The 57671-nt window shown below is 51.5% G+C and carries 45 protein-coding genes, 2 rRNA genes and 1 pseudogene (1 of these 48 cut by a window edge); 26 read left to right on the forward strand and 22 right to left on the reverse strand.

Going from position 1 to position 57671, the window contains the following annotated elements; all coding sequences use genetic code 11:
- Positions 1 to 261: 261 nt before the first annotated feature.
- Together HC248_RS07350 and rrf are read left to right on the forward strand one after the other, a co-directional pair.
- Positions 262 to 3141: ribosomal RNA gene (locus HC248_RS07350) — 23S ribosomal RNA — on the forward strand.
- 224 nt (positions 3142 to 3365) lie between these two features.
- Positions 3366 to 3478, forward strand: a 5S ribosomal RNA gene (gene rrf / locus HC248_RS07355).
- 150 nt (positions 3479 to 3628) lie between these two features.
- Here rrf and HC248_RS07360 read toward each other — a convergent pair.
- Both HC248_RS07360 and HC248_RS07365 read right to left on the reverse strand, forming a co-directional pair.
- Complete coding sequence (locus HC248_RS07360) at positions 3629 to 5491, reverse strand: SpoIIE family protein phosphatase (RefSeq protein ID WP_168921927.1); 1863 nt, start codon at positions 5489 to 5491, stop codon at positions 3629 to 3631.
- Between the two features lie 26 nt (positions 5492 to 5517).
- Positions 5518 to 5688, reverse strand: a complete 171-nt coding sequence (locus HC248_RS07365) for a hypothetical protein (protein ID WP_168921928.1) — start codon at positions 5686 to 5688, stop codon at positions 5518 to 5520.
- 316 nt (positions 5689 to 6004) lie between these two features.
- Between HC248_RS07365 and HC248_RS07370 the strand changes: the two genes are divergently transcribed.
- Positions 6005 to 6472 carry a LexA family protein gene (locus tag HC248_RS07370; protein ID WP_238342755.1) on the forward strand — a complete coding sequence of 156 codons (468 nt, stop codon included), beginning with the start codon at positions 6005 to 6007 and terminating at the stop codon, positions 6470 to 6472.
- Between the two features lie 8 nt (positions 6473 to 6480).
- Positions 6481 to 7785 carry a Y-family DNA polymerase gene (locus HC248_RS07375; protein ID WP_168921929.1) on the forward strand — a complete coding sequence of 435 codons (1305 nt, stop codon included), beginning with the start codon at positions 6481 to 6483 and terminating at the stop codon, positions 7783 to 7785.
- Positions 7786 to 7806: 21 nt separating this feature from the next.
- Here the strand turns inward: HC248_RS07375 and HC248_RS07380 are convergent, their stop codons facing one another.
- The 4 genes from HC248_RS07380 to HC248_RS07395 all read right to left on the reverse strand — a co-directional run bounded on the left by HC248_RS07380 (position 7807) and on the right by HC248_RS07395 (position 13724).
- Positions 7807 to 9747, reverse strand: coding sequence for a YecA family protein (locus HC248_RS07380; protein WP_168921930.1), 1941 nt, complete (start codon positions 9745 to 9747; stop codon positions 7807 to 7809).
- A gap of 46 nt (positions 9748 to 9793) precedes the next feature.
- Positions 9794 to 10555: an SDR family NAD(P)-dependent oxidoreductase gene (locus HC248_RS07385; protein WP_168921931.1), complete on the reverse strand. Its 762-nt coding sequence runs from the start codon at positions 10553 to 10555 to the stop codon at positions 9794 to 9796.
- A 264-nt stretch (positions 10556 to 10819) separates the two neighbouring features.
- On the reverse strand, positions 10820 to 11800 hold the full coding sequence (locus HC248_RS07390) for an NADPH:quinone reductase (protein WP_168921932.1): 981 nt from the start codon (positions 11798 to 11800) through the stop codon (positions 10820 to 10822).
- A 295-nt stretch (positions 11801 to 12095) separates the two neighbouring features.
- The gene (locus HC248_RS07395) at positions 12096 to 13724 is read right to left on the reverse strand and encodes a BCCT family transporter (protein ID WP_168921933.1); all 1629 of its coding nucleotides are present in this window, start codon (positions 13722 to 13724) and stop codon (positions 12096 to 12098) included.
- 433 nt (positions 13725 to 14157) lie between these two features.
- On the opposite strand from HC248_RS07395, the gene HC248_RS07400 reads away from it, so the two are divergent.
- Positions 14158 to 14475, forward strand: coding sequence for a YnfA family protein (locus HC248_RS07400; protein WP_168921934.1), 318 nt, complete (start codon positions 14158 to 14160; stop codon positions 14473 to 14475).
- A gap of 83 nt (positions 14476 to 14558) precedes the next feature.
- On the opposite strand, the gene HC248_RS07405 is transcribed toward HC248_RS07400, so the two are convergent.
- From HC248_RS07405 to HC248_RS07415, 3 genes are all read right to left on the reverse strand, one after another.
- Positions 14559 to 15239: a cupin domain-containing protein gene (locus HC248_RS07405; RefSeq protein ID WP_238342756.1), complete on the reverse strand. Its 681-nt coding sequence runs from the start codon at positions 15237 to 15239 to the stop codon at positions 14559 to 14561.
- Complete coding sequence (locus HC248_RS07410) at positions 15236 to 15403, reverse strand: hypothetical protein (protein WP_168920680.1); 168 nt, start codon at positions 15401 to 15403, stop codon at positions 15236 to 15238. The genes HC248_RS07405 and HC248_RS07410 overlap by 4 nt, the downstream gene beginning before the upstream one ends.
- A gap of 81 nt (positions 15404 to 15484) precedes the next feature.
- Positions 15485 to 15796 carry a hypothetical protein gene (locus HC248_RS07415; protein WP_168921935.1) on the reverse strand — a complete coding sequence of 104 codons (312 nt, stop codon included), beginning with the start codon at positions 15794 to 15796 and terminating at the stop codon, positions 15485 to 15487.
- Between the two features lie 159 nt (positions 15797 to 15955).
- Between HC248_RS07415 and thiD the strand changes: the two genes are divergently transcribed.
- Positions 15956 to 16831 carry a bifunctional hydroxymethylpyrimidine kinase/phosphomethylpyrimidine kinase gene (gene thiD / locus HC248_RS07420; RefSeq protein ID WP_168921936.1) on the forward strand — a complete coding sequence of 292 codons (876 nt, stop codon included), beginning with the start codon at positions 15956 to 15958 and terminating at the stop codon, positions 16829 to 16831.
- A 61-nt stretch (positions 16832 to 16892) separates the two neighbouring features.
- On the opposite strand, the gene HC248_RS07425 is transcribed toward thiD, so the two are convergent.
- Entirely contained in the window at positions 16893 to 17603 is a 711-nt protein-coding gene (locus HC248_RS07425) for a YebC/PmpR family DNA-binding transcriptional regulator (protein ID WP_168921937.1), read from the reverse strand.
- 582 nt (positions 17604 to 18185) lie between these two features.
- Here HC248_RS07425 and HC248_RS07430 point away from each other — a divergent pair.
- The 6 genes from HC248_RS07430 to HC248_RS07455 all read left to right on the forward strand — a co-directional run bounded on the left by HC248_RS07430 (position 18186) and on the right by HC248_RS07455 (position 25410).
- Positions 18186 to 19994, forward strand: a complete 1809-nt coding sequence (locus tag HC248_RS07430; protein ID WP_238342757.1) for a methyl-accepting chemotaxis protein — start codon at positions 18186 to 18188, stop codon at positions 19992 to 19994.
- Positions 19995 to 20005: 11 nt separating this feature from the next.
- On the forward strand, positions 20006 to 21616 hold the full coding sequence (locus HC248_RS07435; protein WP_168921939.1) for a chemotaxis protein CheW: 1611 nt from the start codon (positions 20006 to 20008) through the stop codon (positions 21614 to 21616).
- A 155-nt stretch (positions 21617 to 21771) separates the two neighbouring features.
- Positions 21772 to 22140, forward strand: a complete 369-nt coding sequence (locus HC248_RS07440; RefSeq protein WP_168921940.1) for a response regulator — start codon at positions 21772 to 21774, stop codon at positions 22138 to 22140.
- A complete protein-coding gene (locus tag HC248_RS07445; RefSeq protein WP_168921941.1) occupies positions 22140 to 24782 on the forward strand; it encodes a chemotaxis protein CheA in 2643 nt (880 codons plus the stop codon). Before HC248_RS07440 ends, HC248_RS07445 begins: the two co-directional genes overlap by 1 nt.
- Positions 24782 to 25024 carry a hypothetical protein gene (locus tag HC248_RS07450; protein WP_168921942.1) on the forward strand — a complete coding sequence of 81 codons (243 nt, stop codon included), beginning with the start codon at positions 24782 to 24784 and terminating at the stop codon, positions 25022 to 25024. The genes HC248_RS07445 and HC248_RS07450 overlap by 1 nt, the downstream gene beginning before the upstream one ends.
- Positions 25025 to 25035: 11 nt before the next feature.
- Positions 25036 to 25410 carry a response regulator gene (locus HC248_RS07455; protein ID WP_168921943.1) on the forward strand — a complete coding sequence of 125 codons (375 nt, stop codon included), beginning with the start codon at positions 25036 to 25038 and terminating at the stop codon, positions 25408 to 25410.
- A gap of 68 nt (positions 25411 to 25478) precedes the next feature.
- Here the strand turns inward: HC248_RS07455 and HC248_RS07460 are convergent, their stop codons facing one another.
- The 10 genes and pseudogenes from HC248_RS07460 to HC248_RS07505 form a co-directional block, all read right to left on the reverse strand.
- Positions 25479 to 26426 (reverse strand): tripartite tricarboxylate transporter substrate binding protein, encoded by a 948-nt coding sequence (locus HC248_RS07460; protein ID WP_238342791.1) that lies wholly within the window; start codon positions 26424 to 26426, stop codon positions 25479 to 25481.
- 73 nt (positions 26427 to 26499) lie between these two features.
- Positions 26500 to 27696 (reverse strand): tricarballylate utilization 4Fe-4S protein TcuB, encoded by a 1197-nt coding sequence (gene tcuB, locus HC248_RS07465; RefSeq protein WP_168923733.1) that lies wholly within the window; start codon positions 27694 to 27696, stop codon positions 26500 to 26502.
- Complete coding sequence (gene tcuA, locus HC248_RS07470; RefSeq protein WP_168921945.1) at positions 27683 to 29101, reverse strand: FAD-dependent tricarballylate dehydrogenase TcuA; 1419 nt, start codon at positions 29099 to 29101, stop codon at positions 27683 to 27685. Before tcuA ends, tcuB begins: the two co-directional genes overlap by 14 nt.
- A gap of 56 nt (positions 29102 to 29157) precedes the next feature.
- A complete protein-coding gene (locus tag HC248_RS07475) occupies positions 29158 to 30108 on the reverse strand; it encodes a LysR substrate-binding domain-containing protein (protein ID WP_168921946.1) in 951 nt (316 codons plus the stop codon).
- A 141-nt stretch (positions 30109 to 30249) separates the two neighbouring features.
- Positions 30250 to 31440: a hypothetical protein gene (locus HC248_RS07480; RefSeq protein WP_168921947.1), complete on the reverse strand. Its 1191-nt coding sequence runs from the start codon at positions 31438 to 31440 to the stop codon at positions 30250 to 30252.
- Positions 31441 to 31485: 45 nt separating this feature from the next.
- Positions 31486 to 32467, reverse strand: a pseudogene (locus tag HC248_RS07485) (IS30 family transposase).
- Between the two features lie 404 nt (positions 32468 to 32871).
- The gene (mltB, locus tag HC248_RS07490) at positions 32872 to 33999 is read right to left on the reverse strand and encodes a lytic murein transglycosylase B (RefSeq protein ID WP_420372001.1); all 1128 of its coding nucleotides are present in this window, start codon (positions 33997 to 33999) and stop codon (positions 32872 to 32874) included.
- Between the two features lie 8 nt (positions 34000 to 34007).
- The gene (locus tag HC248_RS07495) at positions 34008 to 36098 is read right to left on the reverse strand and encodes a transglutaminase TgpA family protein (protein ID WP_168921948.1); all 2091 of its coding nucleotides are present in this window, start codon (positions 36096 to 36098) and stop codon (positions 34008 to 34010) included.
- Positions 36092 to 37033, reverse strand: coding sequence for a DUF58 domain-containing protein (locus HC248_RS07500; protein WP_238342758.1), 942 nt, complete (start codon positions 37031 to 37033; stop codon positions 36092 to 36094). The genes HC248_RS07495 and HC248_RS07500 overlap by 7 nt, the downstream gene beginning before the upstream one ends.
- Positions 37034 to 37162: 129 nt before the next feature.
- On the reverse strand, positions 37163 to 38083 hold the full coding sequence (locus HC248_RS07505) for an AAA family ATPase (protein ID WP_168921949.1): 921 nt from the start codon (positions 38081 to 38083) through the stop codon (positions 37163 to 37165).
- Between the two features lie 31 nt (positions 38084 to 38114).
- Here HC248_RS07505 and HC248_RS07510 point away from each other — a divergent pair, with 31 nt between their 5' ends.
- From HC248_RS07510 to HC248_RS07540, 7 genes are all read left to right on the forward strand, one after another.
- On the forward strand, positions 38115 to 39071 hold the full coding sequence (locus tag HC248_RS07510; RefSeq protein WP_168921950.1) for a histone deacetylase family protein: 957 nt from the start codon (positions 38115 to 38117) through the stop codon (positions 39069 to 39071).
- A 38-nt stretch (positions 39072 to 39109) separates the two neighbouring features.
- Positions 39110 to 39904, forward strand: coding sequence for an enoyl-CoA hydratase (locus HC248_RS07515; RefSeq protein WP_168921951.1), 795 nt, complete (start codon positions 39110 to 39112; stop codon positions 39902 to 39904).
- A complete protein-coding gene (locus HC248_RS07520) occupies positions 39892 to 41367 on the forward strand; it encodes a mechanosensitive ion channel family protein (RefSeq protein ID WP_168921952.1) in 1476 nt (491 codons plus the stop codon). Before HC248_RS07515 ends, HC248_RS07520 begins: the two co-directional genes overlap by 13 nt.
- Positions 41368 to 41615: 248 nt before the next feature.
- Positions 41616 to 42365: an electron transfer flavoprotein subunit beta/FixA family protein gene (locus HC248_RS07525; protein ID WP_168921953.1), complete on the forward strand. Its 750-nt coding sequence runs from the start codon at positions 41616 to 41618 to the stop codon at positions 42363 to 42365.
- A 13-nt stretch (positions 42366 to 42378) separates the two neighbouring features.
- Entirely contained in the window at positions 42379 to 43311 is a 933-nt protein-coding gene (locus tag HC248_RS07530; protein WP_168921954.1) for an electron transfer flavoprotein subunit alpha/FixB family protein, read from the forward strand.
- 119 nt (positions 43312 to 43430) lie between these two features.
- Positions 43431 to 45221: an acyl-CoA dehydrogenase gene (locus HC248_RS07535; protein WP_168921955.1), complete on the forward strand. Its 1791-nt coding sequence runs from the start codon at positions 43431 to 43433 to the stop codon at positions 45219 to 45221.
- Positions 45221 to 46171 (forward strand): NAD(P)H-dependent flavin oxidoreductase, encoded by a 951-nt coding sequence (locus HC248_RS07540; protein WP_168921956.1) that lies wholly within the window; start codon positions 45221 to 45223, stop codon positions 46169 to 46171. Before HC248_RS07535 ends, HC248_RS07540 begins: the two co-directional genes overlap by 1 nt.
- A 151-nt stretch (positions 46172 to 46322) precedes the next feature.
- On the opposite strand, the gene HC248_RS07545 is transcribed toward HC248_RS07540, so the two are convergent.
- Entirely contained in the window at positions 46323 to 47300 is a 978-nt protein-coding gene (locus HC248_RS07545; protein WP_168921957.1) for a threo-3-hydroxy-L-aspartate ammonia-lyase, read from the reverse strand.
- A gap of 652 nt (positions 47301 to 47952) precedes the next feature.
- Here HC248_RS07545 and HC248_RS07550 point away from each other — a divergent pair.
- The 3 genes from HC248_RS07550 (at position 47953) to HC248_RS07560 (ending at position 51770) form a co-directional block, all read left to right on the forward strand.
- Positions 47953 to 49059, forward strand: coding sequence for an S-(hydroxymethyl)glutathione dehydrogenase/class III alcohol dehydrogenase (locus HC248_RS07550; protein ID WP_168921958.1), 1107 nt, complete (start codon positions 47953 to 47955; stop codon positions 49057 to 49059).
- 2 nt (positions 49060 to 49061) lie between these two features.
- Positions 49062 to 49943 carry an S-formylglutathione hydrolase gene (gene fghA, locus HC248_RS07555; protein ID WP_168921959.1) on the forward strand — a complete coding sequence of 294 codons (882 nt, stop codon included), beginning with the start codon at positions 49062 to 49064 and terminating at the stop codon, positions 49941 to 49943.
- A 126-nt stretch (positions 49944 to 50069) separates the two neighbouring features.
- Positions 50070 to 51770 carry a phosphoethanolamine transferase gene (locus HC248_RS07560; protein ID WP_168921960.1) on the forward strand — a complete coding sequence of 567 codons (1701 nt, stop codon included), beginning with the start codon at positions 50070 to 50072 and terminating at the stop codon, positions 51768 to 51770.
- A 123-nt stretch (positions 51771 to 51893) separates the two neighbouring features.
- Here the strand turns inward: HC248_RS07560 and HC248_RS07565 are convergent, their stop codons facing one another.
- Positions 51894 to 52820 (reverse strand): LysR family transcriptional regulator, encoded by a 927-nt coding sequence (locus HC248_RS07565; RefSeq protein ID WP_168921961.1) that lies wholly within the window; start codon positions 52818 to 52820, stop codon positions 51894 to 51896.
- 132 nt (positions 52821 to 52952) lie between these two features.
- Between HC248_RS07565 and HC248_RS07570 the strand changes: the two genes are divergently transcribed.
- The 4 genes from HC248_RS07570 to HC248_RS07585 form a co-directional block, all read left to right on the forward strand.
- Positions 52953 to 53876 carry an HTD2 family dehydratase gene (locus HC248_RS07570; RefSeq protein WP_168923736.1) on the forward strand — a complete coding sequence of 308 codons (924 nt, stop codon included), beginning with the start codon at positions 52953 to 52955 and terminating at the stop codon, positions 53874 to 53876.
- 72 nt (positions 53877 to 53948) lie between these two features.
- Positions 53949 to 55112: an acyl-CoA dehydrogenase family protein gene (locus HC248_RS07575; RefSeq protein ID WP_168921962.1), complete on the forward strand. Its 1164-nt coding sequence runs from the start codon at positions 53949 to 53951 to the stop codon at positions 55110 to 55112.
- Between the two features lie 3 nt (positions 55113 to 55115).
- Positions 55116 to 56333, forward strand: a complete 1218-nt coding sequence (locus tag HC248_RS07580; RefSeq protein WP_168921963.1) for a CaiB/BaiF CoA transferase family protein — start codon at positions 55116 to 55118, stop codon at positions 56331 to 56333.
- 136 nt (positions 56334 to 56469) lie between these two features.
- Positions 56470 to 57671, forward strand: partial view of an MmgE/PrpD family protein gene (locus tag HC248_RS07585; RefSeq protein WP_168921964.1) — the 5' portion only. It continues 169 nt past the right edge of the window; only the first 1202 of its 1371 coding nucleotides appear in the window; it begins with the start codon at positions 56470 to 56472; its stop codon lies beyond the right edge, outside the window.

Here is a 57671-nt window from a genome sequence, read left to right on the forward strand (position 1 = left end):
TGATTCATTTCAATTATTGGCTGTTCTTTAAAAATTTATAGAGTTAAATTAGCGTCGTTAGCGGAAACTGCACATTCGTAAAGGTTTAGTGCAGACCGTGCCGCTAGCGACATAGTAGTAAATAATTTTTTGATTGCGTCAAAAGAAACTTTTAATTTCGATAGTAATTTATTGAATAATTGGAAGATACGGCATAACGCGTGTGGTGTAAGACCACACAATCATTCCTTGAAGATAGCTTATGAGAAATCAAAGTTATAGGGTCAAGCGAATAAGAGCATATGGTGGATGCCTAGGCAATGATAGGCGACGAAAGACGTGATAGCCTGCGATAAGCTTCGGGGAGCTGGCAAATTAGCTTTGATCCGGAGATTTCTGAATGGGGAAACCCACCCTTCGGGGTAACGCTGACTGAATACATAGGTCTGCGTGGCGAACCGGGTGAACTGAAACATCTCAGTAGCTCGAGGAAAAGACATCAACCGAGATTCCGAGAGTAGTGGCGAGCGAAATCGGAAGAGCCTGCAAGTAATAGCAAGAGTGTTAGCAAAGCAGCATGGAAAGGCTGACCATAGTGGGTGATAGTCCCGTATGCAAAAACACACTTGTGGTACTAAGCTTGCGAGAAGTAGGGCGGGACACGTGAAATCCTGTCTGAATATGGGGGGACCATCCTCCAAGGCTAAATACTCATCATTGACCGATAGTGAACTAGTACCGTGAGGGAAAGGCGAAAAGAACCCCGGGAGGGGAGTGAAATAGATCCTGAAACCGTATGCTTACAAAAAGTAGGAGCCTGGAAACGGGTGACTGCGTACCTTTTGTATAATGGGTCAGCGACTTACATTCAGTGGCAAGGTTAACCGAATAGGGAAGCCGTAGAGAAATCGAGTCCGAATAGGGCGACAGTCGCTGGGTGTAGACCCGAAACCAAGTGAGCTATCCATGGCCAGGATGAAGGTGCGGTAACACGCACTGGAGGTCCGAACCGACTAGTGTTGCAAAACTAGCGGATGAGCTGTGGATAGGGGTGAAAGGCTAAACAAACTTGGAAATAGCTGGTTCTCTCCGAAAACTATTTAGGTAGTGCCTCAAGTATTACCATCGGGGGTAGAGCACTGTTTTGGCTAGGGGGTCATGGCGACTTACCAAACCAAGGCAAACTCCGAATACCGATGAGTACAGCTTGGGAGACAGAGCACCGGGTGCTAACGTCCGGACTCAAGAGGGAAACAACCCAGACCGCCAGCTAAGGTCCCTAAAATTGGCTAAGTGGGAAACGAAGTGGGAAGGCTATAACAGTCAGGATGTTGGCTTAGAAGCAGCCATCATTTAAAGAAAGCGTAATAGCTCACTGATCGAGTCGTCCTGCGCGGAAGATGTAACGGGGCTAAGCCAGTTACCGAAGCTGCGGATGTGCAATTTATTTGTACGTGGTAGGAGAGCGTTCTGTAAGCCTGTGAAGGTGGTGGTGTAAACCCTGCTGGAGGTATCAGAAGTGCGAATGCTGACATGAGTAGCGTTAAAGGGGGTGAAAAGCCCCCTCGCCGTAAGCGCAAGGTTTTCTACGCAACGTTCATCGGCGTAGAGTGAGTCGGCCCCTAAGGCGAGGCAGAGATGCGTAGCTGATGGGAAACAGGTCAATATTCCTGTACCGATGTGTAGTGCGATGTGGGGACGGAGAAGGTTAGCTCAGCCAACTGTTGGATATGTTGGTTCAAGCCTGTAGTCATGCCTGGTAGGAAAATCCGCCGGGCTTAGATGAGGGGTGATAACGAGTGTGCTTGCACACGAAGTGAGTGATACCCTGCTTCCAGGAAAAGCCACTAAGCTTCAGCTACACACGACCGTACCGCAAACCGACACTGGTGCGCGAGATGAGTATTCTAAGGCGCTTGAGAGAACTCAGGAGAAGGAACTCGGCAAATTGACACCGTAACTTCGGAAGAAGGTGTGCCTTTGGTAGGTGAACCATTTACTTGGGGAGCCGAGAAAGGCTGCAAAAAATCGGTGGCTGCAACTGTTTATTAAAAACACAGCACTCTGCTAAGACGAAAGTCGACGTATAGGGTGTGACGCCTGCCCGGTGCTGGAAGATTAAATGATGGGGTGCAAGCTCTTGATTGAAGTCCCAGTAAACGGCGGCCGTAACTATAACGGTCCTAAGGTAGCGAAATTCCTTGTCGGGTAAGTTCCGACCTGCACGAATGGCGTAATGATGGCCACACTGTCTCCTCCTGAGACTCAGCGAAGTTGAAATGTTTGTGATGATGCAATCTCCCCGCGGAAAGACGGAAAGACCCCATGAACCTTTACTGTAGCTTTGTATTGGATTTTGAACAGACCTGTGTAGGATAGGTGGGAGGCTTTGAAGCCGGGACGCTAGTTTCGGTGGAGCCAACGTTGAAATACCACCCTGGTGTGTTTGAGGTTCTAACCTAGGTCCATTATCTGGATCGGGGACAGTGCATGGTAGGCAGTTTGACTGGGGCGGTCTCCTCCCAAAGTGTAACGGAGGAGTTCGAAGGTACGCTAGTTACGGTCGGACATCGTGACGATAGTGCAATGGCATAAGCGTGCTTAACTGCGAGACTGACAAGTCGAGCAGATGCGAAAGCAGGACATAGTGATCCGGTGGTTCTGTATGGAAGGGCCATCGCTCAACGGATAAAAGGTACTCTGGGGATAACAGGCTGATACCGCCCAAGAGTTCATATCGACGGCGGTGTTTGGCACCTCGATGTCGGCTCATCTCATCCTGGGGCTGTAGCCGGTCCCAAGGGTATGGCTGTTCGCCATTTAAAGAGGTACGTGAGCTGGGTTTAAAACGTCGTGAGACAGTTTGGTCCCTATCTTCCGTGGGCGCTGCAGATTTGAGGAAGCCTGCTCCTAGTACGAGAGGACCGGAGTGGACGAACCTCTGGTGTACCGGTTGTCACGCCAGTGGCATTGCCGGGTAGCTAAGTTCGGAAGAGATAACCGCTGAAAGCATCTAAGCGGGAAACTCGTTTCAAGATGAGATCTGCCGGGGCCTTGAGCCCCCTAAAGAGTCGTTCAAGACCAGGACGTTGATAGGCAGGGTGTGGAAGCGCAGTAATGCGTTAAGCTAACCTGTACTAATTGCTCGTGAGGCTTGACCCTATAACTTTGAAAGTCTCGAATTGATTGTGGAGACACAGGCAGTTTGTGAATCAAGGTGTTATGCCAAGTTGACGCATTCAAGAAAACAAAAAGACACGCTGTGCAGCAGGCATGGTGTGCATTTACTACGACAAAAGCTAATTTGCTCTATAGATTCGATGGGCTGAGGGTGCGCTGCTGGTTAAACCCTGGTGCGCACGGACTCAGTCGATCAAAAAGTTATGCCTGATGACCATAGCAAGTTGGTACCACTCCTTCCCATCCCGAACAGGAAAGTGAAACGACTTAGCGCCGATGATAGTGCGGATTCCCGTGTGAAAGTAGGACATCGTCAGGCTCTTATGCCTAGACTGGCCCAGTTGATCTTGTGATCGACTGGGCTTTTCTTTTTTGTGCTCTCGACATTCTGTCGACAAGCACCACCTATATATTCTATTTTTTTAACCTTGCTTAAACGTGTTGGGTTTGTTTGCGTATCCAGAACGCTCTATGAAGACTCGTGTTTCATATTGATTTGGTTTTCGCCTAATGCAGCGCAGCGCAATGCTAAGCATGTGATGTCATCTGATTGTTCTGCACCTTGTGCAAAATTTTCTACTGCTTGAAGCACTCTCATGACAGCTTCTTCTGGAGAATTACTAACATTACCTTTGAATAGATCTGCCAATCTGTTGCTGCCAAACTCATCTTCAGTGGTGTTGATTGCTTCAGTAACGCCGTCTGAATACATCAGTAGCAAATCACCTGGTTGCAACCGTGTGATTCCTTGCTTGTAAATACTCCCTTCTATAACTCCTAGAGCAATGCCTTTAGTTGGCGCTAACCATTCCACTTGTCCGTCTTGGCGAATTAGCATAGGCGGTGGGTGACCTGCGTTGATATAGTTCAGGCTGCCGTCTTTTGGGTTGTAGCGTGCAAAGAGTGTTGTGACAAACATGCAGTTTTCGTTGTCCTCGCAAAGTCCCTCGTTAACTTTTTCAACGATTGCACCTAGACCTTGCTCACTATGAATTGCAATTGTGCGCAGCAGTGTTTTCGATAGCATGCCGAATAGTCCTGCAGAAATTCCCTTGCCGCTTACGTCTGCCACCACCATGTTGCGCATGCCGTCAATTTCAAAGTGGTCATAAAAATCGCCCCCCACATCTTTCGCTGCTCGCATAGTGCCCCATAGTGAAAAGCGTGTATCTGCTGGCCAGTGTCTGGGTAATATTGATTGCTGTAGTTTGGCGGCGATATCGATTTCACGACGTAAGCTACTTAATTGTAATGATTCTCGAAAAGCCTTGGCAATTGCATCAAACCAAGGCCGCCAAGCTTGAGGCACTAATGGAATAGGCCCTGGCCTGAAGTTGGACTCGGCCACTAAATAAGCCACTAACTTAGCTGCTGGACTAACAAATTCACGTGAAGTCACTACGTAGGTCACGGCCATCAGCAATGCCAAGCCCAACAGTACAGCCAGCATATCGCCGCCACGATCAAGTAGTATTTTTTCCCAAAGTGTTATGCGGGGTACGCTAAAAACCAATTGCCAAGGTGCGGCGACAAAAGCCCTGCGCAGCACAATATCACTGCCTACTGTTGCCGTTTTTGAGTTTGGAAGCGCGTTGAGTGCGGCAATCGATGCCAAGGTTTTTGGGTTAAATGCTTGATTCCACTGCCCCGGTTCACGCACTTGTAGAGGATCTTTGAAGATTTTTGGGTTGGCCATAATTCGGCCTTCTGCATCGACCATTGAAACTGTTCCCAAGGGGTAACCAAACTCTGAATTGTCGCGATTGAGGTAGTCAAGACTGGTGTCTACCGAGATCACGCCCATGAACCGGTCTATGTCATATACCGGGGCGGAGACCGGCGCGAGTAGACCAATTTCTTCGCCCGCAAAATAAGGTTGTGACCAAAATCGCAGACGATTTGGATTGGCTTTGACTTGCGCTTGCTGCCAAGTTTCGTTAGACCAGATGGATTTTTCTAGTGGTAGCACTGCCGCGGGTTGCCAAGGTGAAATTAGCTCAAAGTGATGCACAGATACGAACCGCACACGGGCGATGTGTGGCAGGTTGAAAGTCATGGACTGGAGATTTTTGTTAAGCGCCATGGCGGTATCGACATCGCAGTAAAACTGCGCGCTGCGCTGTTTGAGCGAACCATATCCGAGTAAGTTGCCGCCGTTATCGCGGTCACTCACCTCATCACGATTAAAGCCATTCACAGTCTCGCTTAGCTCATAGCGGCTGTCCGGACTACGTTGATTAGTGCACGCCGGTTTGTCTTGAAGGTTTGCCGTTTGTGGTGTGCCGGCGATCATGCGTAACGCTTCGAGTTGTTCCGCGGAGGCCGCCAACATGAACTCCATGAACTGGCCGTGACGTTCTACATGGCCATGAATGATGTCGATTTCATCATCAAACGCTGCTGCAATTGAATGCCAAAAAAAAGTGTGATTCCTAGCAATATGCTGGCGTAGGCCGTACCGATAATTCGATTGTAATTACGAAAAAATACGGGATCGGATTGAATACTGGCTTCTTGTACGTCGCTCATGTAGTTTTTTTAATATGTCTGATTTACTGAACGCCAGATTAATGTTTCTTAATGAAACATATGTCAACTGAGTGTAGTTTGATCTAAGTATTAATGTCCACTGCGGATTGCGTATGCGTTTTATTTGCTTTTGTTATCTCGGTTAGGTCTTTTACGCTACCCAACACTTTGTAAAGGTTGTCCCTTGCTTCTGTGCCCTAGGCTGTGGATAAGCGTTGGGATAAGCGCGCAAAGTCAGGCTGGTTGCGGGCTGCTACAGATTGCTTAAAAAGAAGGCAAGAGATGTTAATCAACGTGCATCTAAAGACTATACTGTATGCATATACAGTTATTTTTCAGCATGCCGTTAACTTTTCTACATTCAGATACACCCTTGCCGCTCACCGATGCGCCGGGTTGGGTTAACGCATTACCGTGTAGTGTTGCTGCTGGTTTCCCTTCACCAGCCGAAGACCATATGGTCAAACGCATCGACTTGATGGAGCAACTTATTCGTCACCCTCAGGCGACTTTTTTACTGCGTATACGCGGCGAGTCTATGCGTGAGGCAGGTATTTTTGATAACGATGTTGTCTTGGTAGACCGTGCCATCAATCCTCGATCTGGCCATGTGGTGGTGGCCGTTGTGGACGGTGAATTTGTGTGCAAGACGCTGTGGCAACGCGCTGGCCGCATCAAGCTCAAAGCCGCTAATCCAACCTTTGCCGACATCAGCCCAAAAGAAGGTCAAATGGTAGAGGTCTGGGGTGTGGTGGTCGCCGCGATCAAGCAGTTTCCCATCTGAGGCTAGCCGTGTACGCCTTGGTTGACGGTAACAATTTTTATGCCTCTTGCGAACGCGTCTTTCGCCCCAGTCTGAACGCTCTGCCGCTGGTGGTGTTGTCCAACAATGATGGCTGTGCAATTGCGCGTTCTAACGAGGCCAAGGCTTTAGGTATCAAAATGGGCGCGCCGTGGTTCGAGATACGCCACTTCGTTGAGAGCCACGGCCTAGTCGCGCTGTCGGCCAATTTTGCGCTATATGGTGATTTGTCGGACCGCATGATGAGCGTAGCCGCTGGCCTTGGCCATCGCCAAGAGGTCTATTCCATAGATGAGTCTTTTGTTGACCTCAGCGGCATACGCGGTGACCACACTGAGCGCAGTCGCAAGGTGCGCCAACGCATCTTGCAATGGGTAGGTATTCCTTGCGGCATAGGGATTGGCCAGACTAAAACGCTGGCTAAGCTGGCTAACTTCATCGCCAAAACGGCTGAGCGCAAACCCGGCAGTTATCCGGCGCAATATGCACAAGTTTGTAATCTAGGTGCTCTGAGTCAAGCTGAGCTATATGCATTGCTAGGCGCGACCCCAGTTGGCGAGGTCTGGGGAGTAGGCCGGCGCTTGGGTGCTCAGTTAAAAGAGGGCGGTATAGCGACTGTGCTGGATTTGGCGCGTATGGATCCGGCCAATGTCAGGCGGCGCTGGTCGGTCGTACTAGAGCGCACTGTGCGTGAGCTTCAAGGCATGGCCTGCATAGGCCTAGATGATCAACCCACTGCCAAGCACGAGATCGCTTGTACGCGTAGCTTTGGCGCACCGGTCAGTGAGCGTGATGACTTGCGCGAGGCTGTAACCGAATTTGCCAGTCGTGCGGCGGAAAAACTGCGTCGCCAGGCCAGTCGCACGGCCCGATTACTGGTCTATATCCGTACCAGTCCGTTTCGAGCGCAGGACAAACAGTATTCACGCTCCATCGTCGTGCCCTTGCGTCGGCCCAGCGATGACAGCCGGGCGATTGTGCAAGCCGCGCTCAGTGGGCTGGATAGGATTTTTCTGCCTGGCTACCTTTATGCCAAGGCCGGTGTGATGCTGTTGGACTTGCATGAGGCGAGTCAGTGTCAAGGCGAGCTTAGCTTGGATGATGATGAGCCTGCCGTCTCTGCCCATCGTTTGATGCCAGTGTTGGATGCGCTCAACCAGCGTTACGGGCGTGGATCCATGTTGTTAGCGAGCAGTGGATTAGCTGGTTCGCAGCGCGTTTGGAGCATGCGCCAGCAGCGCAAAACGCCAGGCTACACCACCTGCTGGGCGGACCTACCCGTAGCCCGGACTTAGTGCTCGAAAAGGCGATAGGTTTTATGTGCTTTGGCTAGGTTTAAAAGTAAGATCAGTTCCAGATTTTGACTTGATTGACTTAAATACCTCGCGTGCCCATCCCAAGATATTGTCGCGCGCCCAAAACTGCTGCATGCGTTCTATATAAAGCCAAGCTTCATACCGGCCGCCTACCAGCACGCCGTATTCACCATCAGGCTTGACGGCTTTAGGTGGTATTTTTTGCAGCAACATTCTGAGCAAAGTCGGATGCTCGATCTTTGCTAGAAACAGCAGTTGTGCGGCTCGTTGGTAATCACCTAGACCAAAAGTGGCCAATACGATGTTGAGTTTGAGCACTGGATTCATATCATCCGGGTATTGCGTTTGCAGCGCCAACACGTCGTGCCAGCGCTCATACCGCACATAGGCGCAAGACAAGTCACCACGCAGACCGTGGTTGTCATTCGGGTTTAACTCAAACACCAGCCAATGCGCCAGCGCCATAAAGCGTTCCCAGTTGTCCGCTTTCTGGCACAGAAAAGCTAGATGCACGACGCTGCGCAGCATAGGCCGGTGGCTAGCGATCATCCACGGACACTGCACCGCTCCACCGGAACCCGCACCGGCTTCTAATGTCAGGCGCAACTGCTCGGCCACGCGTTCGGCCATGGGTACGAGCAAACGCTGCTCAACCCCGGCCCAGGGAACTGTGTCTAAGGCCATCACTAGGTCGTCCAGTACATCAAAGCTGAACCATAAATCAGGATTTTTTTGCAGTAAATCTAGCCATTTTGGTGCCGTATCCCAGACATCATCCGCGTGGTTTTGCACACGGCTTAAGTCGGGTTTTGTTTGATAGAAAACATCGCGCCAGTCGGCTTCTAGACATCGCAAACTCGTATCTGGCTCAAAGTCTGCGGCCATGCGCTGATCTTTGCCTTCGCTGTCTGGCTGGATCATTAGCTCGAAACTATGGCGTAGTTTGGGTGCGGGTGCGGCCATGAAAAGCGCATGCAGGCGTTGCAGGTCTTGATTGGCTGAAGTGGCAATGCCCATCATGCCAAGGTGTGGATCGTTGGCGATTTCGTGCAAGTTGTCTACTAAGCGCTGGAGTTCTGGGTCGCGCTGCAGACCTAAAAAGTTTGCCCACCAGGCCGCGCGCGACTTGGCTTCGTCTATGCGCTTTTCGCTCATGAGTATGGTGATTTCTAGAAAACTAAGCGCCGGATCATTCGGGTTTGCGTGGCTTGCCTGCACAAAAGATGACCAAGCTCCCGCATAGTCGCCGCGATCGGCTTGCATGGTGGTCAGGCGCTGCAATGCATCGCTTTGTAGGGCTGAGTCGCCGCGCTTTAAAAGCGTTTGAATAAGTTTTTCGCGCTTGGCCTTACGACCCAGTTCTTGCCACGCACTCATCAACTGATCAAACAGTGGCGAGAGCTCAACGGACAGCGGCCCAGTGCCCAAAAAATACGGCTCAAGCAGAGCGCACACACGAAGTGCATCACCGTTTTCAAGCCACTGCGCAGCGGTGTCTGTGACCGCATCAATCTCAGCTTGAGTGGTGCAAACTTCTTTTAATCGCGATAGTGGATAAGAGTCTAAAACGTAGCGCAACAAATTTATATCGCCAAAAAGAGGCGGCATGGACGGTGAGCCGCAGCAATTGCGGTGAAGTTTTCCCGAGCCGCAGGCGCAGCTCTCGTTCGCCGCTTGCCTAGGCTTGGCTTGGGCGCGTAGTCCGTTAGCCGGCATAGGTAAATCTGCATACATCGCGGTGGCCGCCGTGGCTAAAAAAATATTCACTTCCTCAGGGTCGGGCGGTAACTGCTCAAGTAAAAAAGGCACTAACGCGGGCAGTGTGACTTTAAACCACCGGGTAAAGCGCTCCGGTGTTTGATTAAGAAACGCCTGACGACCGGTGAGCTGTAAAAATATTTCAAGCTGACTTTGAAAGTCTAAGGATTCAAAGCTGTCCATAGGTAAATTATTTTTGGTTAAATTTAAAGACGGGGCAAAGGTGTAATCAGTAACTGGCGCGGCCACCTGAAATATCAAACACCGCGCCGGTACTAAAAGCGCAGTCAGCAGACGCCAGCCAGCAAATCAGTGAGGCCGCCTCATCGACTTGTAGAAAACGCGCCATAGGAATTTTCGACAGCATGAAGTCGATGTGCTCTTGCTTCATGCTTTCAAACAGAGCAGTTTTGGCTGCGGCCGGCGTGACTGCGTTGACTAAAATTCCGCTGGTCGCCAGCTCTTTTCCAAGGGACTTGGTCAGGCCAATTAAGGCTGCCTTAGAGGCACTGTAATGCGAGGCATTGGGGTTTCCCTCTTTGCCAGCAATCGAGGCAATATTCACTATCCGGCCATAACCGTTTTCCAGCATATGCGGCACGATGGCGCGGCAAGTTAAGAACGGCCCCATCAGATTAACTTCAATCACCCGGCGCCAGACCGCAGGGTCTAGCGCCCATGTCGGGCCGTTGCCGCCGGTAATGCCGGCGTTGTTGACCAAAATATCTATGCGCCCATGGGCCTCGATAGTGGCAAGGCTTGCCGCTTGTACCGAGGCTTCATCGGTGAGTTCGACCAGTACGGTACTGACTTGAGCTTGATCTGAAATCGCCGATAGTGCGCTAGCAGCTTCCTGTAGCTTGGTCGCGTTTACGTCCCACAAGGCAAGCGACGCGCCCGAGGCCAGCATGCGTTCTGCGCAAGCAAAGCCAATGCCTTGCGCACCACCGGTGATGACGGCGACTCTGCCTTTTAGATCGAGTTGATTCATTTGTGGGTTCGGTTAAGGCGGTCTCTGCGCTTTGGTGTTTTTGAGATGAGGACTTTTTATCGTAACCTTTTTTTTCATTGCCTCCAGCCGCGCAGCGCTTGTGGCGTTAGGCCGCACGATGGCGTGACGACAAAAAATAAGCGCAATGTGGAGACGGATTTTGAGTCTTCACGAATCCTGAAGACCGAAAAAATCTCCAGAACAGAAAGGTGTCTAAGCTGTCGAGCAAGGTGCAAACATATCGGATGTAGCTTGCTTAGATGATCACTCGATTTCAAGCACCACATTACCAGCGACTGCGCCTTGCTCAACGCTCTGATGAGCCTTGACGACATCGGCCAGTGCAACCGTGCTGGCGATATTGTGGCGCAGCGTGCCAGCTGCCAGCCATTCGCTGAGCTGACTAACTGCCATGCTGCGGTTAGCCGGGGATAGTTCATAGACGATGAAAAAATTCATGTGTATGTTTTTAATGATGGATGGCAAAAACGGAACCGCTATTTCAGCCTTGCCGCTACCGTATATCGCCATACAACCATTGGGTTTTAGTACCGCTTGATCGAGAGCGATATTCGCCGCTAGGTCTACTTCTACAATGCGGTCCAAGCCTTCGCCGCCGCTCGCTTCTAGGCACAGCGCTGTCGTGTCTTGGGTTTTGTAATTGATGACGGTGTCTGCGCCAGCGTCGCGCGCCAGTTTGGCTTTGACATCGCTGCTGACCGTCGCCACCACATGTTTTGCACCCAGTAGTTTTGCCATTTGCACCGCGTAGTGACCGACCGATCCAGCGCCACCGGCAATCAGCACGCTTTGGCCTTGAACGCCACCGGCCATTTGCAGCGCGTGCAAAGCGGTCAGTGCGGGAATGCCTAAGCAGGCACCGGCTTGCATTGAAACGCCTTCGGGCAGTAGCACGGCTTGCGCCTCGGGCAACACCACATATTGCGCTGCCGTGCCATGAGCGCGCTTCCAAGCGGCGTTCCAAACCCAAACACGCTCGCCAATGCGATTGGCATTCACGTCTGTGCCGACTTCATCGATATGGCCTGCGCCATCACTGTGCGGAATCACGCGCTCATACGGCATACCGCGTGAGCCAGCGCGAGACTTCACATCGGATGGATTAACACCCGAAAAAACCAGCTTGACGCGAACCTCGCCCGGCCCGGGCACAGGTGTTGGAAGTTCACCGAATTCAAGCACTTGATCGGCGGCACCTAGACTTTTGTAACTGGCTGCGAGCATGAAAATCTTTCTGTAGTCTGCGTTTTTTAAGCGAGAAGTTTTGTCAAGAGAAAATAGTAAATCATGACACAGCGCAGCAGTCGTTGCTAAGTGAGTGCTGGCATTGATCCGCTGGTGTTGCTGTCGAATACGAGTGCTGGCATTGATCGGCTAGTGCGACAGTGAGATTCACCGCTGATTGAGGATTAACCAAGCGTTTCTTTGGAGGCGGCAATAGCGCCAGTTTAGCGCCAGTTTAGCGCCAGTTTAGCGCCGCTTTAGCGGCGGCCCTAAACAAACTAAAGATTAAAGCGTATTAGCCGCGTGGCTCGCTCATCAGTCCTTTGACCACTGCAACCGTGGCGACCAACAGCACAATGGTGAAGGGTAAACCGGTCGAGACCGCCATGGCTTGCAAGGCTACTAAGCCGCCGCCCAGAATCAAAGCAATCGCCACCAAGCCTTCAAATAAACACCAAAAAACGCGCTGTGGTGTGGGTGCATCGACCTTGCCGCCAGCGGCAATCACGTCAATCACCAGCGAACCAGAGTCAGACGAAGTCACGAAGAAAACCACCACCAGCACGATAGCGATAAAGGATGAAATCTGTGCAAAAGGCAGTGCGTCCAGCATGAGGAAAATCTGTAACGGCAATGCAGCGTTAGCCGCGGCTTGATAGCCGTCAGCAACCAGTTGCGTGATGGCGGTTCCGCCAAACACCGTCATCCACAAAATGCAAGCTAAGGAAGGAACGATGAGCACCGAAATCAGAAATTCACGAACCGTGCGACCACGTGATACGCGTGCGATGAACATGCCCACGAATGGCGACCAGGAAATCCACCAAGCCCAGTAAAAAGCGGTCCAACCCTGAGAGTAATTAGCATCTGGGCGGCCAAACGGGTTTGCCAATGCAGGCAAGTATTGAACATAGGCGCCAATGTTGCTGAAAAATCCGGTAACAATCGCTAGCGTCGGGCCGACCAAAATCACAAACACCAGCAGCAATGCTGCCAGCATCATATTGATTTCGGACAAGCGTTTGACACCGGCATCTAGTCCAGCCAGTACTGAGGTCAACGCAATTGCTGTGATACCAATGACCAGCACAATTTGTGTGGTGCTGCCAAGCGGTATGTCAAACAGATAGTGCAGGCCGGCTGCGGCTTGCGACGCGCCCAGTCCGAGTGAAGTAGCCAGACCAAACATGGTCGACAAAATCGCCAATATATCGATGACGTGACCTGGCCATCCCCAGATTCGCTCACCTAACAAGGGGTAAAAAACTGAGCGTATGGTTAGAGGCAAACCTTTGTTATAGGAGAATAGCGCCAGACCTAGCGCCAAAATCGCATAAATGGCCCAAGGATGTAGACCCCAGTGGTAGATGGTCGCGGCCATCGCTAAGCGCTGCGCGCCCACTGCGTCACCGACTGCGCCGCCCAATGGCGCCCAGTCTGTGCGCACACCATCCTCCATAGTCACACCGCCCATGGCGGTACCGAAATGTGTCAACGGCTCAGAGACGCCGTAGAACATCAAGCCAATGCCCATGCCCGCAGCAAATAGCATAGAGAACCAGGCCGTATAGCTGTAATCAGGCGTGGCTTTGGTGCCGCCAAGGCGAACCTTGCCCAGTGGGGAAATTGCCAGTGCGATACATGCCAGTACAAGAATATTGCCGGCGCTGATGAAGAACCAATCCATATTCGTCGTAATCCAGCTGAGTACGCTGGCAAAAATGGGTTCGACGCTATTTTTGAAAGTCAGTGTCATCACCACAAAAGCGATGATGGCTAGTGCTGAGATGGCGAACACCGGGTTGTGAATGTCTAGGCCAAGCGGACCAAACTTGGCCACGATGTTGTCTTGACCAACCTCGTAGTCTGTCTGGATGGGATTGACCTTCCCCTCCGGCGCCATAGGGTCGTGTTTATCGTTCAATATGGATTCTCCTCATCGATTAAGGTGGACTGAAAAAGCAGCTGTATGAGTAGGGCGCGATGTGTTGCGCAGGCAGGCTTTTTAATAAGTGGTGACCATAACACAGTGGTGTTTTTTGTTACTTTTAAGTTTATATGTAAGTTATTAGCGTATTTACGATTTTTTTATCGTTTTTAGATTCAGATCATGAGATTAAATTTGTTGCCGTTTTTAACCCTGATAGGATTTATTGCTCGGGTTTGCCCGATAGGAGTCGCGCAGACCCGCTTCACAGCTTGCGTTCTTCAGCTGCATAGCAGCTGTCCCAATGGTTTTCGGGTAATTGCCGATGTCAAAAGCTCACGGGTTGGCAGTTAGAACTCGATTAAAGTGCCAGTTGATGGTATTTTTCAATTCCTGCATTTGTCCATCCCCCATTTCTGTCTAGGCCAACGTGAAGTCTTTCTTTTTATATTTCGTCACCGCACTGGCAGAAATACTCGGCTGCTTCTTACCTTACCTGTGGTTAAAACAAGGCGCGTCGGTCTGGCTACTCATACCTGCAGCGATTAGCTTGACCGTGTTTGTCTGGCTGCTGACGCTGCACGATGCGCCATCCGGTCGGGTTTACGCGGCCTATGGCGGTGTCTACATCACAACGGCTGTTAGCTGGTTGTGGTTGATCGACAAAATTAAGCCGTCAGCGTGGGATGTAGCGGGCTGTGCTTTGGCGCTGCTTGGCGTGGCTGTGATCGTCTTACAGCCGCGTTAGGCGGCAGCATGAGACTAAACACCAAAGTCTCAAGAAATTGCTAATTGAGCCAACACAGTGGCTAGGGTTTGTTCCAGTTGGGTTTAGATCAGATGACCGGTCTTGACCAAAATCAAGCAGCCTTCACTGCTAAACGGCTTGTGCTGGCTTAAATGCGGGCTGCGCATCCAGCTGCCGGCTGGAAAGTCGCCATGCTCGTCCGAGAAAACGCCTTCGACAACAAAGATTTCTTCCCCACCGAAATGTCGGTGCGGATTAAAGAAAGTCTCCGGCGCCCAGCGCACCATGGCCGTGTGTTGGCTGCCAAATTCAGTGAGCGGTAATACTGTCAGCCCTTGAACCATGCCTTCAAACCACTGCGCGCTGCGCGTGTTGATGACTACCCGTTGGCTATCTTCTGGGTCCATTTGACGCAGTCTGACGAAGAGCGTGCAGCCCTGTTTAGAAAAAGGTGCGTGACTTGAACCTGGTGGATTTTTGATGTAGGTGCCAGCTGGGTAGTCGCCCGCTGCGTCGGACAAACTGCCTTCGAGTACAAAAATTTCTTCGCCTAATCCGTGTTGGTGATCTGCAAAGCTGGCGCCAGGCAGGTACTTCACGACGGAGGTTGCTTTGGCCACTTCGCCGCCATCGCGTGCCAAAACTCTGCGTTTGACCATGGGGGAGGGCGAGTCAAGCCAAGGCAGTTGCTCACTTTGAACCACTACGCGCAGCGACACATCAGCGTTGAGCTGGGTCGCTTGCATGTTGGCAGTTTGGCTCATGAATTGTCTTCTAAGGGCGTTGCCGGTTTGGAGGTGGAAAGGTTTTCTTGCTCGTCGGCCGGGCGGGACATTTTCTCGCCGTCCCACTGCTGGCCACACCAGCACAAACCGTCGGCATTTATAAGGCAGGTGCCGGTGCCGCAGCAGCGCTCGTCTTCTTCCATAATTTTGTCCTTGTTAAGGCTTAGATTTTTACCTGCCATCGGCTTTGTTGCTGACAGCGGGTTAATTTAAGTGAGTTTGCGTTAATCGTGGCAGTAGCGTTGGCTTAACGTTTTGAAAATCAGTTTGCCTTCGGGGGTCTCGTCATCAAGCGCAACTTCTTGTTTAGCGCCCACCATAAAGCCTTGCGGCGGTAAGTTAGAGCGGCTGAGCAAGCCGCAAACCGTGCCATTTTTGTAGCGTATGACTTGGGTAAATACCAAGTCTTGCGCACCACCGAGATGGCGGCTGAGCACTGACTCGTAGCTAGACGCAACGTTTTTTCCCAGCGTGAAAAATCCGACTAGCAAAACAATCAACGCCGCTAAAAACCATTTCCAAGCGTTTGTCTTCATAAAACCTTGACCAGAACATTGCAAAAAAACACGTCAGTTGACGCATTCCGTACTTGAATAAAATCTTTGTGCGCTTAACCAACGCGGCCAAAGCAAAAGCCCAATATATCATTGCGCAATAACCTAAAGCCCTAGACTTTCCCCTCACATTTCAAGCGCATGAACCCACTTACTTTTCAATTCGAATACCCGCGTGTGTTGAGCATTGCAGGCTCTGACAGCAGCGGCGGTGCTGGCATACAGGCAGACCTCAAAACCATTGCTGCGCTGGGCTGCTACGGCGCGACCGCAATTACCGCATTGACTGCGCAAAACACGCTGGGTGTGCTCTCAATCCATGCGATCCCGCCACAAATGTTGACCGATCAAATAGATGCAGTGGTGAGTGATTTAGGTGTTGATGCAGTCAAGATAGGCATGCTGCATGCGCCCGATATTGTGCTGGCGGTAGCAGCGGCGATTGACCGGCATAGTCTTAAAAATGTGGTGTTAGACCCGGTCATGGTGGCCACTAGCGGTGCGGTGCTGATAGACCATCCGGCTATCGCTGCACTGGTGCGCGAACTATTTGGCCGTGCCATGTTGGTCACACCCAACTTAGATGAGGCTGCGTTGTTAGTGGCTAGGCCCTTGGTCAGCGAGCAAGACATGCTGGGCGCGGCGCAGCAACTACTGGAGATGGGCGCCCAAGCCGTGTTGCTTAAAGGCGGCCATCTGCCGGGTGATCAGGTCAGCGATTTGCTGCTCACGCCGGGCGAGCCGCCGCATTGGTTGCGCGGCCAGCGTATTGCCAGCGCAAATACCCACGGCACGGGCTGCACACTGTCTTCGGCGATTGCAGCGCAGCTGGCGCTGGGTTTGGATTTACGTACGGCGGTGCATGCAGCACGTGACTATGTAAGGGCTGCCATTGCTGCTGGGGCGGTAGTGCGCACCGGTGCCGGTAGTGGGCCGCTAAATCATGGGTTTGCGCCCCAGCTTATGCGGCTAAAACGCTTGGATACAGGCTTGATTTCAGGTCTGGATTCGGTCTAGCCAGCGCTGGTGGCATAGCGCTAGTCGACCGTTTGACAATGAAGTCTCGCCAACGCTAAAGTTAGCCTGCTAGGCCTACATAAATTTCTTGCACATCCTCGTTGGCATCTATCGCCGCCAAAAAGGCCTCGACTTCTTCTAAATGCTCCGGGCTCAGGTCGGCGGGATTGACTGGATTTTTTGCCTTATAGCCCAGCTTCATGGACAGCACATTAAAACCCTGAGCCGGTAGTGCGCGGCTCACCAAATCCAGATCGGCTGGCTCGGTCAAAAACAGTGTGTTGCCATCTTCACCGGGCTCCAAGTCTTGAGCGCCAGCCTCAATCGCTGCGCTGTCGGCGTCAGCGTCGGGGTTGAGCGGTGCCGCTTCTATCATGCCTATGTGGTCGAAATCCCAAGCGACCGAGCCCGAGGTACCCAACTGGCCCTTGCGGAACAACACCCGCATCTCAGGTGCGGTGCGTTTGACGTTATCGGTCAAGCATTCCACCATCACTGCTACTTGATGGGGTGCAAAGCCTTCGTAGATGACGCGTTCAAAGTGAACCGCATCATCCGTCAAGCCAGCACCTTTTTTTAGCGCTCTATCCAATGTTTCTTTCGGCATAGAGACTTTGCGAGCTTGCTCCACCACCAGTCGCAGGCGGGAATTCAGCGCTGGGTCAGCGCCGCTGCGCGCGGCAATCATGATGTCTTTAACCAGTTTGCCAAAAATTTTGCCCTTGGCACTGGCTGCTAAATCCTTGCCCTTTGCTTTCCATTGCGCGCCCATTGGTATTCCTTCGCTGATTGCTTTTTTTTACGAGTGGTTTGAGCTTGCACCGTCTGTGCAAACCGATCAGGCGTAATTTTATACACCTGATCAGCCTGGCACTGTGCGTGCGCATTTCCCGCTCAGTTTTACAGCGCCGAATGATGGCGGAACACGGCTGAAAAGACGTTACTTTTTTTGCTTCGATGAGCTCTCCTCATTCAATTTCCAATATTTAAATGACCGATTGCAAGTAGCTAAAACTGGCTATAGCCATTAATTTTTATCGATTATTCGTGCCCAAAATCACTAATTGATAGAAAATAAAATGTGTATCAAAATTCATCTGTACTATTTATGAAACACATCTGAAACAAACAATTACATTTAATACATTAGTTCGTATTTTTGAATTAATAAAAAGTTTTTTTCTTAAAAGCAGTTGACACACCCACTGCCCAGAAACCAACTTAAGGGAAAAGCACTATGCAATTGCTCAAGATATTCTCTAATAAACTAATCGGTCTGATTGCAACGGGCATGTACAAACCTAGTGTTGCTGAAATGCATATTGCAGACCTACAGCGCGATAAAGCCAGATCGATGAGCAAGCAACAGCAAGTTGCCGAGCGCATTGCCGCAGCAACCGGTGAGTTGTCGTCAGGCATCAATGCGGCCGCCAGCGCAGCCGAGCAACTCAAGCATGCGGCTGATCAAATGGCCACTGGTGCCAAGGTGGCGTCTAGCGCATCGCTTGAATCCATGACTGCCTTTAATGTGGTGATAGGCGCTATTGCATTGCAACTGCAAAACGCCGACATCAGCCAAAGAAAGGCTGAAATCTCTCAGAACCTAGTGGCTAAGACGGCTGCTGACATCGCCAATCTAATCACTAATGTGGCTATTGCGGGTCAGAGGCAGATTGCCTCTGTGGCCACAGTGGTAGAGCTAGAAAAGCAGGCCATTAATATCGGCGACATCGTCAAGGTTGTCGCTCGGATTGCCGATCAAACTAATTTACTGGCCTTGAACGCCGCGATTGAAGCGGCGCGCGCCGGTAAGCATTGCAAGGGCTTTGCAGTGGTGGCAGAGGAGGTGCGAAGGTTGGCCGAGACATCGGAGAAAAGTGCCAAGCAAATTCAGGACTTAGTGGTTCAGATTCAACAGGACGTCAAAGCGATTGCCGAAGGTATCAACACCTCAGCCAAAGCAATTGATGGCGAGATTGAGAAGGGCAAAGTCATCACTGTTCAACTCGAAGCGGTTCGCACCGACGTGATCAAAGTAGTGCGCGGTATCACTGAAATTGCGATAGGCGCGAAACAATCTGATGCTGCGGCTAGACAGGCACTAAAGGGCGCTGATGAAATTGCCGCAGCTGCAGTTGAGCAGTTAGTCGCCGCTGAAGACGCCGCCAAAATCATGCAACGACAGTCCCAAGCGCTGGCTGAATCCGAACAGGCTACTCAGGCTTTGTCTGAAATGGCACAAGAGCTAAAAAATTCAACTGATGTCGCCAATCGTGCAGAAGGCCTTGCGTCTTCGGCTGAGGCTTTGTCCTCTGCGGTGCAGGACATCAGCAGTGATAGCTCGCAAATCATGACCGCTATTGAAAAGATTCGCAAAGGCGCACAAACATCCGCCGCCGCTTGCGAGCGATCCTACTCAGCCGTTAACCAGATTGAAAAAGGCGTAGATGTCGCTCAACAACGCGCAACACTTGGTGGTGCCAAGGTGAAAGATGTGCTCGCCACGTTAGGCGTGAACAAGTTGTCTGTCGATGAGTTGATCAAAGGCATTACTGCCTCTGTGAAGGGCACGCAGGAAAGCATACAACAGGTCAAAAATCTTGAGCAGGTTTCACGCCGCATCAATAAGATTGTTGACGCTATCACCATGGTCTCGATTCAGACCAATATGCTGGCCGTGAACGGTTCTATAGAAGCGGCAAGGGCGGATGAGTTCGGCAGAGGTTTTGTGGTGGTCTCAACTGATATCCGTAACTTGGCGCGTGACTCTGCAGAAAATGCTGACCGTATCAAGGACTTGGTTAAGGCTGTGCAAGACCAGATTGCCGTGGTGAGTGTCGATCTCAATGACATTGTCAAGTCAGCTTTAGGCGAAGTTGAGCAGGCCAAAGTATCAACCACCAACCTCAATCAGATAGAGGCAGACATCGTCGTCGTCGAGCAAGGTACGCGCGAAATACTCGCCGCTTCAAGGGAAATCGTCAGCGCTATCGACGAGGCCAAGAAAGGTATTGAACAAATATCTGACGCCGCTCAGCAGGCCGATAAAGCGGCAGCGCAAGCGGCTAGCGCTGCCTCGCAGCAGTCCAAAGGTGCGCAAGATTTAGCGGCGGCGATTGAGGAAATTTCTTCGCTCGCCGACGAATTACAAAACGCTTCTTAAGGAGAGCTGACATGACGTTAGAGATTAATCTCGATCAACATGGGCCAGCACCACAAGTTCAGTTTTTACACAACGTGCGTTCTACTGAAAATGAGGTTAATACTCCCGCGTTTGCACTTCGAAAATTTATAACTTTTATCGCCGGCGGCGAGGTCTTCGCTGTTGATATGGAGCCAGTACAAGAAATCATACGTTTGCCAGATATTGTCAGAGTGCCGTTAGCGCCGCCAGCACTGAAAGGTTTGTCCAACCTACGTGGCAGAGTTTTACCAATCATCTCGCTGCGCAGCATATTTGGTTTTGCGGAGATGGCGTATGACGAGGCCAACCGCGCGGTCGTGATTAATGTTGGCCAGCCGCTGGGCTTTGTGGTGGACTGCGTGACCAATATGGTGACTGTCGAGCCACACCAAGTTGAAGCTGTCGATCCGATTGGCTCCAGCGTAGACAGCGGTTTGCTCTCGGGCTTTATCAAGGACGTGGGCGGACACGCCATGATCATGGTGCTGGACTTAAGTAAGCTGATTCAACGTGAATTTTCCTACCTTGCAGCTTTCACCAAAAGGCCTAGTCTTGATTGTTTGTCTGTCGGTAGCCATAGTGATGTTGCGATTAATGCTAAAGCAAATTTAATGGCTAACGATGAATTGAAATTAGTAAGCATTCATATTGCAGATCAAGAATATGCATTTGCTATTGATCACGTGCAGGAGATCGTACAGCTACCCGACACCGTCATGCATATGCCGGATTCACTGCCTCAAGTTATGAAAGTGATGACGCTGCGCAACCGAATCTTGCCGCTAGTCAGTTTACGCCGCATGTTTAGTTTGCCCGACAAAGCCTTAGATGAGAAAAATCGTATTTTGGTGTTAACTTGGCAAGGCACTAGCATAGGCGTAGTCGTTGATGCAGTGAATGAGGTAATGCGTATTGGTAAAACCCTGGTGGATCCAATGCCAAGCCTGCTCTTTGATGGTGGCAACATGGCCGACATCGCCGAAATCTGTCGCCTCGATAATGGTGCGCGTTTAGTTTGCATCATTCAGGTGCACAAGCTGTTTAATCACTCCATCATCAAAGAAACATTAAATAGTCTGACTGATAGGGTTGAAAAAACCGTTGCTAATAGTGTCAACGCAGGCCTTCAAGAGCCGGCAGACGACGATGAGCAAATGGTGGTTTTTCGCCTCGATAAGGAAGAGTTTGGCGTACCCGTTGATAGCGTTCAGGAAATTACTCATGTTCCAAACGAGCTCAGACAAGTGCCGGGTGCGCCAACATTTATCGAAGGTGTGATTAATCTGCGCGGCAGTGTGTTGCCGGTAATTGACTTGCGCTTACGTATGCGCCTACCCAGAGTTGAGCGCTCTAGTGAGCAGCGCATTTTGGTTTTTCTCATTGATAAGCTGCGTACCGGCTTTATCGTCGACCAAGTCGCAGAGTTATTGAAAGTTTCCCGGTCGATGATAGAGCTGTCATCACCCCTGTCTATTCAGCATGGCAAGCTGCTGACACGCACGGCAAATATTAGCCCGCAAAAACGAATACTGCAGTTACTCGACACTTCGCATTTGGTCGACGATGACGAGCTTAAAAGCCTAGCGTCGATAGGCAGCTAAGGCGATGATGAAAAAACGCATTTTTAACCAGTTGGAGTGCCTGCCACTACTTAATTTTAGGCTGACTATCTTGGCTTATATCTACCCTAGCTATTCATATTGCCAGCTACAGAAATTCCTTGCAGCCATTGTCCACAAAAATTTTGGGGCAAAAGATGAAACGTATCTTAATTGTTGACGACGCCATCACCATGCGCATGTATCACCGATTGATACTACAAGCCGGTGGCTTTCATGTGGACGAGGCCATCAACGGCGAGGATGCACTTGAAAAAGCGCTGCGCAAGCCTTATGACTTATACATAGTCGACATCAATATGCCCAAGCTAGATGGTTATGGTTTTTTACGTCAACTGCGTTCCGAGGCGATTGAGCAAGCACCGGCTTTTATCGTCTCGATAGAGTCAAGCGCGCACGATCAAAGCCGTGCCTTTCACGCTGGTGCCAATGGTTACTTGGTCAAACCTATTAATTCTGAGCATCTGCTCAGCCATGTTCGTCTATTGCTCGGAGAGGCCAGTTGATGAATTCATTACTCGAACAATTTCTGCCAGAGGCGCGTGAATGCTTGCAGTCGATTAGCGAGAATTTAATACAACTAGAGCAGGCACCGAATAATTCTGAGCTGATGAATAATTTATTTCGACGGGTGCATACGTTAAAAGGCAATAGCGGGCTGTTTGATTTTCCAGAAATGACTACAGTTTTGTCTGCAGGCGAAGATTTGATGGAGGCGGTACGTAAGGGGCAAGTCGCTTATTCAAGAGATTGGGCCGATCAGCTGCTTAGTGCAATGGATTTTGTTGGTTTACTTTGCGATGACATAGAGCTGACACATCATCTCGATGGCTCACGCGCGAGCGACTCTGCGCATTTTGCAGCAGCCTTGCAAAACTTTTTGCGCTTGCATACTGCGCCCAAACCACTGCCATTAAATGGCTTGTCTTTAAACCTTGCGCAGCAAGGTAGGTCGTCGCCCTTAAGCGTCAAACCTAATGCTGAAAACTCGCCTCTGTTAGTTATTCCTGAAGCGATACGGCTGGCTGTTTCCGATTTGGTCATTGGCGGTGGACGATTACATTGGCTAGTCTTTCAGCCTGACGAAAAGTGTTTTCTTCAAGGCGATGATCCGTTTTTCACGGTCAGACAAACACCAGGATTTTTATGGGGTCGTATTTTTGCACGCGAAGTCTGGCCGTCAATTTCTAAACTGGATATTTACCGCTGCATACTCACGTTTGAGTTGCTAAGTGATGCTGCGCCAGAAACTTTGCTGACTCATTTTCGTTCTGTAGCTGATCAGATCACGTTAGTAGAAGTCGATGCGCGCCAACTGCTCGCGCTTGCGCATCATCCCGATGATGAAGCAGACAATGACGAATTTTTTACCCAATCTTTAACGCCTCCAATTCTGAGCGCGCCTGCTGCACCGCCTCTTAACGGACAAATTATTAGCCACGAGCCTGAGAATTCTCTGGCGTATTCAGCCTCGGTTTTGCCGCCACCTATCTACCAAGCCCATAGTTTGGTTGTCACCATTTTAGAAGCCCAACGTCAAATATTAATGCTCGACGACCAGCAAGTCTGGCAAGCCGGACGAGTCAAAGCCGCAGCCAGCGTTTTGACTAATTGCAGTCGTGCCAATGGAGACGAGTCAGCCCGCGAAGAAATTAAAGTTGCATTGGCTTTATCGCTAGCAACCGGTAGCAACGCCGCATTGCTCGACTGGCTATCAACGCGACTTAAACCTTCAACCGTTGAGCTGAGTCAGCCAATAACGGTCACACAAGTGGCGGCGAAAACTGTGCAAACTGATCATTTAAACGGACATACGCTTTCGCAAAGTACACCGAAGAATGTGATTTTTCAAAACCTTGAGTCCTTTAATCAAGATAAAACGAGCATCGAAAGTGCGGATGAATTTTTGCCACTCACACGTGATCCAAATGTTGGTGAGGGAATAAATTTCAACCGTAGTGATGCTCAAAGTAGTCAAAAATTCCTTAAGATTGAGCAACGAAAAATTGATTTACTGATGGATTTAATTGGCGAGATGATGGTGTCAAAAAATGCGCTGCCTTATTTGGCTCAGCGCGCTGAGGAACAGTTTGGCGTGCGTGAACTCGCGAGTCAAATCAAGGATCAGTATTTTGTCATCAGCCGCATCGCTGAGGAAATGCAAAGCGCCATCATGCAAGTCTGCATGATGCCGATGAGCAATGTTTTTCAGCGCTTTCCGCGCTTGGTGCGAGATCTCGCGCACAAGCTAGATAAGCAAGTCCAACTAGTGCTCGAAGGCGAAGCAACAGAAGCGGATAAAAATATTATTGAATCGCTGGCTGATCCACTCATGCACATTGTGCGCAATAGCCTTGACCATGGTATTGAGACTGCGGCTGTGCGGCGCGAAGTCGGTAAGCCAGCGACAGGGCGGTTGACTATTCGCTCTGCACCAGACGCCGGTCAGATACTGATTGAAATCAGTGACGACGGTAAAGGCATAGACCCCGCCATCATCAAACACAAAGCGTTTGAAAAAGGGTTGATAGATGCGCTAAAGCTTGAGCGTATAAGCGATGCCGAGGCTATTAATTTAGTCTTTGTTGCAGGCTTTTCCACCACCGACGTGGTCAATGATTTGTCGGGTCGTGGCGTTGGTCTTGACGTGGTTAAAACGGCAGTAGAAAAAGTAAAAGGCAGCATCACGCTTGAAAGCGTAATTGGTCAAGGCACCCGCATTCGTATCATATTGCCGCTTTCAGTGGCATTGACTAAGGTCATGATTGTCGTCACTGATGGACAACTTTTTGGCGTACCCATAGAGCATGTGGTGGCGACGTTACGCGTGCCTCTTAGCGCCATACGCAACATCAAGCAAAGTCAAACAATTGTGCGACGCGGCGTGATCTTGTCGCTCAAGTCTTTGAATACTTTACTCGGCATTGCCGTCACTCAACTGACTAATTCCGAGAACGAAATGGCAGTACTGGTGGTGCGTGTTGGCTCTGAATCAGTCGGCATCATCGTTGACGAATTTCATGAAACGCTAGACGTTATACAAAAGCCATTGAGCGGCGTACTGGCAGGACTCTATGCCTACTCCGGATCGGCGCTAATGGGCAATGGCTCAGTGCTAATGGTTTTAGATGTCAAGGAGATCGTGTGATGCCAATACGCTACAAAAAAAATCAAGCGTTGTTCGAGGGTGTTGCGACGGTTGATGATGCTGAAGGTCTGCAGCAATGGCTGAAGCATAAGCCACATGCTACGGTGCATTTAACGGCTTGTTCGCATTTGCATTCGGCTAACTTACAGGTGCTAATGGCTGCAGGAAATCGTATTGCAGCTTGGCCTGACGACACGGATTTGCACTGCTGGCTTGAGACTTTATTAAGTGACAAAAAATAAAAGGCTCGTCAATGTCTAAAACAATTTTCCTCGTCGACGATTCAGCCACCATACTAATGAGTGTTTCCGCTACTTTATTGGCGAACGGCTTTAAGGTTGAAACGGCTAGCGACGGCCTTCAAGCCTTGGAAAAGCTCAATGCCGGTCTAAAACCTGATCTTATGATTACCGACATAAATATGCCCAATATGGGCGGTCTTGAGTTAATTCAAAACGTCAGAACGTTGCCCGATTTTCGCTCAATGCCCATACTCACACTGACATCTGAAAGCCATGCTGACAAGCGTGCTGAGGGAGAAAAAATGGGTGCTAACGGCTGGTTGGTCAAGCCGATTGCAGACGCTGAACTGCTTAGGGTGATAGAGCAAGTATTGCCTAGGACATAACGCTTAAACCTTAAGTCACTTGGCTACGCTCACTCTTTTTTTTGTGATCACTATTTACCTGAGATTTTTTATTCTGCGCTAGCGCCAGACGATTTGGCGACTTTGTGCCATTTGGTAGTTTCTGTGCTTATGAAACTGGCCAGTTGGGCTTGCGTCATATCACCGGCAGACACACCTTGGTCTTCAAAGCGTTTCATTAAATCAGGTGATTTGAGCACTTTGTTGAGTTCTGTATTCATGCGTTGAGTGATCGCGGGCGGCGTGCCGCGCGGGGCCATTAAGGCAAACCACGTTGTTACGTCATAACCTGTGACGCCCGATTCGTCTAACGTTGGCACACCGGGGTAAGCATTCGATCGCGTCATGGTGGTTACTGCTAAGGCGCGGACTCTGCCGCTGCGCACATGCGGTGCGGCCGACGGACTGGTTTCAATCGCCATTTGAATTTGCCCACCCATGAGATCAGTCATCATGGGTGCACCGCCCTTGTAGGGAATGTGCGAGATATCGCTTTTCGTCATAGCGCGAAACATCTCGCCAGAGAAATGTTCTGTGCTACCTGTGCCGGCCGAGCCATAGTTCACTTTGCCGGGGTTGGCCTTGATGTAAGCCACCAGTTCGGCCACAGTCTTGACGGGGATAGCTGTGTTGACCAGCAGCACGTTGGGCGTAAGCGCAACTAAACCAACCGGTACTAAATCTTTGGAAAAGTCGTAGGGCAGCGTTTTGTAAATGCCAGGTGCCATGGTGTGCGCTACGGTGGCCATTAAAAAGGTGTAGCCGTCAGCCGGTGCTTTGCTCACAAAGCTTGCGCCTAGTGTGCCGCCAGCGCCGGGGCGGTTGTCAATGATGAATGGCTGGTTGAGCGCTTGATTGAGTTTTTGGCCGACTTCACGCGCCAAAATATCGGTTGTGCCGCCTGCCGCAAAAGGCACGACCAATGAAATCGGCTTACTCGGCCAACTGTCCGCCGCATGGGCTGAAAAGCTAAAAGCGACGGCAGCGGCTAGCGCCATACGGGTAAAAATAATGCGGCGTGTGAATCTCATTTTTATTGTCTCCAGGTTATTTTTGTAATTAAGAAAAGAATCAGTCGGAACCAAGCTTGAGCTTTAACGGTTGGCGTTTTTCTATTGCTGACTTTAGTAGTGCAGCGCAGCGAAATATGCCATGTGCAAATTTGCCATAAGGCATCGTGGCAAACAGCGCCATCACAATGCCTAGATGTACGGCTAGCAGCAAAGCCATAGCGCCAGTGTCCCGAAACGCGAGTAGGCCTAGGCCGCTGACACTGGTTAGAAGTAGCAAAGCGATAAAGCCTCTGTCCATGGGTTTTTGTGCGGCGTCTCCGGCATCAGGATGACGGCGCAGGTTTAGCCAGAGCAAACCGGCAGGGCCTATGAGTAAGCCTAGCCCGCCCAGTGTCCCCAACACAACCGGCAAGCTTGTGAGTGAGTAGGGCGCTTGGCTGTTTAAAAAGTAGTGGTAAAAAGTTGCGCTCGATGTGGAGGCAAAGCAAAGAATAAAGCCGTAAAAAGTCAGGTGATGAAAACGCCGGCGTATCAAGGTGAAGCGGTCGTCTTCTTCGTTGCAGCCTTCGCCATGGCCACCGTCTAAATAACGCAGGCTCAATGCGTTTTTGCTGGCTTCGCCAAGCGCTGCGCCCGTGGCTTGGCCGGGTGATATATCGCGCCAGAATTTTGTAACCCCTATGCCGAGCGCCAGCAGCGCAAAACCGAAGACTGCACCAAACATCAAGGCCATTAAATTGTGCGGAAAGATGGCGTAAAAATTCCCGGCTAACGGGCCCGGAAACAGCGTGCCCTTAATGGCGATAGTAAGAATTAAAAACAGCGCCAATCCTGCGGCTAGTGCCAACGCCAGCGTCAAACCATTGCGCCTATACAGCGCGCCCAGGGCGGGTGGCCAAGCGTAGTCAACATAAGTTTCTAGTCTTAATTTGGCCATGGCTTGCGGTACGTTGACGGCAAACTCATGCGGCGGTGCATATTGGCAGGCGTGGTAGCAGGCACCGCAATTGTGGCAAAGATTGGCCAGATAGTGGATGTCGGCTTTGACGAAATCTAAGCGTCTTGTCATCGCAGGAAACACCGCGCAAAAGCCTTCGCAATAGCGGCAGGCATTGCAAATTTGCATTTGCCGCGCGACTTCGGTTTCTTCTGCGCTTAGGACTAAATCAATCCCCAATCCCCTGCGTTCGCTACGCTCTGAAAAAGGCGAGACCGCATTTTTGGCGTCTTGGACTAGCGCTTCAAGCTGCTGCATATTCGGTGTCACTGGTTGTTTTCATTTGCTTAACTGCACGCGCTGCTTGCGCGCCGGCGATGCGGCCAAAGGCAATACCAATCGACATGCCAACGCCGGCTGTATAGCCCTTGCCGAGCACATTGCCGGCCATCATTTCGCCGGCGACAAATAAGTTGTCGCTCGGTTTGCCGGCAAAGCGCACGGCAGCGGTTTCATCGACTTTCAAACCTAAATAGGTAAAGGTCACGCCGGGCTTGAGGGCGTAGCTGTAAAACGGTGCGGTGTCGACGGTTCTGGCCCAGTGTGTTTTGGCTGGACTGAGGCCTTCAGTAAAGCAGTTGTCGAGCGTGGTGTGGTCAAACTGGCCGTGATTGCAAGCCGCGTTGTAGTCGTTCATGGTGCGCATAAAAGCTGCCTCAGGCAGACCGAGTTTGCGTGCCAGTTCTGGCAGGCTATCAGCAACCGTGCCCGGAAAAACCGGCGGCATAAAGTGGCCAATGGCTTTGGCGTCAATGATGGAGTAGCCTAATTGCCCGCGCTGCTGGGCCACTAACCGGCCCCAAATAGCGTAGCGCTTGGGCCAGAAATCTTCGCCCTCGTCATAAAAGCGCTCGGCATCTTGGTTCACCACCACGCCTAGTGAGACACAATCAATACGCGTACAAATACCGCCATCGTAAAGCGGTGCGCGCGCATCAATGGCGACGCAGTGAGATTGCGACGGGTCACCAATCATGTCTGCGCCGGCCTCCATCATGCGTTTGAGCATCACGCCTTGGTTAAAGCGCGTGCCGCGTATGAGGAAATTGTCTGCCGGCCATTCGCCGCTTGCGTTTTGCCCCCAAGCCTCGCGCAGCCATTCGCGGTTGGACTCAAAACCACCAGCGGCTAGCACGCAGCTGCGGGCTTCAAAGCGCTGTGCGCCACTAGAGGCTGAAAGAAAGTGGCCGCCCACGATTTCAATTGCATCGACCGGTGTGTCGTAGCGAATTTCTACTCCCAAGGCTTGGGCGCTGCGGTAGAGCGCATTGACCAAGGCCTTACCACCGCCCATAAAAAAAGCATTGGTTCTGGCTACATGCAATGCGCCAGAGAGCGGCGGCTGAAAGCGCACGCCGTGTTTTTGCATCCACGGTCGGCAATTTGATGAGGCGCGTATGACTAAGCGGGCGAGTTTTTCATCCGTCAAACCACCGGTGACTTTGAGTAAGTCTTGCCAGAATTCTTCTTCGCTATAGCTCTCAATCAACACGTCTTGCGGCGCATCGTGCATGCAGCGCAGATTACGCACATGTTGCGAATTACCGCCGCGCCATTCACGGGGCGAGGATTCCAGTAACAGCACGGATGCGCCGGCCTCGGCGGCCGTTAGCGCCGCGCACAGTGCGGCGTTACCACCGCCTATGACCAGAACATCTTTCATCGCTAACTCCTTGAATCCAAGCAGTCTATTGGTCTACGTCTGGGCCCGCTAGTGGCTCAAGCGACAACAGGTGTTAACGATTCGTGAAGAGTCGCGCCGTGCCATTGGCCGGAGCTTGTCAGTTGTAATGCAACTTCGCGCAGCACTACGCGCGCGGCTAATCCGGCGGGAGAGAGTTCACTGTCAGACAAACTGACGAGTAGGTTGCGGCGATAAACGCTGGCATCCGAGATTTCCAGTAAGCGCAGGCTGCCTGCAGGCATGCGCGCGATGGCAGGGCCCGGTTGAATCGTCGCGGCAATGCCGGACTGAACCGCCGACATTAAAACCGCTAGCCCATCGACTTCAAGCACTACTTGCGGCACCAAGCCTGATTGTGCAAACGCGCGGTTAATGATGGCACGCAGTCCGTGTGAGCCGCTGGGCAGCACCAAGCCAAGGTGTGCCAGATGTGCGATGCGCACGCGTTTCACGCCCTGTTTGGGCAGACCCGGCAAGCTGTTGGCGGCGATCACAAATAAGCGCTCGTCTAGCAGCGGCGTGATGCTCCAGCGCTTGGCTGACTCGGTGTCAAAAATTATTGCTAGATCGAGTTGGCGTGAATTGAGTTGATCGGCGAGGTTTCCCGATAGGCTTTCCACTAATCGCAAACGTATGTCGGGATAGCGACTGTGCATGGCGGTTAAAAAAGGCATCGCCAAAACTGCGGCAGTCGTGGGTGCCAAGCCCAAACTGACATGACCAGATAGCCGCGCCTGTTGGGCAGATCGCACTGCATCATCGGCATGGCGTAGTGCGAGTTGTGCTTGTTGGTAGAAAGCCAGACCAGCGTCTGTTGGCAATACGCCGGCTGAGGTGCGTTGTAAAAGTCGAGTAGAAAGCTCGCTCTCTAAGCGGCTAATTTGCTGACTCAAGGTGGAAGTGACAACGCCCAAATCCAGCGCTGCCTTACCCATGCTGCCCAGCTCAATCACGCGCACTAGGTAGCGCAGTTGTCTTAATTCCATAAACAGTGAGGATTCATAACCCTGATCTTAACTAGTCAGTTAGATAGGGCTTGTCGTTGTGCTGAGACTGCCTTGCATGAATCAAGTAATAGGCCGTTAGCATGACAAGATTGTGTGGCGCTAAAAAAATTGTGAAGAACTTTACAACGCTTTTTCGGCTGGCCAATCCGCAATTATCTCAGCCCGTTTAGCGCTGAAAACAGCATCTTTTTCTGGGTCGTTGAGTTGACCTAGTTGTCTTGAGAAATCGTCAATTATGTTTTTGATAGATGGCTTTGCACTTGGCGGTGGAGACGCAGGGTTTAATGTTGCGTCTGGCCATAAAGTGGATAACGTTTTGTCGAGATGCTGCAGCAGCATGAGGTTGACCACGCCGCAGGCATTGTTGCGTTGCAGCGCGTCATTTTGGGTAAAAGTGATAGCGCCCATCTCACCGGGTAAAACAGCGTTTAGTTTTGCTCTTAACTGGTTTTCTGCGTCGGGTATGGATTCGCTGTGCGTATCGAGGCAATCGCAATTGATTTTCCCATCACTAGCTAAGCTGAAAAGGGCGGTGATGTAGTGATTGTTTCCATGTATCAACGCCTCGACTACTTTATGACCTGAAGGACTCTCTTGCATGTTGTGCAGACATTCGCTGATTTTTCGTATTGACGCATTGCTGATCTCGCCGCCTAAACGCAATGGATTTTCAATATGCTGCAAATGCCCTAATTTTTGCGCATTGTTATAAATTTCATGGCTGGGAACAAGCCGGCCAGGGTTGAGAATATTGTCTACAAGTGCCGGATCAATCTGTTTTTGAGGATTGCGCGAGCTTAGTTTTTCTTCAATAGCGTTCTTTATTAATCGCTCACCATTGCTGCTTGCCTGAGCGCCAGCGAGATACAAAATACCACTCAAAAGACGATCACTTTTTACGGCGTCGTGCTGATTTTTTTGGGCGCTATAAAGAGCTAGCGCTAATTCTGAGACTGCCAACTTGATGTGAGGTGGAACGTTTAGCGAAGTATTGAGCGCTAGTATTTTAGCTTGCGCTTGTTCTGCAATAGCGTCGTTACTGTGCGCGCTTAGCTGCATTAGCATGTCGACAGCTTCCTCATTTCCGGTTTTAGCCAGTCCATGCAGCTTTGTCATGCCAGTCAGTATCTTGGTTTGCCCTACATCACCTGCTGTCGGTGCATTTTGTGGATTTTCCTGGCTAATTTCTATCGCGATATTAACGGCTGACTGATGATTTATTGCGTGTTTAGATTCTGAATTTTTATTTTCATACGTAGGCCTGGACTGCAGTTGTGTTGAGCGAGCGGATGAGGGTGTTAAGGGATTCATAAAAAACCTTTGTATTGAGTAGTCACTACAAATTCACTGGCGGATTCAAGCTTGAAGTGCAACCGTATGCTGATAGGACTCTAACTGTTCCATAAAAACCTGATGCGGCGTTCGATACCCTAAACATTTTCTAGGACGATGATTGAGCCTGTGCATCGCTAAAGCAATGTCATCGTCGGTTATGCAATTAAAGCGCATCCCCTTTGGGAAAAACTGGCGAATCAAACCGTTCATATTCTCGTTCGCCCCACGCTCCCACGAGGCGTATGGATGGGCGAAAAAGAAATCTGCACTCAGCGCAGAAGCTATTCGTTCATGCTGGGCAAATTCCTTGCCGTTATCAGTCGTGAGAGTGTGCACGCAATGAGCGAACGGTTTGAGTAAAGTGATTAACGCGTCCCCTACGGCTTGCGCTGTTTTGAATGGCACGTGGAAAATTATTGAATAGCGAGAGACACGCTCATTAATCGTCACTAGTGCTTGCTTCTGCCCGGCACCAATCACCAGATCAGCCTCCCAGTCGCCAAAGCGCGCACGCTCAAGCACGATGTCGGGTCGCAGTTCTATTGAGACCTGGTGAGAGATGGTGCCGCGCCGTTCACGGCCACTGCTGCGTTTTTTTTCGCGTCTTCTGGCAACGCAGTGTTTTATGCAAGGTGCCGCCCGCGCGTTTGTCAGCGTAGATGTACTGGTAAATGCTCTCATAGCTAACACCGGGTTGGTGGCTAGCTTCGAGGTGGCCGCTGATTTGCTCGGGGCTCCAAGCCTCAGCCAACTTTTCCTCCACTACAGCCCATGTCGAGTCAGCAACTCTAGGACTATTGGCGCAGGCAAGTCTACGTTCTTGGGCTTTGTCATTTGCCTGCTTAGGGCGATAGCCTCGTAGACCGCGGTTACGACGCAACTCACGGCTGATGCTCGATTTATCACGGTCCATCATTTTTGCAATTTCACTTTGATTGAAGTTTGCTTTGACGAGGATTGCAATCTGGTAACGTTCGTCACGGGTGAGGTGTGTGTAAATCATTCTGGGCAACTTTGACTTGGTAGTCGGGAAGCTTGGATGCTCTCACATCTCACCCACCCGTACGGTTAATTTCAAAGTTGCACTTCAGACTTGAATCCGCGACTTTAATCTTTGTGAAAATTATTGTGAAAACTTTGTCACAAACTTTGCGTCAAAGTTCATCTTTATGCTTACTCAATGGCTAGCTGAGACGGCAGCTTCGATGAAGCGGTTAGTCATCACGATAATGTTCATACCAATACTCGCGTCAATGTTTGCCTAATTGTTTAATCAAGCATTTTTTGAATGGTTTCAATTTCAAACTATCAAAGCGAATCAAAAATCGTGCGGCTGTGTATACGGTTAAGTACTCGCAACAGCGCAATAGTGATTTTTTAAAACCTGTTGCTTAACCAGCGCTAGAGTTAATTTCCTGCTGAATTTCTTTTGCGACTGACTTCTTGTCCTAATTCCAGCACTGCCATAGCGTAATAGCTACTCCAGTTGTAGCGTGTGATGACGTAGAAGTTTTCTGTGCCGGCAACGTATTGCGCGGGGTCCGCGCCGTTGAGTAGCTCGACCAGTGCCAGTGGTCCTTGATGCTGTAAGGCTTGGCCTTCTAACACCGCGCCTTTGGCGCCAAAGCTGGCAACGCTAAAAGTGGGCAATATGTCTGGCGCCATCAGCGTGTCCATGTCCAAAATACTGGTGTCAAAGCGCACCGGGTAATAAGCTGGCATGCCGGTTTTCCAACCAAAGGATTTGAAGTAGTTGGCAACTGAGCCGATGGCGTCGGCTGGGCTGAGTAAATCAATCTGACCATCCGCGTCAAAGTCAACTGCGTATTTATTGATGCTAGTGGGCATGAATTGCGGCATGCCCATCGCACCTGCGTAGCTTCCTAGTTGATCGAATGGGCTTGCGTTGCGCCGGTTTTGCAGGCTTAAAAATTGCTCTAACTCACCTTTAAAGTAAGCACTGCGCTCGGCTGCGCGCGGGTGGCTTTGAGGAAAATCAAAGGCCAAGGTTGTGAGTGCATCTATGACACGAAAGCTGCCGGTATTGCCGCCGTAAATAGTTTCTACGCCGAGAATTCCCACAATGATTTCAGCTGGCACGCCATACTCTTTTTCTGCACGCATTAAGCTCGCTTGGTTGTCATTCCAAAACGCCACACCGGCCCGAATTCGACCCGGATTTATAAAGCGTCCACGGTAGGCATTCCAGTTTTTTACAAATGGCTTGGTTGCCGGTTGCATCAAGCTTGAGATGCGTTCCACATTACGTGCACCGCCTATTGCGCTACGAACCCAAGCCGGATCTAAGTCGCGCCTAGCTGCCATTTCGTCGGCAAACGCCATAGCGTCTGGGCGCTCTGCATAAAACGGTGAGAGGTCTTGTTTTTGCGATTTGCTGGCAGCGCTGGATACTGGTTTTTTTTGCACTGCGTAGCCGCTAATGCTACCCGTGAGTGTGACGGCAAGCGCAAGGGCGCAACGGCTTAGAAGTCTTGCAGTCGGTTTAATTCGATTCATCAGATTGAGATTTTTCATTCAGCTCGTTAGTTTGGTTTGCGGTCGGATTGAGATTTTTTTGTTGGCCATTGCAGTTGTTTAAATTGCTGGTTAAGTTGTCTTATCTCGCGTTTTTTTTGTAATTTGGTTGTTGTGCTGCTGGCGCTGGCGTAGCGCTGACTTTCTAGCTTTATCAGCCAGTCGTAAATCGCTTTGATGCTGGCTTCTTTTATGTCGCGCTGAGATTTTAAAGTTTCAGCTAATTGACGTGGGCTTGCTCTTTGGTTGCGGCTGTCGTAAATGCCGGCTTTGCGTAAGCGTTGTTGCGCTTTTCTTAGCAGATGTAGCCAGCTATCTTGAGCACCGCGGTATCGCTGCGCCCAGCCAGCAGCTAGTGCGCTAACTAGCAGCACAATCGCCATCAACAGGTAACCGAGGTCTTCCCAACTTGGTGATTTAAAACCTAAATTTTTTAAGATGTCTAACTGCTTGCTCTGGGTGTAATTCAACACCCATTGATTCCAACCGTTATTTAAGGCGTCCCAGCCGGCGCGCAATTGCCGCTGCAGGTCTGGGCTTAAATTGCTCAGTGTTTGTGCCACCACGCCGCGTGGCGCAATCAGTCTCTGGAATGCGCCGGTGCGGCCCGGTGCGACTGCCGAGGTTGGGTCTACTCGAGCCCAACCATTGCCCTCAAGCCAGACTTCGGCCCATGCATGGGCATCGCTTTGGCGCACTACCCAATAGTCGTCCACGCTGTTTTGCTCGCCGCCTTGGTAGCCGGTAACTATGCGTGCCGGTACATCCAGCGCACGCATAAGCAGTACAAAGGCTGAAGCAATGTGCTCGCAAAACCCCAGCTTGCGGTCAAACCAGAATTCGTCGGCGCTGTTGGTACCGTAAACACCGGGCTCTAAGCTGTAGCTGTAGCCACCGGTGCGTAATTTATCCATCACTAGGTCAACGAGCTCAGCGTTGCCTGCCGCACGAAAGCGTGGATCGCTGCGTATTTGTTTGGCTAGCGCTAGCGTGCGTGGATTAAAGCCAGGCGGCAGATTTAGCGCTGGCCGTAGGCCGGGTGTAAAGGTGGTCGGCCCGTGTTGAAAACGCGCATAGCTTTGCGCTTTGTAGCGCACCAAGTCGGTAATTGGGCGGTTAAGCTGCCACTGCAGGTCGCTTTGCATGCGCGCTTTGATGCCGCTTAACTGCGGCGGCTCAATCGCCGCGTCCATCAGTAGCAACCAAGGCTGATTGTTGGGCTCTAAAGTGACTTCATAGTTAATCGGAGCGCCAAACACCTTGAGGTTTGAGGTCTCGCTAAAGCGAGATTCAAACTCTAAATGTGAGGCTTGCCATCTTCGGCCATCAAAGTGAGTCATCACCGGCCCGCGAAAATACAAGTTTTGTCGCGGCGGTATGCGGCCATTTTCAAAGTGGATGCGCATGGCTATGCTCTCGTCCAACGCTAGGCTGGCGATATTGCCCACCATCATGCTGGCGCTCAAGCCGCTGCGTCCGGTCATGGCGTCGTTGGGTAGTCCCCACAGGGGTGACATTCGAGGAAACAGTAAAAACAGCAAGACCATGATGGGCATACCCATCAAAGTCATAAAGCCGGCGCTGCGCGCTGCCGCTAACAGGGGTGGACGTCCCACCGGCATGTGCGCATTAACCAGCGCGGTGAGAAGACCCAGTAGGCCTATCAGCATAGTGATGGCGCTAAAAATTGTCTGTGAATAAAAAGAGTTGCTCAATAAACAGAAAAAACCAAGAAATGAGACTACAAAAGCATCGCGGCGTGCTCGTAACTCCAGTGTTTTGAGTGTTAGCAACACCACCAGCAGTGTCACGCCAGCATCACGCCCGAGGAGAGTGTTGTAACTAATTAAGGTTGACCCCAATGTCACTGCCATCAGTGCTAGCAACCACCAACGACTGGGCAGTGGTCTTGCGGTCCAAGCAAGAATGCCGCGCCAGATCAGCACGGCAAGCGCCAGCAAGGTACACCAAAGTGGCAGATGTGCGGCTTGCGGTATTACCAGCCAGGCGATCACTAATAGCAAAAACAAGGTGTCGCGGCTGTTTCTTGGCAGGGCGTTGATTACCCTAAAGACTTTAGGCGTTGCTAGGCTCAGCATAAAGCCAGCGCCTCTAGGCAGCGCCGTTGCTGGGTTAAACCAGCTGCTGGACTAATGTCTAAACCCGGTAGGCGCAGACCATAGCTAAGCCCCTGTGCTTGTGCCTCCAACACCCAGGCGCAAAGTCTAGAGATACGCGCCTCTGTGCTTAGCGTACCGGTTTGGTTGATATCTAAGTAAAGCTCTTTTTGTGCGTTTGGCTGCGCTATGCGCACTACCAAAGCATCACCTGATTGATCTGCTTTGGCAGCTTTTTTCCAGATCACTTGCTTGAGCGGATCGCCGCGTCTGTAACTGCGAATCGCGCCCCAGTCAGCACTGTTTTGCGCTTGCTCTGCGTGCCTGTTTTCTGCGCTGACCATGTCTGTGGACAAAGGCAAAGGCGGGGGATTGGCTTCAGGCCGTGGATAAATCATGACCTGTGCGGCTGGACGCCAGTAGGCCCAAACTTTAACGCTGCCCAGTGGGTAGCGGGTCTCTATGGTCACGCTTGGTAGGCGCTGCAGACCGCGCTGCTGGGTCGTAAATGTCAGTTGCAACGAGCAGCTGCCTTGGGCCGGGACATCGGTGCAGAGCTCTGTCTTGACGAGTGTATTTTTTGATTTTTGTGATTGCTTTATAGCAAGAATTAACGCGTAGCGAACGCTTTTGTCAGGGTTGTGAAGGCGTATGTCCATGGCAACTGGACTACCGGCAAATTGCGCAGTTGGCGAGCCTAAATCCATCACCAGTCCGCGCAAAGTGTTGTGAGCCATGAACATGCCAACTAGCGCACTGCCGGCGAGCGAGAAAGTCAGCACATAGCCCAGACTTAACTGGTAGTTGATGGAGGCAATTAGCAGCGTGACGAGTGTCGCTACAAGCATCAGTCCCGGGCCAGTGGGCAGTATGTAGACATTGTGTTGGGTTAGTTTTATCTGATCAGCAAGTGGCAATCTGGCTTGCCACCAGGCCTGATAGCGGCGCCTTATAAAAGCCAGAAAAATGGCTTGGGGGTTGGGTAGTTGGGGCACAAAAGCAGCAACAAAGGTTTGGTTCGGCGTTTCAGGATTATTTGATCTTACTCAAGGCAGTGGTACAGCGTTGAGCATTGCGCTCACCTGTTCAAGCGAGCCGCGTCCTGCCAGACTCACCGGCTGCAAGCGGTGGGCCGTGGTTTGCGGCAGTATGTCGCAAATGTCGTCGGGTGCGACATAGTCGCGGCCGCTTAAAAATGCATGTGCCTTGGCTGCGCGCAGCACCGCAATGCCGGCGCGTGGACTCAGGCCTTGGACAAACCAGCGGCCGGATCGACTCGCTTCCAACAAGTCCTGCACGTAGTTGAGCAGCGGCTCGGCTGCATGCACTTGGCTAACTTGTTGCTGTAAGTTGATTAATTCACTGGGGCTTAGCATGGGCTGGAGCTGGGCCAGCATTTCTCGCCGGTCTTGGCCTCTGAGTAGTTCTCGCTCTGCCGCACGATCCGGATAACCCAATGAGATGCGCATGTGAAAACGGTCAAGCTGTGACTCGGGTAGCGCGTAAGTGCCTATCTGGTCATGCGGGTTTTGGGTGGCGATCACAAAAAAAGGTATTGGCAAAATGCGCGTCTCGCCTTCGACTGTGACCTGTTTTTCCTCCATCGCTTCTAACAGTGCGCTTTGAGTGCGGGGGCTGGCGCGATTGATCTCGTCGGCCAGCAATACTTGGGCAAAAATGGGTCCGGGATGAAACACGAAGCTTTCTTTTTGCCTTTCATAAACCGATACACCCGATAAGTCGCTGGGCATGAGGTCTGCCGTAAACTGCACGCGCGAAAAGTCCAAGCCAAATGCGCGCGACAATGCATGTGCTAGCGTGGTTTTTCCAACGCCTGGAACGTCTTCAATTAACAAATGTCCACCGGCGAGGAGGCAGGCGACGCAGTCCTGAACCTGAGCCGGTTTTCCAACAATCACCGTGTTGAGTTGACTTATTAGCGCCTGAAGTTTTTCTTTGACGTTCATGCTGTTAACCTTACCGCAAATTTTTTACGTTATGAACGCAACTGGTTATTTCACACACAAAGATTGCCACTTGCACGAGATGGGCCCTGGCCACCCGGAGTGTCCAGAGCGGCTCTGCGCGATAGAGGATCGTTTGCTAGCCAGCGGAGTCCGCGATGTGCTGGCTATCCGCGATGCCGCGTTGGCCACCTCGGCTGATGTGTTGCTTGCGCACGATGCGTCCTTGATTGCCTCTTTGAACGGCATGAGTGCGCGTTTATCTGAAGAGATTTTGGCCGGTGGCCCGAGTCATGCGCAGATAGACCCGGATACGCAACTCAATGTTCACACCTTGAATGCTGCGCTACGTGCCTCGGGCGCAGTCATTGCCGCCACCGACGCAGTGATGGCTGGCGAGATCGAAAACGCTTTCTGCGCTGTCCGGCCACCCGGCCACCACGCTTGCCGTGACATGGCCATGGGTTTTTGCTTTTTCAACAATATTGCCATAGGTGCGCGGCATGCTTTAGAACGCCACGGCCTTAAACGGGTGGCGATTGTTGACTTTGATGTGCACCACGGCAACGGCACGGAAAATATTCTCCAAGGTGATGAGCGGGTGTTAATGGTGAGTTTTTTTCAACACCCATTTTTCCCCTACAGTGGCACTGAGGACCCGGCGCCCAACATGCTCAACCTACCGGTGCCGGCGTATACCCGGGGCATGGATGTGCGTGATTTGGTTGAGACATACTGGATTCCGCGCTTAGAGGAATTCAAACCCGAGATGATTTTTATCAGCGCTGGCTTTGATGCCCATAGAGACGATGATTTGGGTCAAATGGGTTTGGTTGAGCAAGACTTTGCCTGGATTACTCAGCGCGTCAAAGATGTGGCGCGGCGTCATGCCAAGGGCAGGATTGTGTCTTCACTAGAAGGCGGTTATGACTTGCCATCGCTGGCGCGAAGTGTAGAGGCGCATATTCGCGTTCTTGCCGATCTTTACTGACCTTTTCGCCCCTTTTTTTATCAGTTCGACTAAAAGCCATGAACAACTTGAACCCCAAAGAGCCGGTGCTACTGCACAGCCAAACCCGGCATGGTCTGCACACCTTGATACTTAACAGTCCTAGTAGTTTTAATTCGCTGAGCGAAGAAATGCTGAGCGCTTTGCAAGTCGCGTTAGACAGCGTTGCCAAAGATGACGCTGCGCGAGTAGTGGTGATCGCGGCGGCAGGCAAGGCGTTTTGCGCCGGCCACAACCTCAAGCAAATGCTGGCTAAACCCGAGTTAGCCTATTACCAACAGCTTTTTGCCCAATGCACACGCATGATGCTGACGATACAAAACCTGTCTGTACCCGTCATCGCCAAGGTTCAGGGGCTGGCAACTGCCGCAGGTTGTCAGTTGGTCGCGCAGTGCGATCTAGCCGTAGCCGCTGAGGGCGCAAGCTTTGGCGTGAACGGTATTGATGTGGGTCTTTTTTGCGCCACGCCTAGCGTGCCATTGGTACGCAACCTGCCGGCTAAGCAAGCCATGGAGATGTTGTTGACCGGTGGCTTTATCAGCGCCGAGCAGGCCAAGGCGGGCGGTTTGGTCAACCGGGTTGTGCCCTTGTCTTTGTTGGACAGTGAAACCGACAAACTGGTAGAGGCCATTCTCGCCAAGCCACGCGCAGCCATTGCGATGGGTAAAGCCCTGTTTTACCGACAGCGCGAAACCGGTATTGAGGCAGCTTATCAGCTCGCCGGCCAGTCCATGGCTTGCAACATGATGCATCCCGCAGCGCAAGAAGGCGTGCAAGCTTTTGTGCAAAAAAGGACACCGCAATGGCCGGTTTAAAAGACTGGAGCTTTAGCTCTTTGCTGGCTAGCTCAAACGGGCCGAAAAAAATCGACTCCTTGGACGATTGGTTTACCGCTTTACTCCAACCCACGGCCTTGACCGAGGTTGCCGTGTTACTGGCCTGTATCTGTGTTTCTTGGCTAGTGATTCGGCTGGCTAGGCGGGCAGCGAGTAAACGCGACGAGTACTCTATTCTTTTTGGCCGACGTACCGTAGACGGTGTGTTGTTTCCGCTGCTGTTGTTCGTGTTGGCCCAGATATCACGCACCTTGCTCGTACAGGTCATGCCGGTAGCGGTGTTTAAGGTTGCCGTTCCGGTGCTGCTTTCCTTGCTGGTCATACGTATCATCGTTAAGGTGTTGCAGGCAGCCTTTAAAAATGCGCCACTAGTGCGTTCTCTAGAGCGTACTTTTTCTTGGCTTGCATGGCTATTCATGGTGGTTTGGGTCAGCGGCTTGCTGCCGGTGGTGTTAGAGGAGTTAGACAGCATCAAGTGGAAGATCGGCAGCTCGACTGTGTCGGTGCGCAATATGCTCGAGGGCGCTGTGACCGCCAGCATAGTCATCATCATCGCGCTGTGGATTTCTGCTGCGATAGAGTCGCGCCTGTTGCGTTCGGTCAAGGGTGGCGAGCTCTCGCTGCGCAAAGCACTGAGTAATGCTAGCCGTGCGATTTTGCTTTTCGTCGGGCTGATGGTGGCGCTCTCGGCAGTTGGTATTGACTTGTCGGCTCTCTCAGTAGTGGCAGGCGCAGTCGGCGTTGGTGTGGGTTTTGGCCTGCAAAAAATCGCCGCCAGCTATGTCAGCGGTTTTGTCATGTTGGCAGAGCGCAGCGTGCGTATTGGTGACAGCGTCAAGGTCGACGGCTTTGAAGGTGTTATCACCGACATCAAGGCCAGATATACCGTGGTGCGCTCGCTGATGGGGCGTGAATCGATTGTGCCTAATGAGATTTTCATCAGCAACCGGATTGAAAATTTCTCACTGACTGACCTTCAAGTCGTGCTTTTCACCACCATCACCGTTAGCTATACGTCGGATCCGGATCTGGTCATGACTTTGCTCAAAGATGCTGCAGTAGCCCAGAAACGTGTGCTTAAGGAGCCGCCTCCCAGCGTGAACTTGGTTCACTTTGCGGCGGACGGCTTAGAGTTTGTGCTGTACTACTCAATCAACGATCCGGAAAATGGACAGCAGAACGTGAGCTCGCTGGTCAATTTGCATGTCTTGCGCTCGTTACGTGAACATGGCATTGAAATACCCTATCCGCAACGTGTGGTTCATCTTGCCCCCGGCACGCTTAATGGCGCGGGCATGGCCTCGCCAACTGCACCCGCCGATGGCGGCTCCGGCCCCGCAATTACTGGCACAACAACGTTGTTAACCGATGTGGCCACTGGTAAAGATGCGGCTGCGGGTGATAAGACTGATGCTGCAGTTAAACCCGAACCTTATCGCTAAAGCCATACATTGCCTTTAATACAGCCCTTTTTTGGGCTCAAAAGTTAGGCATAGGGATATAACTTCACGCTTATTACTGCTCACCCCTATAATCGTAAAAAAAAGAACGGTCGTTCTATTTTCTTGTGTGCTTTGAGTTCTTACCAATGTTCAAAGCAGGCCTAATGCCATAGGGTTCAATCCGACACAATAGAATGACTGATTGCTTTACGTTAACGTCAATTAAATAAACAAACTCTGGAGCTGCAATGAAGGTCTTGGTACCCGTCAAACGTGTCGTCGATTACAACGTCAAAGTCCGTGTCAAATCCGATGGCAGTGGCGTCGACATCGCCAACGTCAAAATGAGCATGAACCCGTTTGACGAAATCGCCGTCGAAGAAGCCACACGCCTGCGTGAAAAAGGCGCTGTCACTGAAGTTATCGCCGTGAGCTGCGGTGTTCTTCAATGTCAAGAAACTCTGCGTACCGCCATGGCGATTGGTGCAGACCGCGCTATTTTGGTCGAAACCAGCGAAGAGTTGCAGCCTTTGGCGGTTGCCAAATTGCTCAAAGCACTGGTCGATAAAGAGCAACCACAACTGGTGATTTTGGGTAAACAGGCCATCGATGATGACTGCAACCAAACGGGTCAAATGCTGGCCGCGCTGCTGGGCTGGCCACAAGCTACTTTCGCCTCCAAGGTTGAAGTTGAAGGTGGCGTTGCCAAAGTCACGCGCGAAGTCGACGGCGGCTCCGAGACGCTGTCCCTCACGCTGCCAGCCATCATCACCACTGACTTGCGCCTCAATGAGCCGCGCTACGTCACGCTGCCCAACATCATGAAGGCCAAGAAAAAGCAGCTTGATAACTTCAAGCCTGAAGACTTGGGCGTCGATGTCGCGCCGCGTATCAAAACCCTCAAGGTTAGCGAGCCGCCAAAGCGTAGCGCCGGCATCAAGGTTGCCGATGTCGCAGCGCTGGTTGACAAGCTCAAAAACGAAGCCAAAGTAATTTAAGGAGTCGATTGAAATGACCACATTAGTTATCGCAGAACACGACAATAATTCCGTAAAACCCGCCACGCTTAACACCGTGACTGCTGCCGTTCAGTGCGGCGGTGATGTGCATGTGCTGGTGGCCGGCCTGAGCGCCACCGCCGCCGCTCAAGCAGCTGCCGCCATTGCTGGTGTTGCTAAAGTTATTCATGTCGATGGTGAGCAGTTCGCTCACGGCTTGGCAGAGAATATGGCCGCACAAATTTTGGTGCTGGCGCCTAACTACTCGCACATATTGTTTGCCGCTACCGCTTCGGGCAAAAACATTGCCCCACGGGTTGCCGCTAGCTTGGATGTGGGTCAAATTTCTGACATCACCAAGGTCGACACACCAGACACTTTTGAGCGCCCTATTTATGCGGGTAACGCCATCGCTACGGTGCAAAGCTTGGATGCGGTCAAAGTCATCACGGTTCGTACTACCGGTTTTGATCCTGCTTCTGCCAGCGGTGGTTCGGCCAGCGTCGAGACAGTAAGCGGCGAAGCAGATAACGGCAAGAGCAGCTTTGTGGGCTCGGAAATCGCCAAGAGCGACCGTCCTGAATTGACCGCCGCCAAAATCATCGTCTCCGGTGGTCGAGCTTTGGCCTCTAGCGAGCAATTCAACGATGTGTTGGTACCGTTGGCTGACAAACTCGGCGCAGCATTAGGTGCATCACGCGCCGCTGTTGATGCTGGCTACGCGCCTAACGACTGGCAAGTCGGTCAGACCGGCAAGATTGTCGCGCCGCAGCTGTATATCGCTGCCGGCATCTCAGGTGCTATCCAGCATCTGGCCGGCATGAAAGACAGCAAGGTCATTGTTGCCATCAACAAAGACCCAGAAGCGCCTATCTTTAGCGTTGCTGACTACGGCCTTCAGGCTGATTTGTTTGTGGCCGTACCTGAGCTGGTCGCAGCACTGTAAACGCTAAAAAAGCAGGGGCACGGCAATGCGCAAACCCATAGCAGTTAAAAATTGCTTGGGTTTGCCTGCCTGTGTTGTACCCGTGCCGTGATTCATCAATGCAAAAATTGGATGTGAGAATGACTTATAAAGCCCCCCTCAAAGACATGCTGTTTGATATCCAGCACTTGGCCAACATAGACCAAATCGCCGCAATTCCCGGCTTTGAAGACGCCGGTTTTGATACTGCCCAAGCAGTCTTAGAAGAATGCGCCAAGTTCAGTGAAGGCGTGTTAGCGCCGCTTAACTGGGAAGGGGATAAAAACCCTTCCACCTTTAAGAACGGCGTTGTCACCACAACCGCTGGTTTTAAAGATGCGTTTAAACAATATGCCGAAGGCGGCTGGCAAGGCTTGCAGCACCCAACAGAGCATGGTGGTCAAGGATTGCCCAAACTAATTGGTGCTAGCTGTGGCGAGATGCTGAACTCTGCCAATCTGAGTTTTGCCCTTTGCCCCATGCTTAGCGACGGCGCTATCGAAGCGTTGCTCACCGCAGGCTCGCCTGAGATGAACGCGGTTTATTTAGAAAAGCTGGTCAGCGGCGAATGGACCGGCACCATGAACCTGACCGAGCCGCAAGCCGGTTCAGACTTGGCCGCAGTGCGCACCCGCGCTGAGCCACAAGCCGACGGCAGCTACAAAGTTTTTGGCACCAAAATCTATATCACCTACGGTGAACACGATATGGCAGAGAACATCGTGCACTTGGTGTTAGCCCGAGTCAGCGGCGCGCCCGAAGGCGTTAAAGGCATTAGCCTTTTTGTTGTGCCTAAGTTTTTAGTTGAAGACGGCGGCAAGATAGGCGCGCGCAACGATGTGCATTGCGTCAGCATTGAGCACAAGATGGGCATCAAAGCCTCGCCTACTGCCGTGCTGCAATACGGTGACAACGGCGGCGCGATTGGCTTTGTGGTGGGCGAAGAAAACCGCGGCCTAGAGTACATGTTCATTATGATGAATGCCGCCCGTTTCGCGGTTGGCGTGCAAGGCATTGCGATCGCAGAACGCGCTTATCAAAAGGCAGTCGCCTTTGCAAAAGACCGCGTACAAAGTCGTCCAGTAGACGGCTCCATCAAGGCCAGCGCACCGATTATTCATCACCCCGATGTCAAACGTATGCTCATGAATATGCGTGCATATATTGAAGGTTGTCGCGCCATGGCTGCAGTGTCTGCTGCAGCTTTTGACGCCAGTCACCACCACCCAGACGCCGATGTGCGCAAGCAGAACTTGGCTTTTTATGAGTTCATGGTGCCACTGGTCAAGGGCTACAGCACAGAGATGAGTCTTGAAGTCACGTCTCTTGGCGTGCAAGTACACGGCGGCATGGGTTTTATCGAAGAAACCGGTGCTGCGCAGTACTACCGCGATGCCAAAATTTTGACGATTTATGAAGGCACTACAGCGATTCAAGCGAATGACTTGGTTGGCCGCAAAACTGGCCGTGATGCGGGTGCGACTGCCAAAGCGATTGCCGCGCAAATAGCAACCACAGAATCCGAATTGACCGAGCAGGGCAGTGCAGATGCTTTGGCGGTGGCCGAGCGTTTAAAAGAAGCGCGTCTGGCTTTCCTTGATGTGGTTGAATTCATGACCGCTAATGGCCGGGCCAATCCTAACGCTGCCTATGCGGGCAGCGTGCCGTATTTGATGTTGGCCGGCAATTTGGTTTCTGGCTGGCAAATGGCGCGGGCATTGCTGGTTGCACAAGAGCAATTAGCCGCTGGTGTCGAGACCGCTTTCATGCAAGCGAAAATCATCACCGCACGTTTTTACGCCGACCATTTGTTGACCAAAGCACCCGGCATGCGCGACTCAATAGTCGCCGGTGCGGACAGTGTTAACGCATTGGCACTGGAGGCGTTTTAATGTCTCGTCTACCCGCACCCCTGAATAATTTGCCGCTGCCGATTATTGGCTCGCCGCTTTTTATCATTAGCAACCCCAAGTTGGTGATTGCCCAATGTCAGGCTGGCGTAGTGGGTGCTATGCCTTCGCTCAACGCCAGACCTGCCGCTATGTTGGAAGACTGGTTGGCTGAAATCACCGAGACCTTAGCAGCCTACAACTTAGCCCATCCGGATGCGCCTGCTGCGCCGTTTGCGATCAATCAAATCGTGCACAAATCGAATGATCGCTTAGAGCACGACATGGAGTTGTGCGTCAAATACAAAGTGCCCATCTACATCACCAGCTTGGGTGCACGCGAAGATATTTTTGCTGCTGCGCACAGTTATGGCGGCGTCGTTCTGCACGACATCATCAACAATAAATTTGCCCACAAAGCGATTGAAAAGGGCGCTGATGGTCTGGTTGCAGTCGCAGCTGGAGCCGGAGGTCACGCAGGTGTGAAAAGCCCGTTTGCCTTGATCCAAGAAATTCGCCAATGGTTTGATGGCCCGCTAGCACTGTCGGGTTCTATCTCTACCGGCGGCGCTGTTTTGGCCGCGCAAGCCATGGGTGCTGACTTTGCGTATATTGGTTCTGCCTTTATTGCCACCGAAGAAGCCAATGCGGCGCAAGCCTACAAGCAATCGATTGTCGACAGTAATTCAGACGACATCGTCTACAGCAACTTGTTCACCGGTGTGCACGGCAACTACCTCGCGCCATCGATTCGCGCTGCCGGCATGGACCCAGACAATCTGCCCGAGAGTGACGCCAGCAAAATGAATTTTGGCGGCGATAAAACCAAGGCTTGGAAAGATATTTGGGGCTGCGGTCAAGGCATAGGCGCGGTGACTAAGGTGCAGACGGCTGGTGAATATATTAAACAGCTTAAGCATGAATACTTAGAAGCCAAAGCGCGCTTGGTCTAAAAATCTAATCGTTAATCGTTAATCGTTAATCGTTAATCGGCTTAAACCGACAGGCATTGACTTCAAGTCGGTGCCTGTCGCTACAAGTCAAAATCTTGAAGTTGTTAACAGGCAATAGCAGACCCGGGTTTGAGTAATTTCAAATTAGGTATTAAGCCGATAGCAAGCTACAAAACCTCGCCAAGTCTACATTCCCACCGCTGACTAAAACGCCAACGCGCTGGCCCTTGAGTTGCTCTTTCATCGCACTGGCAGCTGCAAAACCTAGGCAGCCTGTCGGCTCAACCATTAGCTTCATACGCTCAGCCATAAACCGCATGCCTTCTATGAGTTGCGCATCGCTGACTGTCAACACGTCATCGACATCTCGCTTTATCACGGCAAAAGTATGCTGGCCCAAATGCTGAGTTTGTGCGCCGTCGGCAATGGTGTTTGGCGTGTCTATATGGACTATTTTTCCTGAGCGAAAAGACTGTTGGCCGTCATTGCCGGCTTCTGGCTCCACACCATAGAGTTTGCATTTAGGTGCTAACGCCCGCGTCGCCAGTGCCGAGCCTGACAGCAGACCACCACCGCCAAGACAGACGAAAAATGAATCTAGCGCACCGACATCTTCAAACATCTCTTTAGCCGCAGTACCTTGTCCGGCGATCACGTCGGGATGGTCATAAGGCGGTATCAAGGTCAGGCCTTTTTCAACAGCCAGATCGCGGCCGATTTTTTCTCGGTCTTCAGTGTAGCGGTCGTAAATAATCACGTTCGCACCATAGCCGCGCGTGGCAGCTAGCTTGGACGCAGGTGCATCGGCCGGCATGATGATGTGGGCGGGAATACCCAGTAAACGCGCAGACAGCGCAATGGCTTGCGCGTGGTTTCCAGACGAGAAAGTCACCACACCTGCACGCCGTTGGTCGGCATCAAAACGCGAGAGCGAATTGAACGCGCCGCGAAACTTAAATGCGCCGGTGCGCTGCAAGTTCTCGCACTTAAAGAAAACCTCTGCGCCCCACGCCTCGTTAATCGTGCGCGAGGTCATTACCGGTGTGCGGTGGGCGTGGCCTAACAGGCGCTCGGAGGCTAATATTAGGTCTTGGTAAACCGGGGCTGGGCTAGAGTTTGGTTGATGCACGGTGTTTTCAGTTAGTTGTATTGGTCAGCATACTTAGTAATCAGTTAATGCAGTTTACCCAGCCCATAAAAAGTGTCGGTTAAATATGGCCATGAAAGGTAACTATGAAAATAATAATTCACCACTCAACACTGAGTCGTATTGAATCAAGTCTTCATCCAAAATTTTCGCTTGAATCTATCCAATGCCTATAGCGGTTGAAATCTGTTTCTTTAACTGCTTGTGTATTTGTCGGCTTAGTCTTACTCGTTACATATTGTCGATTTTGTCTTTGCCCAACATCCGACGTTTATGTCTAGAGGTGAAAGTGTCTGCTTTATCTGAGCCGTCAAATGCTTTTACTTCAAGCGGAAAAAGTGCAATGTCTATTGGTGATGAGTGCTTTTTATTCAGGTTTTTAGACTGCGACTGAGGGTTTTACATATCGTTTTAAAGCGCTTTCAATTACCTTGCTATTTAATTAGTAGTACATCAAATTTGTTTAATTTCGTGGTTTTTAGAGGCTTTTAATGAATTTAATCTAACAATTAGCAACACACTAAATAACCTTTGGCGCTGCCTAGTGATAACCCTCATTTATAGTCAAACCAGATTTTCCTTGGGTCTAACCCGAGGATTAAAAAATATTACTCATCAATTCGGAATAACTCAAATGAAAACAAAAGCAGCAGTCGCATGGAAAGCCGGCGAACCACTGACCATAGAAACCGTAGACCTTGAAGGCCCAAAGTTCGGTGAAGTTTTGGTCGAAATCAAAGCCACCGGTATTTGCCACACTGACTCTTACACCTTGTCGGGTCTTGACCCAGAAGGCATATTCCCCGCCATCTTGGGCCATGAAGGCGCAGGCATTGTGGTTGATGTAGGCCCGGGCGTGACATCACTCAAAAAGGGTGACCACGTCATTCCTTTGTACACGCCAGAATGCCGTCAGTGCAAATACTGCTTGTCGCAAAAAACTAATCTATGCCAGCTTATTCGCGGCACTCAGGGCAAGGGCTTGATGCCTGACGCCACCAGTCGTTTTAGCTTAGACGGCAAGCCAATCTTTCACTACATGGGTACATCGACCTTTAGCAACTACACCGTGGCTGCAGAAATCTCGCTGGCCAAAATCCGCGAAGATGCGCCGTTTGACAAGGTTTGCTATATCGGTTGCGGCGTGACCACGGGTCTGGGCGCAGTGCTGTTCACCGCCAAAGTCGAAGCTGGCGCCAACGTTGTGGTGTTTGGCTTGGGCGGCATTGGCCTGAACGTTATTCAGGGCGCAAAAATGGTGGGCGCTGGCAAAATTATTGGCGTTGATCTCAACCCCGAGCGTGAAGCCATGGCACGTAAATTTGGCATGACTCACTTCATCAATCCAAAAACGTCTAAAAACGTGGTCGATGACATTATTCAACTCACTGACGGCGGCGCTGATTACAGTTTTGAATGTATTGGTAATACCAATGTGATGCGCCAAGCGCTAGAGTGCACGCACAAAGGTTGGGGCCGCAGCATCATCATCGGCGTAGCCGAAGCTGGCGCTGAAATCAGCACCCGTCCTTTCCAATTAGTCACTGGCCGCAAGTGGGAAGGCTCGGCCTTTGGCGGCGCACGTGGCCGCACCGATGTGCCAAAAATTGTCGACTGGTATATGGAAGGCAAGATCAATATCGATGATTTGATTACCCACACCATGCCCTTGGAAGACATCAACAAAGGTTTTGATTTGATGAAGCGTGGTGAATCGATACGTGGTGTGGTGCTATTTTAAAAATGTACCAACTTATCGCACCACAGATTATTAGCGAGCATGCCTGCTTTGGCGGCACGCAACGGTTTTTTCGACATGACTCTAAGCAAATTGGTTTGTCCATGCGCTTTTCAGTTTTTCTGCCTCCGACGTCTAGTATTCATAAGGCTGGCGGCAAAGTACCGGCATTACTGCTGCTCGCAGGTTTGACCTGTAGCGAAGAGACCATGATGGTTAAAGCCGGCGCGCAAAAGCTAGCCGCTGAGCTTGGCATGGCCTTAATCACCTCTGATACCAGCCCGCGTGACGCGGGTCTGCCGGGTGAGGACGACAGCTGGGACTTTGGCTTAGGCGCAGGCTTTTACCTTGACGCGACACAGCAGCCTTGGGCCAATCACTACCGCATGGAGAGCTATATCATCAATGAGTTACTGCCAACGGTGTCTAACTTTTTACCGATAGATGCACAGCGCATAGGTATCTCGGGTCACTCCATGGGTGGTCACGGCGCGCTCACATTGGCGTTGCGTCATCCGGATATTTTTAAATCTGTTTCTGCCTTTGCCGCAATTTGTGCGCCCAGCCAGTGTGACTGGGGACGCAAGGCTTTTACCGGTTACTTGGGTGACGATATAAACGCTTGGGCTGCGCATGATGCAACTGCTTTGATGAAGGCCAGTAAAGCTGCGCCTTTCCCCGGCGGTATTTTGCTAGACCAGGGATTGGCGGATAAATTCTTTACCCAGCAACAACTGCTGCCCGAGCTGTTTGAAGCTGCCTGCGCGTCTGCTGGCCAAGTTTTGACGTTGCGCCGGCATGCCGGTTACGACCACGGCTACTATTTCATTGCTAGTTTTATGGCTGATCACTTGCGCCATCATGCAGCGCAACTTCAGGCGGTTTAACTTGGCGGTAAAGACTACGTGTCGATAAGCATACTTACTTTTACAGAAATTTTGCATACGGATGAAGTATTGAGTCAATACAATAGTTGACATCTTGACTTTAGCCTGACGGCCTCGGAATCTTTAATGAATGTTTTGTTAACCGATAGTCCTCGAAATACCTCACGTAAATCAGCACCGGGATTGAGGCAGATCTGGATAGTTTTGCTGTCTAGTTTTTGGCTCTCCAGCATCTGTAATATTGCCTTGTGGCGAGAAATCTTTCGTCTGCCTGGGCTTAGCAACCCTCAGGCCATCACTCTCGGTGTTGCGTTGGCGTTGGTGATAACGCTGGCATGCACCGCTTTGCTCAGCTTACTCGCTTGGCGTTGGACGCTCAAACCTGCGATTATTATTTTTTGGTTTTCGGCGGCGTTTGGTGCTTACTTCATGATGACTTACAGCGTTGTCATCGACACGACCATGATGGTCAACGCCATGCAGACCGATGTCAGAGAAACCAGCGATTTGCTTAGCTGGCGTATGGCCGTACTGGTTTTGTTGCTCGCCGGCCTGCCTACCATTTGGCTTTTGCGTCTGACTGTGCGCAAACAAAGTGCTTTGCGGCAGATTGGCTCCAATCTTGCAACGACTTTGATTGCCTGCGCTTTGATTGCACTGGTCATACTTTTGTTTTTTCAAAGCATTGCCACCGGTATGCGTAACTACACACAGTTGCGCTACATGATGAATCCGCTCAATTCTTTTTACGCCATAGGCATGCTGGCGGCCAAGCCTTTTCAGCGCAATGAATCGGCTATCTTGCCTTTGGGAGAAGACGCAAAACTCGGCGCAAACTTTGCCGCACCCGGTAAGCCGCCACTGCTTTTGTTAGTGCTGGGTGAGACTGCTCGCAGCGGTAATTTCTCTCTCAATGGCTATGCTCGGCCGACGAATACGCTGCTTACTAAAGAGACAGTTGCCAGTCAGCGCAATGCTTGGTCTTGCGGTACCAGCACGGCGGCATCAGTGCCGTGCATGTTTTCTAATTTTGGGCGTACCTCGTATGAAGGTCGGCCGGCCAATTACGAAGGCTTGCTCGATGTGCTCCAACATGCCGGACTTGCCGTGTTGTGGTTAGACAATCAGTCCGGTTGCAAGGGCACTTGCGACCGACTTGTCACACCCAGCGTTGATACATCTTCGCTCAAACTGCCTGGCTTGTGTGATGCCAACGAATGCTTGGATGAAGTCATGCTCAAGGACATTGATGCACGTATCGCCGCGCTGCCGCCCGAACGGAGTGCCAAAGGCGTAGTGATTGTGATGCACCAGATGGGTAGTCACGGTCCGGCTTATTTCAAGCGTTCGCCTGAAAAATTCAAAAAGTTTTTGCCCGAATGCAAGGACAATGCCCTGCAAAGCTGTAGCAAACAATCTTTGATGAATGCTTACGACAACAGCATTGTCTATACCGACTACTTTTTAGCCAGCAGTATTGCATGGCTTAAAACACGCGCTGTCAGCAACAGCCCGGCGATGATTTATTTGGCCGACCACGGCGAGTCTCTCGGTGAAGACAATCTGTACTTGCATGGCATGCCTTATGGAATTGCCCCCGACGTACAAAAGCACGTGCCGTGGATTACTTGGTTGTCACCTGAGTTTGAAAAACGCAGTCAAGTTAGTATGCGTTGCCTTAACTCCCGGCTTGACACCCACATCACGCACGACAACTACTTCCACTCGGTACTCGGTCTTTTGGATGTGCAGACCAACGTCTATCAAGATAGTTTTGATATTTATGCACATTGCGGTCTTGGCGCTGGTGCCTCATCGACCCAGTAACTGTGGTGTTAGCCAAGGCTTTGACTTTGGCTAGGTTTTAATTCGTATCGGTTAACGCTCTCTGCTAACTAGTTTGCACGCCGTTGTTTGACTCGGGCATTTTTCTCAATGATGGGCTGAGCGCTATTGCAATCCGAATGACGCGCAATCTTGATTGACAGTTGGCGACAAGCTGGACAAATGCTCAAGCATGCGCGTGAGAGAGGTATTAGGTACGCGGTCTTTCTTCACACAAACCTGCAGACTTCGTAAGGCCCAACTTTCTTGCAAAGGTTTGACCGAAAGGTTAAGGGCTTTGCCTAATACGCTAGCGGCTTGAAACGGCAGTAGGCCTACGCCAAGTCCGGACTGCACAATGCGGCAGACCGCTTCAAAGCTGCGCACCTGCACCCGTAGTTGCAATGTGCGGCCGGTGACCACGGCTTGTTCGGTCAACAGCCGCATCATGGACGAGCCACTTTCTAGCGCGACTAAATCGTGCGCCAGTACATCCTCAAAACGCATTTCTGGCAAGCTGGCTAAGGCATGACCCTGAGGCATGACCACCGCTAGTGTGTCCATGCGGTAGGGGAAAACTTCCAGCCCTTCGTGGCGACTGCCTTCGACGATGATGCCTAGATCGACTTCACCGGCCTGCACCGCACGGATGATTTTCGCGCTCCAGCGCTCTTGCAAGACCAGCCGCACATCTGGGTTTAGACGGGTAAAGCTGGCTAAATCTTCGGGTAAAAATTCGTTCATCGCCGAGGTACTGGCCATGATGCGTAGTGAGCCTTTGCGGCCAGCCGCATGGTCGCCCATTTCCACTTGCATCTGGTTCATCAACAGCAGCATGGCTTTGGCGTGCACTATGAGTGCGCTGCCAGCCGGGGTCAGTTCTACACCGCGTGATGAGCGCGCCAGCAAACTGGTTTTAAAGCGTTCTTCTAGCAGCGCAATGCGGCGGCTGGCGGCGGCCAGGCCAAGGTGGGAGGCCTCTGCCGCCTTAGTCAGACTGCGCAATTCGGCGGCCCGTACAAACAGCGCCAGTGAATCAATGTCGGGAAGCATGAGAAGAAAAAACCTTTTGAATGACGTCGTGTTGTAGAAAAGTTCTTGATAGCAGCCTTCGGTTTGGCTGAAGACCCCTACGCGAGAAACAGATTCCGCCAAGTCGCGATTACCTTCATTATCAGTGGCTATATGCAGAACGCCGCTCACACCCCCCAACTAGACATAAATCCACCAGACGCTAATCGCACACTTGACGCGGCCATGCTGAGTAATTTGCAAACTTGGGCCGGTAAAACCGAGACTTTGCAAGACGACATCAGCGCCTATCCGGTGCGCGCTTTAACCGCCACTTTAGACCGTGATGACCCGGTGGTGAAAACCGGTACGCGCTTGCCGCCACTTTGGCATTGGTTGTATTTTTTGCCCCAACATCGCCAGAGCGAGATAGGCCCAGACGGTCACGCCAAGCGCGGCGGTTTTTTGCCGCCAGTGCCATTGCCGCGCCGTATGTGGGCTGGTGGGCGTTTGCAGTGGACCTATGGAAATGACTTGCAAGTGGGCGATGCGGTGCAGCGCGTTTCGCGGATAGAGTCGGTCAAACACAAAACTGGGCGTAGCGGTGACTTGTTGTTTGTGACGGTTAAGCACGAAGTCCACAACGCTGGCGGCGTGGCTATTACTGAGGAACACGACATCGTTTACCGCGCCGCCGCCCAGCCAGGCGACCCACTGCCCGTGCCGGTCGCAGCGCCTACGGGTGCGGCTTGGCAGCGTGAGGTTTTGCCTGACGATGTACTGCTGTTTCGCTACTCAGCCTTGACGTTTAACGGCCACCGCATCCATTACGACCGCGAATATGTGACCCAAGTCGAAGGCTATCCCGGCCTCATCGTGCACGGCCCGTTGATCGCTACGCTGCTGCTCGATTTACTACGTCGCCATGCGCCCCAAGCAATACTTAAAAGCTTTGACTTCAAAGTCGTGCGGCCCACTTTTGATAGGCAGCCGCTGCGTCTCAATGCCCAGCCATCAGAAGACGGCAAGTCAATTCAGCTATGGGCTCAAGACCACGAAGGTTGGCTGACCATGCAAGGCACGGCCGAGTTGGCTTGAGTTGTTGCCCTGTTGAATTGACTGCGACTAAGGCCTTCATTTTTTTAATTTTTAATTTTCTCCTAGCGACGCATGAAAAAAAATACCCCAGACCAATACCAAGAAATCCGCGACGCAGTGCGCGCACTGTGCGCAGAGTTTCCAGACGAATACCACCGCAAAATTGACCATGAGCGCGGTTACCCAGAAGCCTTTGTGGATGCCTTGACCAAAGCCGGCTGGCTGGCGGCCATGATTCCGGTGGAATACGGCGGCTCGGGTTTGGGCTTGACCGAAGCCTCAGTCATCATGGAAGAAATCAACCGATCAGGCGCCAACGCCGGCGCTTGCCACGGCCAGATGTACAACATGGGCACGCTGCTCAAGCATGGTTCAAAAGCGCAAAAAGATTTGTATCTGCCAAAAATCGCCAGTGGCGAATGGCGTTTGCAGTCCATGGGCGTGACCGAACCATCGACCGGCACCGACACCACCAAGATCAAAACCACGGCGGTTAAAAAGGGTGACCGTTACGTCATCAATGGCCAGAAAGTTTGGATTTCTCGCGTGCAGCATTCGGACTGGATGATTTTGCTGGCCCGCACCACGCCGCTGGCTGAGGTGAAGAAAAAGTCTGAAGGCATGTCCATCTTCATGGTCGATTTGCGCTTGGCAGAAAAAACTGGCATGACAGTGCGGCCTATCGCCAATATGGTGAACCACGAAACCAATGAATTATTTTTTGAGAACCTAGAAATCCCGGCAGAAAACTTAATCGGCGTAGAAGGCCAAGGCTTTAAATACATACTCGACGGCCTGAACGCCGAGCGCGCCTTGATCGCCGCAGAGTGCATTGGCGACGGCTACTGGTTTATAGACCGCGTGACCAAATACGTCAGTGAGCGCGTGGTGTTCGGCCGGCCCATTGGTCAAAACCAGGGCGTGCAATTTCCCATTGCCGAAGCTTTTATTGAGATTGAAGCGGCCAACTTGATGCGCTACAAAGCCTGCGCATTATTCGACGCGAATCAGCCCTGTGGCGCTGAGGCGAATATGGCAAAACTCTTAGCCGCCAAATCATCTTGGGAAGCGGGCAATGCCTGCCTGCAGTTTCATGGCGGCTTTGGTTTTGCGACTGAGTACGACATTGAACGCAAATTCCGAGAAACCCGTTTGTATCAAGTCGCGCCGATTTCTACCAACTTAATTTTGAGCTATATCGCCGAGCACGAGCTGGGCCTGCCGCGCTCGTTTTAAGTCATGACAAATACCGTAACTCCTAGCCTGCAAGAGAGCAAACTACGGCCTTTAGACGGCATCACCGTGGTCTCGCTTGAGCACGCGATAGCTGCGCCCTTTTGCAGCCGCCAATTAGCCGACTTGGGCGCACGTGTCATCAAAGTTGAGCGACCCGGCGCAGGCGACTTTGCGCGCGCTTATGACCAGCGTGTCAAAGGCATGGCTTCGCATTTTGTTTGGACCAATCGCTCCAAAGAAAGTATCACGCTAGACCTTAAACAACCGGCGGCGCTGGGCGCGCTCAAGCTGTTGTTAAAAGACGCTGATGTGCTGCTGCAAAACCTCGCCCCAGGTGCTGCGGCACGCATGGGTTTGTCTTTTGATGCGTTACAGCAAGCGCACCCGGGTTTAATTGTTTGTGATATTTCTGGCTACGGCGAAGACGGCCCTTACCGCGATAAAAAAGCCTACGACTTATTGATTCAAAGCGAAGCCGGCCTGCTATCTGTTACCGGCACGCCAGAGCAACCCTCAAAAGCTGGCAACTCTATGGCCGATATTGCAGCCGGTATGTATGCCTACAGCAGCATTTTGTCGGCGCTGCTTTTGCGCGGCAAAACCGGGCAGGGCAGTCACATCGATGTGTCTATGCTGGAGTCGCTGACCGAGTGGATGAGCTACCCGCTTTACTACGCCTATGACGGCGCAGCACCACCACCACGCACGGCAGCCGCGCATGCCAGTATTTACCCTTACGGCCCGTTTGCAACCGGCGACGGCAACACTGTCATGTTGGGTCTGCAAAACGAGCGCGAATGGAAATCTTTTTGCGCTCAGGTGTTAGATGATGCAGCGCTAGCGCTAGATGAACGCTTTGACAGCAACGCCAAGCGCAACCAAAACCGTGAGCCACTGCTGGCATTGATACTGGCTGTTTTTAGCCAACTCAGCAGTGCGCAGGTAGAAGCCAAACTAGAGTCTGCACAAATTGCCAGCGCCCGTATGAATAGCATGGCGCAAGTTTGGGAACATCCGCAGCTCAAAGCGCGTGAGCGCTGGGCCACGGTTGATTCACCTGTCGGCAAGTTGCCAGCGCTGCTGCCACCCGGGCGTAGTAATGCGTTTGATTACCGCATGGATGCAGTGCCAGACGTAGGCCAACACACAGAAGCGATTTTGCGTGAGTTGGGGCTGAGCGATGAGGCTATTGCTGGTTTACGTGCCACTGCTGCGATTTAAAAAAGTTTAACTACCTGCGTTAATTATTCGCATCAGTAATTGGTCGTGATTCGCTTCACGAAAAAAACAGTTCTTTGCTAAATTCAAATTGCGCAATAAGCCGTTAAAAAGTTAGAAAAAATCAAGGATTTACTTTATGACAAGCGCTACGTTTCAACTTGCTCAGTTCGCTGCTGATCTGCGTTTTCAAACCATACCCGAGAGCGTTGTCAAACGCACTGAAGACCTGTTGGTCGACTGGTTCGCCTCAGTCATCGCCGGCAACGGCTCGCGTGCGGTGCAAAGCATTGGCTTTTTTGCTCAGGCTATGGGGCCGCAAAACATGACTGCTGCCGCGCCAGGTACGGCTCAAGTCTTGCTAAGCCGCACCCGCAGCAGTCCGTATTTTGCGGCTATGGCTAACGCCGCCGCATCGCATGTGGCAGAACAAGACGATGTGCATAACGGCTCAGTGTTCCACCCGGCGACGGTGGTATTTCCTGCGGCCTTAGCGGTGGCACAAAGCATTGGCGCTAGCGGTCAGCAACTTCTCACCGCAGCAGTCGCAGGTTATGAAGTGGGTATTCGTGTGGGCGAATTTTTAGGCCGCTCGCACTACAAAGTTTTTCACACTACAGGCACCGCCGGCACGCTAGCTGCTGCCGCAGCTGTCGGTCATTTATTGGGTTTAAATGCGCAGCAAATGCAGCACGCGTTTGGCTCTGCCGGCACGCAGTCAGCGGGGTTGTGGGAGTTTTTGCGAACCGCTGCAGACTCCAAACAATTGCATACCGCGCATGCGGCCGCAGCCGGCCTGATGTCTGCTTATCTGGCCAAAGATGGTTTTACCGGTGCAGAGCAAATTTTGGAAGGCCCACAAGGCATGGCCGCTGGCATGTCAAGTGATGCCGACGTCGCCAAGCTCACTGATGGACTCGGCACGCGCTGGGCCACGGCCGAGACCTCGTTTAAGTTTCACGCCTGCTGTCGTCATACCCATCCCGCTGCGGATGCACTGCTGCAAGTCATTACGCGGAGTAGCTTAAAGCCTGAGGATATTGACCGCGTCATCACCCACGTGCACCAAGGCGCTATTGATGTGCTGGGCCCGGTTGTGCGGCCTGCCAGCGTGCACCAGTCCAAGTTTTCTATGGGCACTACGCTGGCTTTGGTGGCGCGCTTTGGTCATGCGGGATTGACAGAGTTTGAGCAGCATTTTCTCGATCCTGAAACCATTAGTTTGCGCGACAAAGTGAGCATGGTTTTAGACACCGAAGTCGACACCGCTTATCCCCAGCGCTGGATTGGCAAGGTCACCGTCCACACAGTCGATGGTCGTGTGCTGCAAGGCCGCGTCGA

This window comes from Polaromonas vacuolata (assembly GCF_012584515.1).
GTDB classification, from domain to species: Bacteria; Pseudomonadota; Gammaproteobacteria; order Burkholderiales; family Burkholderiaceae_C; genus Polaromonas; species Polaromonas vacuolata.

Bases quoted from the DNA above. Each gene is read 5' to 3' on its own strand.
- HC248_RS07360 (WP_168921927.1), bottom strand. From the start codon at position 5,491: ATGTTGGCGGCCTCCGCGGAACAACTCGAAGCGTTACGCATGATCGCC.
- HC248_RS07365 (WP_168921928.1), bottom strand. From the start codon at position 5,688: ATGAGCGACGTACAAGAAGCCAGTATTCAATCCGATCCCGTATTTTTT.
- HC248_RS07370 (WP_238342755.1), top strand. From the start codon at position 6,005: ATGCATATACAGTTATTTTTCAGCATGCCGTTAACTTTTCTACATTCA.
- HC248_RS07380 (WP_168921930.1), bottom strand. From the start codon at position 9,747: ATGGACAGCTTTGAATCCTTAGACTTTCAAAGTCAGCTTGAAATATTT.
- HC248_RS07385 (WP_168921931.1), bottom strand. From the start codon at position 10,555: ATGAATCAACTCGATCTAAAAGGCAGAGTCGCCGTCATCACCGGTGGT.
- HC248_RS07390 (WP_168921932.1), bottom strand. From the start codon at position 11,800: ATGCTCGCAGCCAGTTACAAAAGTCTAGGTGCCGCCGATCAAGTGCTT.
- HC248_RS07405 (WP_238342756.1), bottom strand. From the start codon at position 15,239: ATGAGCCAAACTGCCAACATGCAAGCGACCCAGCTCAACGCTGATGTG.
- HC248_RS07410 (WP_168920680.1), bottom strand. From the start codon at position 15,403: ATGGAAGAAGACGAGCGCTGCTGCGGCACCGGCACCTGCCTTATAAAT.
- HC248_RS07415 (WP_168921935.1), bottom strand. From the start codon at position 15,796: ATGAAGACAAACGCTTGGAAATGGTTTTTAGCGGCGTTGATTGTTTTG.
- thiD (WP_168921936.1), top strand. From the start codon at position 15,956: ATGAACCCACTTACTTTTCAATTCGAATACCCGCGTGTGTTGAGCATT.
- HC248_RS07425 (WP_168921937.1), bottom strand. From the start codon at position 17,603: ATGGGCGCGCAATGGAAAGCAAAGGGCAAGGATTTAGCAGCCAGTGCC.
- HC248_RS07430 (WP_238342757.1), top strand. From the start codon at position 18,186: ATGAGCAAGCAACAGCAAGTTGCCGAGCGCATTGCCGCAGCAACCGGT.
- HC248_RS07435 (WP_168921939.1), top strand. From the start codon at position 20,006: ATGACGTTAGAGATTAATCTCGATCAACATGGGCCAGCACCACAAGTT.
- HC248_RS07440 (WP_168921940.1), top strand. From the start codon at position 21,772: ATGAAACGTATCTTAATTGTTGACGACGCCATCACCATGCGCATGTAT.
- HC248_RS07445 (WP_168921941.1), top strand. From the start codon at position 22,140: ATGAATTCATTACTCGAACAATTTCTGCCAGAGGCGCGTGAATGCTTG.
- HC248_RS07450 (WP_168921942.1), top strand. From the start codon at position 24,782: ATGCCAATACGCTACAAAAAAAATCAAGCGTTGTTCGAGGGTGTTGCG.
- HC248_RS07455 (WP_168921943.1), top strand. From the start codon at position 25,036: ATGTCTAAAACAATTTTCCTCGTCGACGATTCAGCCACCATACTAATG.
- HC248_RS07460 (WP_238342791.1), bottom strand. From the start codon at position 26,426: ATGGCGCTAGCCGCTGCCGTCGCTTTTAGCTTTTCAGCCCATGCGGCG.
- tcuB (WP_168923733.1), bottom strand. From the start codon at position 27,696: ATGCAGCAGCTTGAAGCGCTAGTCCAAGACGCCAAAAATGCGGTCTCG.
- tcuA (WP_168921945.1), bottom strand. From the start codon at position 29,101: ATGAAAGATGTTCTGGTCATAGGCGGTGGTAACGCCGCACTGTGCGCG.
- HC248_RS07475 (WP_168921946.1), bottom strand. From the start codon at position 30,108: ATGGAATTAAGACAACTGCGCTACCTAGTGCGCGTGATTGAGCTGGGC.
- HC248_RS07480 (WP_168921947.1), bottom strand. From the start codon at position 31,440: ATGAATCCCTTAACACCCTCATCCGCTCGCTCAACACAACTGCAGTCC.
- mltB (WP_420372001.1), bottom strand. From the start codon at position 33,999: ATGAAAAATCTCAATCTGATGAATCGAATTAAACCGACTGCAAGACTT.
- HC248_RS07495 (WP_168921948.1), bottom strand. From the start codon at position 36,098: ATGCTGAGCCTAGCAACGCCTAAAGTCTTTAGGGTAATCAACGCCCTG.
- HC248_RS07505 (WP_168921949.1), bottom strand. From the start codon at position 38,083: ATGAACGTCAAAGAAAAACTTCAGGCGCTAATAAGTCAACTCAACACG.
- HC248_RS07510 (WP_168921950.1), top strand. From the start codon at position 38,115: ATGAACGCAACTGGTTATTTCACACACAAAGATTGCCACTTGCACGAG.
- HC248_RS07515 (WP_168921951.1), top strand. From the start codon at position 39,110: ATGAACAACTTGAACCCCAAAGAGCCGGTGCTACTGCACAGCCAAACC.
- HC248_RS07520 (WP_168921952.1), top strand. From the start codon at position 39,892: ATGGCCGGTTTAAAAGACTGGAGCTTTAGCTCTTTGCTGGCTAGCTCA.
- HC248_RS07525 (WP_168921953.1), top strand. From the start codon at position 41,616: ATGAAGGTCTTGGTACCCGTCAAACGTGTCGTCGATTACAACGTCAAA.
- HC248_RS07530 (WP_168921954.1), top strand. From the start codon at position 42,379: ATGACCACATTAGTTATCGCAGAACACGACAATAATTCCGTAAAACCC.
- HC248_RS07535 (WP_168921955.1), top strand. From the start codon at position 43,431: ATGACTTATAAAGCCCCCCTCAAAGACATGCTGTTTGATATCCAGCAC.
- HC248_RS07540 (WP_168921956.1), top strand. From the start codon at position 45,221: ATGTCTCGTCTACCCGCACCCCTGAATAATTTGCCGCTGCCGATTATT.
- HC248_RS07550 (WP_168921958.1), top strand. From the start codon at position 47,953: ATGAAAACAAAAGCAGCAGTCGCATGGAAAGCCGGCGAACCACTGACC.
- fghA (WP_168921959.1), top strand. From the start codon at position 49,062: ATGTACCAACTTATCGCACCACAGATTATTAGCGAGCATGCCTGCTTT.
- HC248_RS07560 (WP_168921960.1), top strand. From the start codon at position 50,070: ATGAATGTTTTGTTAACCGATAGTCCTCGAAATACCTCACGTAAATCA.
- HC248_RS07565 (WP_168921961.1), bottom strand. From the start codon at position 52,820: ATGCTTCCCGACATTGATTCACTGGCGCTGTTTGTACGGGCCGCCGAA.
- HC248_RS07570 (WP_168923736.1), top strand. From the start codon at position 52,953: ATGCAGAACGCCGCTCACACCCCCCAACTAGACATAAATCCACCAGAC.
- HC248_RS07575 (WP_168921962.1), top strand. From the start codon at position 53,949: ATGAAAAAAAATACCCCAGACCAATACCAAGAAATCCGCGACGCAGTG.
- HC248_RS07580 (WP_168921963.1), top strand. From the start codon at position 55,116: ATGACAAATACCGTAACTCCTAGCCTGCAAGAGAGCAAACTACGGCCT.